The sequence below is a fragment of the Pseudomonas sp. MCal1 genome, from assembly GCF_026341415.1.
Lineage (GTDB): Bacteria > Pseudomonadota > Gammaproteobacteria > Pseudomonadales > Pseudomonadaceae > Aquipseudomonas.
Genome location: NZ_JAKUMP010000025.1, coordinates 1 through 43673 on the forward strand (window position 1 = coordinate 1; position 43673 = coordinate 43673).

41 protein-coding genes, 1 tRNA gene and 1 pseudogene are annotated in these 43673 nt (G+C 61.9%); 25 read left to right on the forward strand and 18 right to left on the reverse strand.

The window, feature by feature from the left end; translation table 11 throughout:
• The first annotated feature begins 188 nt into the window (after positions 1-188).
• On the forward strand, positions 189-863 hold the full coding sequence (locus tag MKZ87_RS28250) for a DNA-3-methyladenine glycosylase I (RefSeq protein ID WP_085704807.1): 675 nt from the start codon (positions 189-191) through the stop codon (positions 861-863).
• 129 nt (positions 864-992) lie between these two features.
• On the opposite strand, the gene MKZ87_RS28255 is transcribed toward MKZ87_RS28250, so the two are convergent.
• The 3 genes from MKZ87_RS28255 to arsC are packed head-to-tail and all read right to left on the reverse strand — an operon-like array spanning position 993 to position 2366.
• Positions 993-1418, reverse strand: a complete 426-nt coding sequence (locus tag MKZ87_RS28255; protein ID WP_085704805.1) for a DUF2069 domain-containing protein — start codon at positions 1416-1418, stop codon at positions 993-995.
• Between the two features lies 1 nt (position 1419).
• Positions 1420-2016 carry an NAD(P)H:quinone oxidoreductase gene (gene wrbA / locus MKZ87_RS28260; protein WP_085683574.1) on the reverse strand — a complete coding sequence of 199 codons (597 nt, stop codon included), beginning with the start codon at positions 2014-2016 and terminating at the stop codon, positions 1420-1422.
• Positions 2013-2366 carry an arsenate reductase (glutaredoxin) gene (gene arsC, locus MKZ87_RS28265; protein WP_085704803.1) on the reverse strand — a complete coding sequence of 118 codons (354 nt, stop codon included), beginning with the start codon at positions 2364-2366 and terminating at the stop codon, positions 2013-2015. Before arsC ends, wrbA begins: the two co-directional genes overlap by 4 nt.
• 114 nt (positions 2367-2480) lie before the next feature.
• On the opposite strand from arsC, the gene MKZ87_RS28270 reads away from it, so the two are divergent.
• Positions 2481-2948, forward strand: a complete 468-nt coding sequence (locus MKZ87_RS28270; protein ID WP_085704801.1) for a TlpA disulfide reductase family protein — start codon at positions 2481-2483, stop codon at positions 2946-2948.
• A gap of 156 nt (positions 2949-3104) precedes the next feature.
• On the opposite strand, the gene MKZ87_RS28275 is transcribed toward MKZ87_RS28270, so the two are convergent.
• Entirely contained in the window at positions 3105-3509 is a 405-nt protein-coding gene (locus MKZ87_RS28275; RefSeq protein ID WP_039772881.1) for an META domain-containing protein, read from the reverse strand.
• Positions 3509-3943 (reverse strand): hypothetical protein, encoded by a 435-nt coding sequence (locus tag MKZ87_RS28280; RefSeq protein WP_085704799.1) that lies wholly within the window; start codon positions 3941-3943, stop codon positions 3509-3511. Before MKZ87_RS28280 ends, MKZ87_RS28275 begins: the two co-directional genes overlap by 1 nt.
• 133 nt (positions 3944-4076) lie before the next feature.
• Between MKZ87_RS28280 and MKZ87_RS28285 the strand changes: the two genes are divergently transcribed.
• Positions 4077-4517 carry a hypothetical protein gene (locus MKZ87_RS28285; protein ID WP_085704797.1) on the forward strand — a complete coding sequence of 147 codons (441 nt, stop codon included), beginning with the start codon at positions 4077-4079 and terminating at the stop codon, positions 4515-4517.
• 10 nt (positions 4518-4527) lie between these two features.
• Here the strand turns inward: MKZ87_RS28285 and MKZ87_RS28290 are convergent, their stop codons facing one another.
• Entirely contained in the window at positions 4528-5517 is a 990-nt protein-coding gene (locus MKZ87_RS28290; protein ID WP_085704795.1) for a 2-hydroxyacid dehydrogenase, read from the reverse strand.
• A gap of 83 nt (positions 5518-5600) precedes the next feature.
• A complete protein-coding gene (locus tag MKZ87_RS28295) occupies positions 5601-8354 on the reverse strand; it encodes a response regulator (protein WP_085697232.1) in 2754 nt (917 codons plus the stop codon).
• A gap of 216 nt (positions 8355-8570) precedes the next feature.
• On the opposite strand from MKZ87_RS28295, the gene MKZ87_RS28300 reads away from it, so the two are divergent.
• The 7 genes from MKZ87_RS28300 (at position 8571) to MKZ87_RS28330 (ending at position 16873) form a co-directional block, all read left to right on the forward strand.
• Entirely contained in the window at positions 8571-9293 is a 723-nt protein-coding gene (locus tag MKZ87_RS28300; protein ID WP_085704793.1) for a response regulator transcription factor, read from the forward strand.
• Entirely contained in the window at positions 9280-10704 is a 1425-nt protein-coding gene (locus MKZ87_RS28305) for a sensor histidine kinase (RefSeq protein WP_085704791.1), read from the forward strand. Before MKZ87_RS28300 ends, MKZ87_RS28305 begins: the two co-directional genes overlap by 14 nt.
• Positions 10705-10845: 141 nt before the next feature.
• Positions 10846-11748, forward strand: a complete 903-nt coding sequence (gene cysM / locus MKZ87_RS28310) for a cysteine synthase CysM (RefSeq protein WP_085704789.1) — start codon at positions 10846-10848, stop codon at positions 11746-11748.
• Positions 11748-13133 carry a 23S rRNA (uracil(1939)-C(5))-methyltransferase RlmD gene (gene rlmD, locus MKZ87_RS28315; protein WP_085704787.1) on the forward strand — a complete coding sequence of 462 codons (1386 nt, stop codon included), beginning with the start codon at positions 11748-11750 and terminating at the stop codon, positions 13131-13133. The genes cysM and rlmD overlap by 1 nt, the downstream gene beginning before the upstream one ends.
• Positions 13134-13221: 88 nt before the next feature.
• Complete coding sequence (gene relA / locus MKZ87_RS28320; protein WP_085697041.1) at positions 13222-15465, forward strand: GTP diphosphokinase; 2244 nt, start codon at positions 13222-13224, stop codon at positions 15463-15465.
• A gap of 5 nt (positions 15466-15470) precedes the next feature.
• Positions 15471-16304, forward strand: coding sequence for a nucleoside triphosphate pyrophosphohydrolase (gene mazG / locus MKZ87_RS28325; RefSeq protein ID WP_085704815.1), 834 nt, complete (start codon positions 15471-15473; stop codon positions 16302-16304).
• 26 nt (positions 16305-16330) lie between these two features.
• Positions 16331-16873: a DUF2058 domain-containing protein gene (locus MKZ87_RS28330; protein WP_085704785.1), complete on the forward strand. Its 543-nt coding sequence runs from the start codon at positions 16331-16333 to the stop codon at positions 16871-16873.
• Positions 16874-16970: 97 nt separating this feature from the next.
• Here the strand turns inward: MKZ87_RS28330 and MKZ87_RS28335 are convergent, their stop codons facing one another.
• The 6 genes from MKZ87_RS28335 to MKZ87_RS28360 all read right to left on the reverse strand — a co-directional run bounded on the left by MKZ87_RS28335 (position 16971) and on the right by MKZ87_RS28360 (position 24385).
• Positions 16971-17159 (reverse strand): hypothetical protein, encoded by a 189-nt coding sequence (locus MKZ87_RS28335; RefSeq protein ID WP_007957795.1) that lies wholly within the window; start codon positions 17157-17159, stop codon positions 16971-16973.
• Between the two features lie 276 nt (positions 17160-17435).
• Positions 17436-18656, reverse strand: a complete 1221-nt coding sequence (gene fabB, locus MKZ87_RS28340; RefSeq protein ID WP_085697039.1) for a beta-ketoacyl-ACP synthase I — start codon at positions 18654-18656, stop codon at positions 17436-17438.
• An 11-nt stretch (positions 18657-18667) separates the two neighbouring features.
• Positions 18668-19183 (reverse strand): 3-hydroxyacyl-[acyl-carrier-protein] dehydratase FabA, encoded by a 516-nt coding sequence (gene fabA, locus MKZ87_RS28345; protein ID WP_085697038.1) that lies wholly within the window; start codon positions 19181-19183, stop codon positions 18668-18670.
• Between the two features lie 247 nt (positions 19184-19430).
• A complete protein-coding gene (locus tag MKZ87_RS28350; RefSeq protein WP_085697037.1) occupies positions 19431-21332 on the reverse strand; it encodes an ATP-binding protein in 1902 nt (633 codons plus the stop codon).
• Entirely contained in the window at positions 21329-22261 is a 933-nt protein-coding gene (locus tag MKZ87_RS28355; protein WP_266202208.1) for an ABC transporter substrate-binding protein, read from the reverse strand. The genes MKZ87_RS28350 and MKZ87_RS28355 overlap by 4 nt, the downstream gene beginning before the upstream one ends.
• Complete coding sequence (locus tag MKZ87_RS28360; RefSeq protein WP_085697035.1) at positions 22262-24385, reverse strand: TonB-dependent receptor plug domain-containing protein; 2124 nt, start codon at positions 24383-24385, stop codon at positions 22262-22264.
• 196 nt (positions 24386-24581) lie between these two features.
• On the opposite strand from MKZ87_RS28360, the gene MKZ87_RS28365 reads away from it, so the two are divergent.
• The 9 genes from MKZ87_RS28365 to MKZ87_RS28405 all read left to right on the forward strand — a co-directional run bounded on the left by MKZ87_RS28365 (position 24582) and on the right by MKZ87_RS28405 (position 32465).
• Entirely contained in the window at positions 24582-25607 is a 1026-nt protein-coding gene (locus MKZ87_RS28365) for an NAD(P)H-dependent glycerol-3-phosphate dehydrogenase (RefSeq protein ID WP_266202209.1), read from the forward strand.
• Between the two features lie 18 nt (positions 25608-25625).
• Positions 25626-25973, forward strand: coding sequence for a DUF4389 domain-containing protein (locus tag MKZ87_RS28370; protein WP_085697033.1), 348 nt, complete (start codon positions 25626-25628; stop codon positions 25971-25973).
• A complete protein-coding gene (sixA, locus tag MKZ87_RS28375; protein ID WP_085697032.1) occupies positions 25970-26422 on the forward strand; it encodes a phosphohistidine phosphatase SixA in 453 nt (150 codons plus the stop codon). The genes MKZ87_RS28370 and sixA overlap by 4 nt, the downstream gene beginning before the upstream one ends.
• An 81-nt stretch (positions 26423-26503) precedes the next feature.
• On the forward strand, positions 26504-28159 hold the full coding sequence (locus MKZ87_RS28380) for an AMP-binding protein (RefSeq protein WP_266202210.1): 1656 nt from the start codon (positions 26504-26506) through the stop codon (positions 28157-28159).
• 31 nt (positions 28160-28190) lie between these two features.
• Complete coding sequence (locus MKZ87_RS28385; RefSeq protein ID WP_025112971.1) at positions 28191-28634, forward strand: hotdog fold thioesterase; 444 nt, start codon at positions 28191-28193, stop codon at positions 28632-28634.
• 118 nt (positions 28635-28752) lie between these two features.
• On the forward strand, positions 28753-29559 hold the full coding sequence (locus tag MKZ87_RS28390) for an alpha/beta fold hydrolase (protein ID WP_085697030.1): 807 nt from the start codon (positions 28753-28755) through the stop codon (positions 29557-29559).
• Positions 29556-30410 carry an alpha/beta hydrolase gene (locus MKZ87_RS28395; RefSeq protein WP_085704777.1) on the forward strand — a complete coding sequence of 285 codons (855 nt, stop codon included), beginning with the start codon at positions 29556-29558 and terminating at the stop codon, positions 30408-30410. Before MKZ87_RS28390 ends, MKZ87_RS28395 begins: the two co-directional genes overlap by 4 nt.
• Positions 30411-30537: 127 nt before the next feature.
• Positions 30538-31344 carry a DUF4892 domain-containing protein gene (locus MKZ87_RS28400; RefSeq protein WP_085697028.1) on the forward strand — a complete coding sequence of 269 codons (807 nt, stop codon included), beginning with the start codon at positions 30538-30540 and terminating at the stop codon, positions 31342-31344.
• 68 nt (positions 31345-31412) lie between these two features.
• Positions 31413-32465, forward strand: a complete 1053-nt coding sequence (locus MKZ87_RS28405; RefSeq protein ID WP_085697027.1) for an AI-2E family transporter — start codon at positions 31413-31415, stop codon at positions 32463-32465.
• A 233-nt stretch (positions 32466-32698) separates the two neighbouring features.
• On the opposite strand, the gene xopAW is transcribed toward MKZ87_RS28405, so the two are convergent.
• From xopAW to MKZ87_RS28420, 3 genes are all read right to left on the reverse strand, one after another.
• Positions 32699-33334 carry a XopAW family type III secretion system calcium-binding effector gene (gene xopAW / locus MKZ87_RS28410; protein WP_266202211.1) on the reverse strand — a complete coding sequence of 212 codons (636 nt, stop codon included), beginning with the start codon at positions 33332-33334 and terminating at the stop codon, positions 32699-32701.
• Between the two features lie 104 nt (positions 33335-33438).
• Positions 33439-34494 carry a sensor histidine kinase gene (locus tag MKZ87_RS28415; protein ID WP_085697025.1) on the reverse strand — a complete coding sequence of 352 codons (1056 nt, stop codon included), beginning with the start codon at positions 34492-34494 and terminating at the stop codon, positions 33439-33441.
• A complete protein-coding gene (locus tag MKZ87_RS28420; RefSeq protein WP_371917913.1) occupies positions 34494-35255 on the reverse strand; it encodes a response regulator in 762 nt (253 codons plus the stop codon). Before MKZ87_RS28420 ends, MKZ87_RS28415 begins: the two co-directional genes overlap by 1 nt.
• A 283-nt stretch (positions 35256-35538) precedes the next feature.
• Here MKZ87_RS28420 and pyrF point away from each other — a divergent pair, with 283 nt between their 5' ends.
• Positions 35539-36237 (forward strand): orotidine-5'-phosphate decarboxylase, encoded by a 699-nt coding sequence (gene pyrF / locus MKZ87_RS28425; RefSeq protein WP_170929700.1) that lies wholly within the window; start codon positions 35539-35541, stop codon positions 36235-36237.
• A gap of 51 nt (positions 36238-36288) precedes the next feature.
• On the opposite strand, the gene MKZ87_RS28430 is transcribed toward pyrF, so the two are convergent.
• Positions 36289-37293, reverse strand: coding sequence for an NADP-dependent oxidoreductase (locus MKZ87_RS28430; RefSeq protein ID WP_085704775.1), 1005 nt, complete (start codon positions 37291-37293; stop codon positions 36289-36291).
• A gap of 227 nt (positions 37294-37520) precedes the next feature.
• Here MKZ87_RS28430 and MKZ87_RS28435 point away from each other — a divergent pair, with 227 nt between their 5' ends.
• From MKZ87_RS28435 to MKZ87_RS29190, 4 genes and pseudogenes are all read left to right on the forward strand, one after another.
• Positions 37521-38282 (forward strand): SDR family oxidoreductase, encoded by a 762-nt coding sequence (locus tag MKZ87_RS28435; RefSeq protein WP_007917441.1) that lies wholly within the window; start codon positions 37521-37523, stop codon positions 38280-38282.
• A 195-nt stretch (positions 38283-38477) separates the two neighbouring features.
• Positions 38478-39878: a PLP-dependent aminotransferase family protein gene (locus MKZ87_RS28440; protein WP_085704773.1), complete on the forward strand. Its 1401-nt coding sequence runs from the start codon at positions 38478-38480 to the stop codon at positions 39876-39878.
• Positions 39879-40865: 987 nt separating this feature from the next.
• Positions 40866-41090: pseudogene (locus MKZ87_RS29185) on the forward strand (HAMP domain-containing protein); the annotation flags it as partial.
• Positions 41088-41951, forward strand: coding sequence for a methyl-accepting chemotaxis protein (locus MKZ87_RS29190; protein WP_416383559.1), 864 nt, complete (start codon positions 41088-41090; stop codon positions 41949-41951). The pseudogene MKZ87_RS29185 and the gene MKZ87_RS29190, both read left to right, overlap by 3 nt.
• Before the next feature lie 500 nt (positions 41952-42451).
• Here the strand turns inward: MKZ87_RS29190 and MKZ87_RS28450 are convergent, their stop codons facing one another.
• The gene (locus MKZ87_RS28450; RefSeq protein ID WP_011335462.1) at positions 42452-43210 is read right to left on the reverse strand and encodes a hypothetical protein; all 759 of its coding nucleotides are present in this window, start codon (positions 43208-43210) and stop codon (positions 42452-42454) included.
• 389 nt (positions 43211-43599) lie between these two features.
• On the opposite strand from MKZ87_RS28450, the gene MKZ87_RS28455 reads away from it, so the two are divergent.
• A tRNA-Glu gene (locus tag MKZ87_RS28455) sits at positions 43600-43672 on the forward strand.
• The last annotated feature ends 1 nt before the right edge of the window (position 43673 follow it).

The window sequence follows — 43673 nt, forward strand, 5'->3', positions numbered from 1 at the left end:
TGCGCCAACAGTCAGAATCGAGCCTTGTCCCTCCTCCTCCCTTCAAGTACCAGCATACAAGCGAGCTTGCTCGCGAAAGCGTCGTGTCAGCCGGCATCAACACTGGATGACACACCGCAATCGTCGGATCGCCACCCGGAACAAGCTCGCTCCCACATTGGTTTTTCGTTTCATCAAAAGGAGAGGGCATGCGCGACTACAAGTGGCTGCACGAATACTGTCTGAACCGCTTCGGTTCGGCGGCTGAACTGGAAGCCCATCTGCCTGTTCCCAAGACCCCGGCGCAACTGCGCAAGATCAGCGACGACCGCTATCTCTCGACCATGGCCCTGCGGGTGTTCCGCGCCGGGCTCAAGCACAGCCTGGTGGACGCCAAATGGCCGGCCTTCGAAGAAGTGTTCTTCAAGTTCGACCCTGAAAAAGTCGTGCTGATGAGCGCCGAACACCTTGAGCGCTTGATGCAGGACGCGCGGATCATCCGCCACCTGGGCAAACTCAAAAGCGTGCCGCGCAATGCGCAGTTCATTCTGGACGTCGAGAAAGAGAAGGGCAGTTTCGGTGCGTTGCTCGCCGACTGGCCGGTGACCGACATCGTCGGTTTGTGGACGTACCTGAAAAAGCATGGCAGTCAATTGGGCGGCCTGTCGGCGCCACGCTTCTTGCGGATGGTCGGCAAGGATACCTTCGTGCCGAGCTACGACGTTGTGGCGGCGTTGAACGCACAGAAGATCGTCGACAAGGTGCCGAGCAGTCTGCGGGATCTGGCGACGGTGCAGAACGCATTCAACCAGTGGCATGAAGAGAGCGGTGGACGGCCGATGAGCCAGATTTCGATGATGCTGGCGTACACCGTCAATCATTGAGTTCAAAGCGATCGTTCCCACGCTCCGCGTGGGAATGCATAAAGAGACGCTCCGCGTCTCAGGGACGCAGAGCGTCCCGGGCGGCATTCCCACGCAGAGCGTGGGAACGATCTCGGAGATAGCGGTCTGTCAGGCGACGGAAACTTCGCCTTCGCCCGCCAGTTTGCGATTCAACTGATACCGCCACCGCACAAACAGCAACGCCGAGCAGAACACCGCCAGACTGGCGATCATCTCCAGCACGCCGAACAACTGCCGGCTCGGGTCATACGCCGCCAATGCGCCCTTGATGAAATACAGATTCACCACAAAGCACATCCACGAGTGCCCGCGTGCGCTGCCCATGATCATGCCCGGTGCAAGCACGATCCACGGGATCAGCTCGATCAGCAGAATCACCCACGGCCGCGCGCCGTGCAGGTCGGCGAACACCAGGTAATACGCGGCGAGCAGTCCGGCCAGGGCGAAAAAGCACAGCAGACTGATCACCCGCATTGCTCGCACCCGTGGCTCCAGCCACTCGACGGCCGGCAGGACTTTCGGCTTTCTGGCCATCTCAGTTCCCCAGTTTCTGGGCCGTTTTGGCCAGACGTGCACCGAGGGCGCGGCACAGCGCCACTTCGTGTTGATCGAGACCACTTTTGCCATCGGCCCCGGCGTGATGGCTGGCGCCGTAAGGCGTGCCGCCGCCCTGGGTTTCCAGCAGCGCCGATTCGCTGTAGGGCAGGCCGGTGATCAGCATGCCGTGGTGCAGCAGCGGCAGCATCATCGACAGCAGAGTGGTTTCCTGCCCGCCGTGCAGGCTGGCTGTGGACGTGAACACCCCGGCCGGTTTGCCGACCAGCGCGCCGGTCAGCCACAGGTTGCTGGTGCCATCGAGGAAATACTTGAGCGGCGCGGCCATGTTGCCGAAACGGGTCGGGCTGCCGAGGGCCAGGCCGGCACAGTTTTTCAGGTCATCCAGCGTGGCGTACAGCGCGCCTTCATCCGGAATGTCCGGCGACACCGCTTCGCACTCGGTGGAGATCGCCGGCACGGTGCGCAGGCGCGCTTCGAGGCCGGCCTGTTCGACGCCACGGGCGATTTGCCGGGCCATCTCGTTGGTCGAGCCGCTGCGGCTGTAATAGAGAACCAGAATGTACGGCGCACTCACGGCAGCAGCTCCAGGATCTGCTCCGGTGGACGGCCGATGACGGCTTTGTCGCCGGCTTCAAGAATCGGTCGCTCCATCAGCTTCGGATGTGCGGCGATCGCGTCGATCAATTGTTTCTCGGTGAGACTGGCATCGGCCAGGTTCAGGGTCTTGTATTCGTCTTCGCCGGTGCGCAGCAGTTGCCGTGCGCTGATTCCCAGCTTGCCGAGCAAGGTCTTGATCTGCGCGGCGTCGAGCGGCGTTTCGAGGTAGCGCACCACGTTCGGCGTCAGGCCACGGGCTTCGAGCAGTTCGAGCGCACCACGGGATTTCGAGCAGCGCGGGTTGTGATAAAGCGTCAGATCGGTCATGGGCGGGTCGCTTCTTGCGTAGAGTGGCGGCTATTCTAACTGTGCAGCGCGCAATCCAGAACCTTGAGAGGCGATGGGTCGCAGGCGCATTCAATTTTGCACAAGGAACACGACATGACACGGGCACTGGCAGCGGCATTGACGATCATCGGGGCGTTGATGCTCGGGGGCTGCGGTAACGACTACGGCATCGACCAGAACGGGCAGAAAGTGGCGTCCGAGCGCCTCGACAAACAATGGATCGTGCTCAACTACTGGGCCGAATGGTGCGGCCCGTGCCGCACGGAAATCCCGGAACTCAATCACCTGGCCGACGAACTCAAGGGCAAGAAGATCGGCGTGTTCGGGGTCAATTTCGACAACGTGCAGGGTGAAGAGCTGAAGAGTGCCAGCGAAAAACTGGGCATCAAGTTCACCGTACTGGCGCAGGATCCATCGGAACTGTTCGAACTGCCGCGCAGTGAAGCCTTGCCGGTGACTTACATCATCGACAACAAGGGCAAGGTGCGGGAGCAGTTGATGGGCGAGCAGACGGCGGCGGGAGTGATGGCGAAGCTTGAGGCGTTGCAGGCGACCAACTGATTCGCCTTGGCTGATCGTCGCTGATCGTTCCCGCGCTCCGCGGGGGAATGCATCCCGTGACGCTCTGCGTCACAGCGGACGCGGAGCGTCCTGGGCGGCGTTACCCACGCAGAGCGTGGGAACGATCAAATGCTGCGCGTGGGAATGGTCGAAGGATCAGCCTTCTTCCAGCCACCAGCGCAACGGCTTGCCTTCAGCCGGCCAGAAGCGCATCTGCTCGATCGGCGAAATGTCCCAGCGCTCCACGTGCTCCAGCGCCTGGAGGAAGCGCTGCTCCTGCTCCATCAGCGCCGGTGCGCAGAGTTTGCGGGTCTTGCCGATCTTGCCGAAGCTCAGCTTGTCGCCTTCCAGGGTGTACGGCGCGAACCAATGGTTGCAGCCGCCATTGCCATACGCCCGACCATCATCGCCGAGGGTCACGGTCAGGTGGCTGTAGTCCATCAGCGGACGCTCGCCGATCCATTCAAGAATGTAGCTGCGGTTCTGTTGCAGTTGCACAGGCTCCGCGGCGCAACCCATCAGGCCGGCGCCGACAACGGCGGTCAGGGCCAGGTGTTTCATCACGCCGGCTCCTGGCAGTTCGGGCACAGGTGCTTGTCGCCGACGGCTTTCCAGCCCAGTTCCGCGATGCGTGCGGTGGCGGCCGGTTTTTCCGCAGGCTTGCCCAACTTGGCGTCCACGGCGAATTCGAAGCTCAATTCCTTGGCGCAGCTGTCGCAGTTGACCTGCCAGGTGTGGATCGCCAGTTCACCGAACACCGGGCCGGTGGTCATGGCAGTCCATTGGCCTGGCGGATTGATCAGGTGGCGGACGGTGTCGACGGTCAGGCGCATGGACAAGTCCTTGCTGCCTTTGAGGGTCACGACCAGCACGTCGCCGATGCGAATCGAGCCACCGTTGCCGGTGACCTGATAACGGCCCGGAACCAGGGCGCGGCATTCGGTGAGGGTGTGTTGCGGGTTCATCAGGGTGTAGCGAAAATCGTGTTCGACCATGGGTCCTCCAAATATGCGCGACATGCTAGCACGGGCTTGATTGCAGAATGATGCGCGCGTGCGACCTTCGATCCGGTTCAAATCGACACCGCAGTCGTGGCAAACTGCCGCCTTCATTTTCAAGGAACGGAACATGGCGCTGATCGAATGTTATGAATGCAAGCGGAGCATCAGCTCCGAAGCCACGGCGTGCATTCATTGCGGGGCTCCGCAGGCAGAGGCGCAGGCTCCTCACGCCGAAAAGGGCAAGTCGACGATTTCCTTTGGCAGCCTGCCGCGCAACAAGGCGGTGCCCGAGGCCTACGTTCCGCCACCGGCCCCCGAGCGGCCGAAGATAATGCCGGCTGCTGCAGGCCGCCGCCGTCGTTCGCAGCCGGTCGAGGCGGGGCTGAACCCGGACGGTTCGCGCCCGGTGGAAGGCTGGTTGAAGATCATGGCGTTCCTGATGCCGCTGGTGTTTGTCTGGTTCCTGCTGCGCAGCGGGCACTCCCTCAAACAACGTTTACTGGGGTTCGGCTGGCTGGCGCTGTTGATCCTGTGCGTGGCGATTACCCCGACGCCGCCTCCGGTCTGAGTCCGATCGCTCAGCCTTCGACCTGGTTCAGCGGCGTACCCGCCGCCCAGGTCGCGATGTTGTGCAGAGTGGTCGCGGCAATCGCGCCCAGCGCCTCATGGGTCAAAAACGCCTGATGTGCGGTGACGATCACATTGGGGAACGTCAGTAGCCGCGCCAACACGTCGTCCTGTAGCGGCAGGTCGGAACGGTCCTCGAAAAACAGCTGCGCTTCCTCTTCGTACACATCCAGTCCCAGATAACCGAGCTGGCCGTCCTTCAAGGCGTCGATCAGCGCCGGCGTGTCCACCAGACCGCCGCGCCCGGTGTTGATCAACATCGCCCCCGGTTGCATGTGCGCCAGCGAATCGCGGTTGATCAGGTGTTTGCTCTGTTCGTTGAGCGGGCAGTGCAGGCTGATGATCCGCGACTGCGCCAGCAGGTCCGGCAGGCTCAGGTAACGGGCGCCCAACGCTTCGACGTCAGGGTTCGGATAAGGATCGTAGGCCAGCAATTCGCAGCCGAAGCCGTGCATGATCTTCGCGAAGGTCGCGCCGATCTGTCCGGTGCCGACGATGCCGACCGTTTTGCCCACCAGATCGAAACCGGTGAGCCCGTGCAGGCTGAAGTCACCTTCACGGGTGCGGTTGTAGGCGCGATGCAGGCGCCGGTTGAGGGCGAGGATCAATGCCACCGCATGCTCTGCCACCGCGTGGGGCGAGTAGGCCGGCACGCGCACGACGGCCAGCCCGAGGCGTTTGGCGACGGCCAGGTCCACATGGTTGTAGCCGGCCGAGCGCAAGGCGATCAGGCGTGTGCCGCCGGCAGCCAGGCGTTCCAGCACCGGCGCACTCAGGTCATCGTTGATGAACGCGCAGACCACCTCGTGATGTTCGGCCAGCGCCGCCGTGTCGACACTGAGCCGCGCCGGCTGAAAGTGCAGTTCGATACCGGCCGGACAGTCGGCGGCGAGGAAGCTGTCGCGGTCATAGGTCTGGCTGCTGAAAACGATCGTGCGCATGAAATCCTCCTGGAGCATCGACGCGGGCGCAAATCACCCGCGACAACTTTAGCCGCGTCGGCGTTGACCGGCATTGCCGTGGATCAGGCGCTGATCTTCGCCTGGGCCGCCAGACGATTGATCGCCCGTTCCAGCTCGTCCAGCGCGGTCGAGGCCTTGGGATCCTGCTGCTTGAGCAGGGTTTCGCTGCGTTGGCAGGCGGCGCGCAATTGCGGCACGCCGCAGTAACGGGTGGCGCCATGCAGGCGGTGTACCCGTTCAAGCAGGCCGTTCTGGTCCTGATTGTCGCGGGCGGTGCGGATGGCTTCGCGGTCGGCCTCGAGTGAGGCCAGCAGCATTGCCAGCATGTCCGCTGCCAGATCGGCCTTGCCGGCAGCCAGACGCAGGCCTTCTTCGTGATCGAGAATCGGCAGTTCCTGATTACCCAGCAGACTTTCGCCACCACGGTCCGGCGCCTGATTACGCAATGCCAGGCCGGTCCACTTCAGCACGACCTGCGCCAGTTGCCGCTCGCTGATCGGCTTGGTCAGGTAGTCGTCCATGCCGCTTTGCAGCAGCGCACGTTTTTCATTGGCCATGGCGTGGGCGGTGAGGGCAACGATCGGCAGCGGCGTGCAGTGCCGCTCGCTTTCCCACTGGCGAATCGTCTCGGTGCTCTGGCGTCCGTCCATGCCGGGCATCTGCACGTCCATCAGCACCAGATCGAAGGTTTCGTTCTGCACCGCCTTGACTGCGGCGTAACCGCTTTCCACGGCCAGCACCTTGGCACCCATGTCTTCGAGCAGTGTTTGCACCAGCAACAGGTTGGCCGGGTTGTCGTCGACGCACAGCACTTTCGGCGCACGGCTCGACAACGGTTCGCCCGGTTCGCTGCGCGGCTGGCGCGGGTTGACCATGTCCGACAACGCCCGGCGCAGTTTGCGGGTGCAGGCCGGTTTCGACTGCAGCTGGCTGTGAGGGTTGGGCACCGAAAGGTGATACAGCGTCAGTTCGGTGGTCGGGCACAACACCAGCACTCGACAACCGAGGTGTTCAAGGTCCCAGATGTGCTGGTTGAGGCGTTCCGGCGGCATGTCGTTGCTGGTGATGCCGAGCACTGCCAGATCGATGGACTGATCGGTCTGATGGGCACCGGTGACGCCATTGGTCAGGCTTTCCAGCGTATTGAATGGCGTGACGTCGAGGCCGCAATCCTCCAATTGATGCTGCAAGGCCTGACGCGCCAGTTCATGGTTTTCCAGTACCGCCACCCGACGCCCGAGCAATGGCGCGACGGGCAGGTCTTCGGCGTCGTCGCGGGTCTTGGGCAGGTTCAGGCTGATCCAGAACTCCGAGCCTTCGCCCGGCGTGCTGTCGACGCCGATTTCGCCGCCCATTTGCTCGATCAGGCGTTTGGAAATCACCAGCCCCAGACCGGTGCCGCCAGGTTGGCGCGACAGGGAGTTGTCGGCCTGGCTGAAGGCCTGAAACAGTGCGCGTACGTCCTGGCTCGACAGACCGATGCCGGTGTCCTGAATACTGATGCGCAGTTGCACGCTGTCGTCGTTTTCTTCTTCGAGCATGGCACGGGCGACGATGGTGCCTTCGCGGGTGAACTTGATCGCGTTGCTCACAAGGTTGGTCAGGATCTGCTTGAGGCGCAGCGGATCGCCGACCAGCGACAACGGCGTGTCGCGGTACACCAGACTCACCAGTTCCAGCTGCTTGGCGTGGGCCGCAGGGGCGAGGATGGTCAGGGTGTCCTGCAACAGGTCGCGCAGGTTGAACGGGATATGGTCGAGCACCAGTTTGCCGGCCTCGATCTTCGAGAAATCGAGGATCTCGTTGATGATCCCCAGCAGGCTGTCGGCGGACTTTTCGATGGTGCCCAGATAGTCGAGCTGGCGCGGGGTCAGCTCGCTTTTCTGCAACAGGTGGGTGAAACCGAGAATGCCGTTGAGCGGCGTGCGGATCTCGTGGCTCATGTTGGCGAGGAATTCGGATTTGATCCGGCTCGCTTCCAGTGCTTCCTTGCGGGCCAGGTCCAGCTCGATGTTCTGGATCTCGATGGTTTCCAGGTTCTGGCGTACGTCTTCGGTGGCCTGATCGACGCTGTGCTGCAATTCTTCGCGAGCGTTTTGCAAGGTGCCGGCCATGCGGTTGATGCCGGACGCCAGTTCATCCAGTTCCTGACTGCCCAGCGGCGGCAGGCGGGTTTCCAGGTGACCGTCCTTGAGCTGCGCGACGGCCTGTTTGATCTGGCTCAGCGGGCGGTTGATCGTGCGGCCCATGCGCAAAGCCAGTAACGCGGTGCCGGCCAGACCCGCGCCGATCAGCAGCAGGCTGGCGAACAGGCTTCGATAGCCGCGCAGTAACATGCCGTTGTGCGACAGCTCCAGTTCGACCCAGCCGAGCAGTCGGTCGGACTCTTCCGGGATCAGCTCGCCGGCGAGGTTGCGGTGTTTGCCGAAGACCGGCAGCAGATAGCGGGTGGCGTCGTTGCCGCTGCGTCGCAGCAAGTGCGCGCTGTCGCCGCTCGGCGCCTGGTTGAGCATGGTCGGGCCGGCGTGGGCGAGGGGAGAGCGGTCGGGCGCGAGGAAGGTCACGGCGCGCACGTCCGGTTGTTCGAGGGACTGGGTGGCGATGCGCTCGAGCAGTTCGGCATCGCCGTGGCCCATGGCCGGTGCGACCAGCGGCGCCAGTTGCTCGGCGATCATTTCGCCGCGCTGCATCAGTTGGGTCTGCAGGTCGGACTGCTGCGTCCAGGTGAAATACCCGCCCAGCACCAGTGCCATCAGGCTGGTCGGCAACAGGGTCAGCAACAATACGCGACCTTTGATTCCCAGTTTCTTGAGCACGCCTTTCTCCTGCATCCCGCTGATCGTTGACTCACACGTGCGTCCGGCACGCGGTATCGGCGCAGTGTAGCGATTTGCTTGCGGGCAATCTTGGGAAAAATGATGTCGCCGTCCTTCGCTCAAGCAGTGGTCATCTGTCCGACAGGTCAAGCTTGGGTTGCCGGGCGCCGGGCAATCTTGAATAATCGCCCAACTGAGAATTATTTGCAGATAGTCATGACTCCTGTCTCTATTGGCCAGCCCCGCATTCTTTCCATCGAAGACGATCCCGTTCTCGGTGCCTATGTCCATGAGCATCTGGGCCGCAGCGGCTTTCAGGTCACCTGGTGCCAGAACGGCAGCGAAGGCCTGAGCATCGCCCGGCGTCAGCCGTTCGATGTGGTGTTGATGGATATTCTGTTGCCGGGGCTCGACGGATTGAATGTCCTGACCCAGCTGCGCCAGAGCCATTCCACCCCGGTGCTGCTGATGTCAGCCCTCGGTGCCGAAGCCGACCGCATCAGCGGATTCCGCCTCGGTGCCGACGACTATCTGCCCAAACCCTTCAGCATGGCCGAGCTGCATGTGCGGATCGAAGCGATTCTGCGCCGGGTCGCCCTCGACCGTCGCCCGGCGGCCATGGCTCCGGTGGTGCCGGTCGGCGGGCTGCGTTTCGACGATGAACAGTGCGAGGTGTTCTATCTCGATCAGCCCGCCGGACTGACCCGCAGCGAATACCGCCTGCTGGAAACCCTCGACCGCAACGACGAGGAAGTGCTGAGCAAGGCCTTCCTTTACCAGCACGTTCTTCAGCGCGGTTACGCAGCCCACGACCGCAGCCTCGACATGCACATCAGCCAGATCCGCCGCAAACTCAAATCGGTCGGTTACACCGAGCGGGAAGTGCGCACGGTGTGGGGCAAGGGTTACGTCCTGAGTGCCGTCGATGAAAGTGTCTGACCTGCCGGGCCGGCACTCGCTGTTCTGGAAACTCGCCTGCCTGCTGGTGGCGTTCTGTCTGCTGATGATCTGGCTGAGCTGGTCCTGGGGCTGGTACATGGAGCAGCGCAATCAGTTCCTCTCCGACGACGCCCGTCGCACCCTGAGCGGTTATGCCGCCGAGGCCGAGCGCGCGTGGCAGCAGGGCGAGCGCGATGGCATCGATAGCTGGCTGCAAGGCATGCAGCTGCGCGAAGCCGGTTGGGTCGGCGTGATCGGCAGCAATCTGCAGTCGCTGGGCAGCCAGCCGTTGAGCGCTCAAGAACTTCAGCGCCTGACCTTCCTGCGAGGCCTTGACTGGCCGATTCATAAAAAGGGCCGACCGTGGCTGCGGGTTCCGTTCCCCATGGATCCGACTGCCGGCAGCCTGGTGATCGAGTTGCCCGAGCGATTCCTGCCGGGGAAATACCGGGTGTTCTGGCGGGTCATGACCAACGGTGTGATTCCCGGCCTGTTTACGCTGCTGCTGTGCGTCGGTCTGTATCGTCTGCTGGTGGTGCCGCTGAACAATCTGCGCGAGCAGGCCAAGGCGTGGCGCGCCGATCAACTGAATGTGCGGCTGTCGAGCGGTATCACCCAGCGCCCCGATGAACTCGGTGAACTGGCCCGCGCCTTCGACTCGATGTCCGAACGCCTGCAATCCACCGTGGCCCTGCAACAGCAACTGCTGCGCGACCTGTCCCACGAACTGCGTACCCCCCTGAGCCGGCTGCGCGTCGCCAGCGAAAGCGAGCAGCAGCTGCAACCGTTGCGCGAGCGCATCGGTCGCGAAGTCGACGTGATGCAGCGTCTGGTCGAGGACACCCTGCAATTGGCCTGGCTCGACACCGAGCGCGCGCCGCTGCCGGACGAAGCGATCCAGATTCAGGCGCTGTGGGAAATGCTCACGGAAAATGCCTGCTACGAAAGCTGCTGGCCAGTGGGGCAGTTGCAGTGCGGCGTTGACGCTTGCTGCTGGGTGCGCGGCAATCTCAACAGCCTGGCCCAGGCTCTTGAAAACATTCTGCGCAATGCGATTCGCCATTCGCCACCCGGCGGCATCGTGCGGCTCGACGGCCGGCGGGATGGCGATTACTGGCACCTGTGGCTGGAGGACGAGGGCGGCGGCGTGGCCGAAGCTGATCTTGAGCGAATCTTCTCGCCGTTCATCCGACTCGACGGCTCGCGGCCGGGGGACGACGGGTTTGGTCTGGGACTGAGCATCGCGAGGAACGCGGTGCAACGCCAGGGCGGAACCCTGTGGGCCGAGAACGGCCCATCGGGATTACGCTTGAATCTGCGGCTGATGGCGGATGACAGTGCTGTCAGTCCCGACATCGTTGCTGGCAAGCCAGCTCCCACCATGGACATGGCCCGCCCGCCGATTGTGTGAGCGGCACAGGAAAGTCTCACCACTGGCGAGACTTTTAATGCTTATTCCAAGAAACCATAAGCACCACACTTTGCGTGATATGGCACGCGCAGGTTTGCCGGTATGATAGGCGCCCCCGCTGTCCGGATTGCGAAAAACGCCATGACCTTGCAGTACCCAACCATCGCCGATTGCGTCGGCAACACGCCGCTGGTGCGTTTACAGCGCCTGCCCGGTGTCACCAGCAACACCCTTTTGCTCAAGCTCGAAGGGAACAACCCGGCGGGTTCGGTAAAGGATCGTCCGGCATTGTCGATGATCACCCGTGCCGAGTTGCGCGGGCAGATCCATGAAGGCGATACGCTGATCGAAGCGACCTCGGGCAACACCGGGATTGCCCTGGCGATGGCCGCTGCGATCAAGGGTTACAAGATGATCCTGATCATGCCGGACAACTCCAGCGCCGAGCGTAAAGCGGCGATGACCGCTTACGGCGCAGAGCTGATTCTGGTCAGTCAGGAAGAGGGCATGGAAGGCGCTCGCGATCTCGCCCAGCGGATGGAAGCCGAAGGCCGTGGCAAGGTGCTGGATCAGTTCGCCAACGGCGACAATCCTGAAGCGCACTACACCACCACCGGCCCGGAAATCTGGCGTCAGACCCAGGGCTCCATCACCCATTTCGTCAGCTCCATGGGCACCACCGGCACCATCATGGGCGTGTCGCGCTACCTCAAGGAGCAGAACGACAACGTACAGATCGTCGGCCTGCAACCAATGGAAGGCTCGGCCATTCCCGGCATCCGCCGCTGGCCGCAGGAATACCTGCCGAAGATCTATCAGGCCGAGCGCGTCGACCGTATCGTCGACATGGCGCAAAGCGAAGCCGAGGACGTCACCCGTCGTCTGGCCCGTGAAGAAGGCATTTTCTGTGGCGTGTCCTCGGGCGGTGCGGTAGCAGCGATGTTGCGCCTGTCCAGGGAAGTTGAAAACGCGGTGATCGTCGCGATCATCTGCGACCGTGGCGACCGTTACCTGTCGACCGGCATTTTCGACGCACCCAACTGATGGCCAGGCATGAGAGAGGCCTGCGCTTTCAGCCCACCGGCGGCAGCAAGGCCCCGCAAATCCCGACCGGCAAAAAGCAGCGCCTGAGCATCGAGCGCCTGGCCAATGACGGTCGCGGCATCGCGTTTTTCGAAGGCAAAACCTGGTTCGTCCTCGGCGCCCTCGCCGGTGAAGAGGTCGAAGCGCGGGTGCTCGGCGCCCACGGCAAAGTGGTCGAGGCGCGCACCGAACGCGTGTTCAGTGCCAGTGAATTGCGTCGTCCTGCACCTTGCCAGCACGCCGGACGCTGCGGCGGTTGCAGCGTCCAGCATCTGCCCCATAACGAACAGCTTGCCCTCAAACAGCGCATGCTCGCCGAGCAGTTGTCGCGAGTCGCCGGTGCCGAACCGGAGGAGTGGGCGGCGCCGTTGACCGGTCCCGAATTCGGCTACCGTCGCCGTGCCCGGATCGCCGTGCGCTGGGACAGCAAGGCCAAAAAGCTTGAAGTCGGTTTCCGTGCCGCCGGCAGCCAGGACATCGTCGCGATCAGCGAATGCCCGGTGCTGGTACAGCCCTTGCAGCCGATCATGACCCGCTTGCCGGAGATGCTTCGTCGCCTGAGCAAACCTCAGGCGCTGGGGCATGTCGAATTGTTCAGTGGCTCGTCACTGGCCGTTCTGCTGCGTCACATGGCGCCGCTGTCCGACGCCGACCTGACGATCCTCAAGGATTTCTGCGCATTCCACGAAGCGCAACTCTGGCTGCATGGCGAAGGCGAACCGCAGCCGGTGGATGAGGCACAGTCGCTCGGCTATCGCCTGGAGCAATGGGACCTGCAACTGACCTACCGGCCGGGGGATTTCATTCAGGTCAATGCCGGTGTCAACGAGAGCATGGTCGCCCAGGCGCTGGACTGGTTGAAACCGACAGGCGATGAACGCGTGCTCGATCTGTTTTGCGGTTTGGGCAATTTCGCTTTGCCGCTGGCGAAAGCCGCGTGTGAAGTGGTGGCGGTCGAAGGCGTGCAGACGATGGTCGATCGCGCGGCGGCAAATGCCGCTAGCAACAATTTGCATAACACAAAGTTTTTTCAGGCCGATTTATCCCAGCCTTTGACCGATGCTCAGTGGATCGGAAACGGCTTTTCTGCGGTACTCTTGGACCCACCGCGCGACGGTGCTTTCGAGGTGGTGCGCAAGCTGGCGACCCTGGGCGCCAAACGGCTGGTGTACGTGTCGTGCAACCCTGCAACTCTGGCGCGCGATACGATCGAATTGATCAAGCAGGGCTACCGGTTAAAACGTGCCGGGATTCTCGATATGTTTCCTCAGACGGCGCATGTCGAGGCCATGGCGTTATTTGAAGCGAGCCAGGATGGCTCGTCTGATCCGACTGGTCGTCCGTAGCGCTCGTATTGGCCCCGCGAGCGCGAACGGGCATTGAAGGTCAGTGATTTGACGCATTGAATCTGCGTCGTAGGGAAGGTAAAGCAAGATGGTACAGGTGAGAGCACACCAGCCGATCAACACTGACGGCAGTATCAATCTCGAGGCTTGGCTCGATCATGCGGTCAGTGTCGATCTGGCACTGGATCGCGAAGCCTTGAAAGAGGCCTGCGAGTACGCTCGCCAGGCCGAGCAACAGTCCAATGCGGCGAAGAATCTCTGGGCCGAAGGCAGCGGCAGTTTCAGCACGGGCCTTGAGATCGCGGAAATTCTCGCCGACCTCAAGCTTGATCAGGATTCGCTGGTCGCGGCGGTGCTTTACCGTGGCGTGCGCGAAGGCCAGATCGAGCTGTCGGCGGTCAGCCAGCGCTTCGGCCCGGTGGTCGCCAAGCTGATCGACGGCGTGCAGCGGATGGCCGCAATCAGCGCCAGTCTCAGCCCGCGCCAGTCGATGGTGATGGGCACCCAGGGTCAGGTGGAAAACCTGCGCAAGATGCTGGTGGCGATGGTCGACGACGTGCGCGTCGCGCTGATCAAGCTCGCCGAACGTACCTGCGCGATCCGCGCGGTGAAAACCGCCGACGACGAAAAACGTAACCGGGTCGCCCGGGAAGTGTTCGACATCTATGCGCCGCTCGCGCATCGACTCGGCATCGGTCATATCAAATGGGAACTGGAGGACTTGTCCTTCCGTTACCTGGAACCCGATCAATACAAACAGATCGCCAAGCTGCTGCACGAACGGCGGCTGGATCGTGAGCGTTTCATCTCTGACGTGATGACCCAGCTCAAGGACGAATTGCAGGCCACCGGCGTCGAAGCCGACATCAGCGGCCGGGCGAAACACATCTATTCGATCTGGCGCAAAATGCAGCGCAAGGGTCTGGAATTCAGCCAGATCTACGACGTGCGTGCGGTCCGCGTGCTGGTGCCGGAAATGCGCGACTGCTACACCGCGCTCGGCATCGTCCACACCCTGTGGCGGCACATCCCGAAAGAGTTCGACGACTACATCGCCAACCCGAAAGAAAACGGCTACCGCTCGCTGCACACGGCGGTGATCGGCCCGGAAGGCAAGGTGCTGGAAGTCCAGATCCGGACCCATTCGATGCACGAAGAGGCCGAACTCGGCGTCTGCGCGCACTGGCGCTACAAGGGCACCGACGTCAAGTCCGGCTCGAACCATTACGAAGAGAAAATCTCCTGGCTGCGTCAGGTCCTCGAGTGGCACGAAGAGCTGGGCGACATCGGTGGTCTGGCCGAACAGTTGCGGGTCGATATCGAGCCGGATCGGGTCTACATCTTCACCCCCGACGGTCACGCCATCGACCTGCCGAAAGGCGCGACGCCGCTGGACTTCGCCTACCGCGTGCACACCGAAATCGGTCACAACTGCCGTGGCGCGAAGATCAACGGGCGCATCGTGCCGCTCAACTACAGCCTGCAGACCGGCGAGCAGGTCGAGATCATCACCAGCAAGCACGGTACGCCGAGCCGCGACTGGCTGAACCCGAACCTCGGTTACGTCACCACGTCGCGGGCGCGGGCGAAGATCGTGCACTGGTTCAAGTTGCAGGCACGCGATCAGAACGTCGCGGCGGGCAAGACCCTGCTCGAGCGCGAGCTCAATCGTCTTGGCCTGCCGGCGGTGGATTTCGACAAGCTGGCCGACAAGGCCAACATGAAAACCGCCGAAGACATGTTCGCCGCCCTCGGGGCCGGCGACCTGCGTCTGGCGCAACTGGTCAATCTGGCACAGCAACTGGTCGAGCCGGAACGCGGCAACGAACAGCTGGAACTGATTCCACGCAAGGCCACCGGCTACAAACCGGGCAAGCGCGGCGACATTCAGATCCAGGGTGTCGGCAACCTGATGACCCAGATGGCCGGCTGCTGCCAGCCGTTGCCGGGCGATGCGATCGTCGGCTACATCACCCAGGGCCGTGGCGTGAGCATTCACCGTCAGGACTGCGCCTCGGTGCTGCAACTGGCCGGGCGCGAGCCGGAGCGGATCATCCAGGTCAGCTGGGGGCCGGTGCCGGTGCTCACCTATCCGGTGGACATCGTCATCCGCGCCTACGACCGTTCCGGTCTGCTGCGTGACGTTTCGCAGGTGCTGCTCAACGAGCGGATCAACGTGCTGGCGGTCAACACCCGCTCGAACAAGGAGGACAACACCGCGCTGATGTCCCTGACCATCGAGATTCCGGGGCTGGACGCGCTGGGACGGCTGCTGGGGCGGATTTCCCAGTTGCCGAACATCATCGAAACGCGGCGTAACCGGACTCCATGAAACCGATCTACAGCCTTGAAGACCTGTTGCACCTGATGAACCGGCTGCGGGATCCGCAGTACGGTTGCCCGTGGGACATCAAGCAGACTTACGCGACCATCGTCCCGCATACCCTTGAAGAGGCCTACGAAGTCGCTGACGCCATCGAGCGCGGCGACTTCGACCACTTGCAGGGCGAGTTGGGCGATCTGCTGTTTCAGGTGGTGTATTACAGCCAGCTGGCGCGGGAAGAGGGGCGGTTCGAATTCGCCGGCGTGGTTGACAGCATCACCCGCAAGTTGATTCGTCGTCACCCGCACGTATTCCCCACCGGTGACCTGTATGCGCCGCTGGATGTGCCACGTCTGAGCGAAGAGCAGGTCAAGCAGCGCTGGGAGGAGATCAAGGCCGAAGAGCGCGCCGAGAAATCCGCCGAGCCGCAGCAACTGTCACTGCTCGACGATGTGCCGGCCGCGTTGCCGGCGTTGTCCCGCTCGGCCAAGTTGCAGAAGCGCGCAGGGCAGGTCGGTTTCGACTGGCCGGATGCGTTGCCGGTGCTGGACAAGGTCCGTGAAGAGCTTGATGAAGTGCTCGAAGCCATGTCCGAGAATGACCCGCAAGCGGTGGCCGACGAGATCGGCGACCTGCTGTTTTCCGTGGTCAATCTGGCCCGGCATCTGAAGGTCGATCCGGAAACCGCATTGCGTGGCGCCAACGCCAAGTTCGAGCGACGTTTCCGTTTTATCGAACAGGCATTGCGCGACACCCACCGACCCATGGAAGATTGCACCCTCGAAGAGTTGGACGCCCTGTGGGGCGAAGCCAAACGTCAGGAAAAGAATTTGCCCAGCTGCGGCTGAGCCGTTGCCCAAGTGAGTAAGCATCAATGAGCCTTTCCCTTCGCGACCAGTTGCTCAAGGCAGGTCTGGTCAACCAAAAGCAGGCCAAGCAGGTCAGCAAGGAAAAACAGAAGCAACAGCGCCTGGCCCACAAAGGTCAGATCGAGCTGGACGATTCCCAGCAGCGCGCAGCCCAGGAAGCCATGGCCGAGAAGGTCAAGCGCGACCAGGAGCTGAACCGTCAGCAGCAGGAGAAGGCTGAAGCCAAGGCCCGTGCGGCGCAGGTCAAGCAGTTGATCGAAGTCTCACGTCTGCCGAAGCTGACCACCGAGGACTACTACAACTTCGTCGACGACAAGAAGGTCAAGCGCATCTCCGTCAACACGCTGATGCGCAACAAGCTCAGCAGCGGTTCGCTGGCGATCGTGCACCATGCCGGCGGCTACGAAGTGATTCCTCGTGAGGCGGCCCTGAAGATTCAGGAGCGCGATCCACAGCGCATCGTGCAGCTCAACGAGAAGGTCGAAGAGGTCAATGCCGAGGACGATCCGTACGCGGCCTATGTGATCCCGGATGATCTGATGTGGTAAGCGGGTTTCACCGGGCTGCGAAGCGCCCTTGAAGCACCCAGCAACGACAAACCCCGCTCATCGCGGGGTTTGTCGTTTTCAATGCTGTGGTTTTGATTCAGGCGGATTTCAGATCCCGCTGGCGTTCTTGCAGTTCCAGTTCGGCCTTGTAGTTGTGGGCGTCGATCTCGTTGTGGAACATGCCGACCAGCAAGTCTTGTTGGTGCACATCCCAGATCCGTACGCCGGCAGCTACGCCTTCATGGGACATGTGTGAATCGTCGCGTTCAGTTACTTTTACAGTCATCTGCTAGCTCCAATCTCTGTTATCTGCAACAAGGCGTGTGCAGGGCTCTTTTATAAAATTTGTTAGCCTGCTAAGTAAACGCCTGATTTGTGCAATCTATTTTTGCGAAATCTGCAACAGCGCTGGAGCCCGCATAAACCGCGACATTCAGTCGCAGGGCGGTAAGCTGCATGACAAACGTTTCATCTTGGCGCCGCTGAAAATGCCTTTCTCCAGGCGAAAAAAAACGCCCCGAACCAGTCGGGGCGTTTTCGTGTGCGGCTCAGCGAGAGGGAATTACTTGCCTTCCCAGCGCTTCAGCACGAGGGTGGCATTGGTGCCACCGAAGCCGAAGCTGTTGCTCATCACGGTGTTGATGGTGGCGTTCTCGCGGGTCTTGGTCAGCACCGGCAGATCGGCCACTTCAGGGTCCAGTTCGTCGATGTTGGCGGAACCGGCGATGAAGTTGCCTTCCATCATCAGCATGCAGTAGATCGCTTCGTGAACGCCGGCGGCGCCCAGGGAGTGACCCGACAGGCTCTTGGTGGAGCTGATGGCCGGGGCCTTGTCGCCGAACACTTCACGCACACCTTTCATTTCCGCGATGTCGCCGACCGGAGTCGAAGTACCGTGGGTGTTCAGGTAGTCGATCGGGGTGTCGACGGTGGACAACGCCTGCTGCATGCAGCGGATGGCGCCTTCGCCGCTCGGAGCCACCATGTCGTAGCCGTCGGACGTCGCGCCGTAGCCAACGATTTCCGCGTAGATCTTCGCGCCACGGGCCAGAGCGTGTTCCAGCTCTTCAACCACGACCATGCCGCCACCGCCGGCGATGACGAAACCGTCACGGTCGGCGTCGTAGGCGCGGGAGGCTTTTTCCGGAGTGTCGTTACGCTTGCTGGACAGGGCGCCCATTGCGTCGAACAGGAACGACTGGCTCCAGTGCTCTTCTTCACCGCCACCGGCGAACACGATGTCCTGCTTGCCCATCTGGATCTGTTCCATGGCGGTACCGATGCAGTGAGCACTGGTGGCGCAGGCAGAGGCGATGGAGTAGTTCAGGCCCTTGATCTTGAATGGCGTGGCCAGGCAAGCCGAAACGGTGCTGCTCATGGTCCGCGTTACACGGTATGGGCCGACGCGCTTGACGCCTTTCTCGCGCAGGATGTCCAGCGCTTCCATCTGGTTCAGGGTCGACGCGCCGCCGGAACCTGCGATCAGGCCGGTACGCGGGTTGGACACCTGCTCTTCGGTCAGACCGGAGTCAGCGATGGCGTCTTTCATGGCCAGATAGGCGTAAGCCGCTGCGTGGCCGACGAAGCGATAGATCTTGCGATCGATCAGCTCTTCAAGGTTGAGGTCGATGGAGCCGGAAACCTGGCTACGCAGACCCATTTCGGCGTATTCCGGGTTGAACCGGATGCCAGGGCGGCTTGCACGCAGGTTAGCGGAGACGGTCTCTTTGTCATTGCCCAGGCAAGAAACGATGCCCAGACCAGTGATAACGACGCGGCGCATGCGAATAACCCTTAGAAGTTGTCAGTGGAGGTGAATACGCCGACGCGAAGGCCTTCGGCGGTGTAGATTTCGCGACCGTCGACAGTCACCGAACCGTCGGCAATGGCCAGGTTCAGCTTGCCCTTGAGGACGCGCTTGATATGAATGTTGTAAGTAACTTTCTTGGCGGTCGGCAGGACCTGGCCGAAGAATTTCACTTCGCCCGAACCCAGCGCACGGCCACGGCCCGGCAGGCCTTGCCAGCCCAGGAAGAAACCGACCAGTTGCCACATGGCGTCCAGACCCAGGCAGCCCGGCATCACCGGATCGCCTTCGAAGTGGCACGCGAAGAACCACAGGTCAGGGTGGATATCCAGCTCGGCGACCAATTCACCTTTGCCGTACTTGCCGCCTTCTTCGCTGATCAGGGTGATGCGATCCACCATCAGCATGTTCGGGGCGGGCAGTTGCGCGTTACCTGGGCCGAACAGCTCACCGCGACTGCAGCGCAGCAGGTCTTCCCGAGTAAAGGCGTTTTGTTTGGTCATGCGAGCTCCTCAATAATCCCATGCGGCAGGTGGGGCAAATCTTCCCGGCCGATCGATGCGTTCATGCCTCGTACCGGCAGCCTACTCATAGACTATTGCGTTGTAGTGAAAGTCACAGCACCAAGGACATGAATGTACACTTGTGCACTGAAATTTTTATTCAAGCCCCTTTTGAGGCTCGTCAGGGTGCCTAAGACTGCCGCACTTTCGCTTTTCACGCCAGTCGCAGATGCTCGAAAGGGCCCAGTCACTGCACCCAGCGCTGCAGAATCTGCTGCAGATCATTGCGTTTGAATGGCTTGGCCAGGTAATCGTTCATGCCCGCCGACAGGCAGTTTTCCCGATCGCCCTGCAACGCATTGGCGGTGAGGGCGATGATGGGCACATGGCCGCAGCCGGGCAGGCGGCGGATCTGTCGGGTTGCCTCGTAACCGTCGATGAGCGGCAAGCGGCAATCCATCAGGATCGCCTCGAAACGGCTGTCGCCGGCACTGCGCACCGCCTGCACGCCGTCGGTGGCGACGCTGACGGTAAAGCCCAGGCTGCGCAACATCGCTTCGATCACCGTCTGGTTGACCGGGTTGTCCTCGACCAGCAGCACATTGCGCCCTTCGCCGTGACCGTCGCCGTTCAGCGTGCGCGGTGCCGCCAGCGCAGGGAGTGCCTGCTTATATAAAGCCAGAGGAATTTCCAGGGTGAATACCGATCCGCGACCTTCTTCACTCTGGGCGCGCAAGGTGCCGCCCATCCGCTCGGCGAGAGTGCGGGCAATCGGCAGGCCCAGGCCGGTGCCGCCATAACGACGGGAAATCGAACTGTCGGCCTGCTGGAACGCGTTGAACATCAGTTCCAGGCTCTGCGGCGAAATGCCGATGCCGCTGTCACGCACCGCGCAGGTGAACCACAGCAATTCGTGATCCAGCGACTGCCACTGCGCCTCGATGCTGACGCGCCCCTGTTCGGTGAACTTCAAGGCATTGCCGACCAGGTTGACCAGAATCTGCCGGATTCGTGTCGGATCGCCTTGTACCTGCAAGTCGCGCATGTCTTCGGGGATTCGCAGTTCCAGGGCCAGCCCGCGTTGTGCGGCGCTGTGCTGGAACGACTGGGCGCAGGCGCCGATCAGGTCGGCGAGGTTGAACGGAATGTGCTCCAGTTCCAGTTCCGAACGCTCGATGCGCGAGAAATCCAGAATGTCGTTGATCACCTTGAGCAAATGCTCGGTGGACTCGGAAGCCAGCGCCGCGTACTCGACCTGTTCCTCGGTCATTTCGGTGGTTTCGAGCAATTGCAGCATGCCCAGCACGCCGTTCATCGGGGTGCGCAGTTCATGGCTCATCATCGCCAGGAAATCCGATTTGGCGTTGTTGGCCTTTTCCGCCTCCTCGCGGGTCTGGATCAGTTGCGCCATCGCCTGATGCTGCTCGCGGCTGGCCTGTTCCAGCGCCTGGGCCAGATTGTTGATGTGTTGCGAAAGGGCGCCCAGCTCGGTGTCATCGACAATCGGCAGCGGGGTTTTGTAGTCGCCGTCCTGAATTGCCTTGACCGCATTGCCGATATCACGGATCGGCTGCGACAGGCTTCCGGCCAGTCGCCGCGCCAGAACAAACGTGAACAGCAGGGCGAACAACGCCAGAATTGCGGCCTTGAGCAAAATTTCCTGTTGGCGCTGACTGAAGGCGTCGTTGGACAGACCGACGATCACCCGGCCCAGATAATCCTCGCTGGCCACGCCGGGGCTGCTTTTGCCGTCCTGAAAGAAATCGTTGTGCAGGGCGATGCGTTGCAGCCGCACCGGCGCCTGGAACACTTCGACCTGATGCGGGCGGTTGTGCGCATCCGCCGGCTGTTCGACGTAGGCCAGAATCCGGTTGGCGCTGTCCTGCACTTCCAGAAATCGCACATTCGGCGTGGCCAGCGTGGCCTTGAGCAGGCTTTCCAGCACCTCGTTGTTGCCGGAAATCACCCCGTATTCGGTGGCGGGTGCGAGTTGGTTGGCGATCAGTTGGCCGGTGTGGTTCAGCTCCTGACGCAAATCCTGAATGCGCACGAAGGTGAAAAAGCTGATCAGCAGCAAGGTCAGCAACAGCGCAGGGCCCAGGCTGATCAACTGGGTGCGGGTGTTGATGTCCCAACGGCGGAAAATCATGGGCGGCGCTCTCCTTCGGCCAGCTCTGCGGCGACAGACGCTTCATTGATCGGTTCTATCCCTAGGGAACGAGCCACCTGCGCATTACTTGAGACTTTAAAACGCTCGGGGTAGAGCGTGCGCGGCCAGGTGGCCGGTGGCCGGTCCAGCAACTCGTCGAGGACTGCCAGCCAGTCGTTCTGATCGCTGTAGGTACTGGCCAGGCTGCCGGCACGGACGAAAGCGACATTCGGCCCGACCAGCGCCAGTTGCCGAGAGTAACTGCTGAGCAACAGGTTCTTCGCGGTTTTCGGGTTGTACAGGTCAGGGTCGTCAAGGCCCAGCAACACGTCGCTGTTTTTCAGCACAGTCTGCAAGGGGCGGCTGTCGTGGGTGTTGTCCCAGCGCTGCGGGACGATTTGCAGATTCAGCGGCTGGGCCGCCGATTGCAGCTCCTTGAGCAGGAACTCGCTGTGCTGATCGAACAGCACGCCGACGCGCCCGGCCTGGGGCAGAATCCGGCGGATCAGTTGCAACTGACGACTCAGCGGCGGATCGGCCCACAGCAGGCTCAAGTGGGGTGGCTGCATGTCGCCGAAGCGTTGCCGGGCCTGCAAGCGGCTGATGCGCAGGACCAGAGTCGCCGGGCCCTGGCTTTCCTGCATGCGCCAATCGAGGCTCGGCAAATCGAGCAGAATCAGGCGCAGACTCGACGGCAACTTGCCCGGCGCCGGCAGGCTCGCCAGTGGCTGGAAATGCACGCGGTCGGTGGGGCGCAGTTCGCTCAGGGCCTGGACGAACGATTGCACGCCGGGGCTTTCCTCGGCGCCGGTCAGCAGAATATCGGCCGCCTGCACCGCCACGCCATGCAGCCACGCTGTCAGGAACAGACAAAGCCCGGCCAGCCATTGGCCGAGCGTTGGCATCTTCCGTGACATGGCGTAACGCATCTAGAACTCCAGCTCGGCGCTGAAATACACCACCCGGCGTTCGTCGTAATTGTTATCGACGAAGGTGGTCGGCTCATGGTCCAGGCGTTGTTGCAGCACACCGGCCAGTTGCAGTTGGGCCTTGCCCAAGGCGATGCGTTTGGCGATGCGCGTGTCGACCCGCTCGAAACGGTAACCGTTGAGCGCGTTGTCAGCATAGTAGAAGAGGGCGCTGTTCCAGCCCTGGCCCCAATCGCGCAGCCAGCCCGCCGAGCCGCTGTTGCGCGCGGTGAATTGCTGATCCAGCGGATTGCTCGCCTCGGCGTCGACGAAGGCATACGTCAGGCGCAAGCGGTCGGCCGCACTCAGGCGCCAGTCCATTTGCGTTTCGGTGCCGCGAAAGCGCGAATCGTTGGCGTTGCTGGCGATGTACTGATTGTTGCGCAGCGGCTCGCTGATCATCCCGGTGATTTCGTCGTAGAACAGCTTCACGTCCAGCGCCAGCCCCCACTCCGGGAAATAGCCGTTGTAGCCCAGTTCCCGCGAGCGCATGTGTTCCTGGTCCAGATCACCGGGGCCCCGGGTCTTGACGAAGTAGCGGGCCGAAGACTGGCCATAGGCGGCGGGCCGCAGGTTGGTCACCTGATAACTCCAGTTGACGTTGTTCTCGAACATGTCCGGCGAGCGGATGGCTTCCGAATACACCGCGCGCAGGCTGTGTCGCGGGTTGAACAGGTAGTTGACCGCAAACCGGGGCGTCAGCGAACTGCCGATCAATTGCGTGTCTTCGAACATGGCGCCGCCCTGCAACAGCCAGTGTTCGCTGGCGCGCCATTCCAGTTGGCCGAAGGCGCGCCAAGTGGTGTCGTCGAGCGTGCCGTTGAAATAGGTCTCGGAATCGGCCCGGTCGTAACGATAGTTCAGGCCGCTGACCAGACGCAGGCTGTCGGACAGGCTGAGGGTGTCCTGCAATTCCAGGTCGTAACGCGATTCCCGGGCACTCTGGTCGATGTCGCCGCACAGGGTCTGGCGCGCGCCGTTGCGCCACTGGTCCAGCACCTGATTGGCCAGGGCCATTTCCTGCGGTGTGCCGGCGGGTGCGCCGGGGCCGGTGAACAGCGTCATGTTGCGCGCCAGGCGTTCGGTGTAGTTCGGGTTGAGTTGCCACAGCTCCGTCAATTGCGGGCTGAACGACACTTCGGCGTCACAGGCACGCCAGGTCTGCTGACGGTCCCAGTGTTGCGCAGAACCTTGCACGTAAAGGCTGTGATCGGGATTGAGGTCGAGATTCCAGCGCACCGAGCCGGCGTAGTCCTTGGCAACCACGTCGGAATTGTTCCCGGCAGCGGTAATCCCGGAGAACACCGGTCGGTAGGTATAAGGCCGCTGATTGGTCCCGTCCTTGGCGTTGACCTGCCAGTCCAGGCTCTGGTTGTCGCCCAGGGTCTGGCTGACCGCGAGGCTTAAGCGGTTCAAGCGGCGGTTGTCGCGGTAATCGGCGCCGGTGCGATCGCTGTCAAAACCGTCGTCTTCCAGACCGGACAGCGACAGACGCAGATCGCCGCCATTCCAGCCGGTGCTCTGGCTGGCATAGAAGTCGTTGATGCCGCGCTGGCCGCGTGTCAGCTTCAGCCGCGTGCCGTGGCTGTCCGCCGGGTTGCGGGTGATGATGTTGACCACCGCCATCAGCGCATTGGCGCCGTAGCTGACGGTGTTCGGGCCGCGAAAGACTTCGATCCGCTCGATGTCTTCCATGGCCACCGGGATGTCGCTCCAGTCCACGGTCGCGAGTCCGGCGCGATACACCGAGCGGCCGTCGATCAGCACCTGCATGCGGCGGGCTTCAGTGGCGTTGGTTCCGTGATAATTCACCACGGCCTGATTGCCGCTGATGCTGCCGACCATCATCCCCGGCACCAGGCGCAGCAGTTCGCTGATGTCCCGGGCGCCGCTGGCGCTGATCAGTTCGCTGTCGAGCACCGTCATGCTGCCCGGGACTTCCGCCGGCGACTGCTTCAGGCGGGTGGCGGTCAGGATCTGTGGCAAGGCCTCACTGTCGACAAACAGGTCATCCGCCAACAGCACCGGGCTGAACAGCAGCGCCAGCAGCAGGGACGAACGCGGTGAAGGGGGGCCAGAAAACACGACGCAGCCTTGATGGCAGAGAATTGGCGCGCATGTTAACCGAGGGCGACGACTTTTCCAGTCACGTTGCAGGCATTTTCCTCGGTTTTATTGGTCTTCTTCCTATAAGTGCGGGTAATTGACGCCGGGGCTGTCCGAGAGGGGGACGCTCCGTATAATGCCGGCATCGCCACTGGTATGGATTAACGGATTACATATGACTGAACAGCGCCCGATTGCGGTCCTGGGAGGCGGAAGTTTCGGTACCGCCGTGGCCAATCTGTTGGCCGAGAACGGCCATCAAGTCCGGCAGTGGATGCGTGACCCCGAGCAGGCCGAGGCCATCCGGGTCAAACGCGAGAACCCGCGTTACCTCAAAGGCATCAAGATTCTGCCCGGCGTGACCCCGGTCACCGACCTGCAGGAAACCCTCGACGCCTGCGATTTGTGTTTCGTGGCATTGCCGTCCAGCGCGCTGCGCACAGTGTTGGCGCCGCATGCCGAACGCCTGAGCGGCAAGATGCTGGTCAGCCTGACCAAAGGCATCGAAGCCCACACCTTCAAACTGATGAGCCAGATTCTCGAAGAGATCGCCCCGAAGGCGCGCATCGGCGTGCTGTCCGGGCCGAACCTGGCACGGGAAATCGCCGAGCACGCGCTGACCGCCACTGTGGTCGCCAGTGAAGACGAAGAACTGTGCAAAGCCGTGCAGGCCGCGTTGCATGGCCGTACTTTCCGCGTCTACGCCAGCGCCGACCGATTCGGCGTGGAACTGGGCGGGGCGCTGAAAAACGTCTACGCGATCATCGCCGGCATGGCGGTGGCGCTGCAGATGGGCGAGAACACCAAGAGCATGCTGATCACTCGCGCCCTGGCCGAGATGACCCGGTTTGCGGTGAATCAAGGCGCCAACCCGATGACCTTCCTCGGTCTGGCCGGGGTCGGCGATCTGATCGTCACTTGCTCGTCGCCGAAAAGCCGCAACTATCAGGTCGGTTTCGCTCTTGGTCAGGGCTTGAGCCTCGACGAAGCGGTGTCGCGTCTCGGTGAAGTGGCCGAAGGGGTCAACACCCTGAAAGTGCTCAAGGCCAAGGCCCAGGAGGTTGGCGTGTACATGCCGCTGGTCGCCGGACTGCATGCAATCCTGTTCGAAGGGCGCACGCTTGAGCAGGTGATCGGTCTTCTGATGCGAGGCGAGCCGAAAACCGACGTCGACTTTATTTCCACCAGTGGTTTCAACTGATTCAGCAGGGAGCAGGGCATGAACGATCCGAAAACCGAAGCCAAATATGAATCCATCCTCCTGCGGGCGTTGTGGATGATCATCTACGTGCTGGTCTGGCAGGTAGCGCAGTTCATCCTCGGCGCGGTGGTGCTGGTGCAGTTGATCTATCGTTTGATCTATGGCGCCCCGAGCGCCAGCCTGATGAATTTCGGCGACAGCCTGAGCCAGTTTCTGGCGCAGATCGGTCGTTTCGGCAGCTTCCACAGCGACCAGAAACCCTGGCCGTTCGCCGACTGGCCGGCGCCGCGTACTCCGGAAGGTGAGGCGCCACACGTTGTCGCGCCGGCACCGCATCCGGCCCGGGATGAGGAACCCAAGCTATGAAACTCTGGGTATTGCGTCACGGTGAGGCCGAGCCCTACGGCTCACGCCCCGACTCCGAGCGGGAACTGACCGCCCACGGTCGCAAGGAAGTGTTGAGCAGCGCAGCCCGCTTGATGGGCCAGCCGCTGACCGCCATCTATGCCAGCCCGTACCTGCGGGCACAGCAGACGGCGCAACTGGTGCGCGAAGCCCTGGGCTTTGAGCCGGAGATCCGCACCGTCGAGTGGTTGACCCCGGAAGTTGACCCGGACCGCGTGGCCGAGCAACTGGTTTCGGTGAGCAACGTTTTGTTGGTCAGCCACAATCCGCTGGTGGGAAATCTGCTCAGCTACCTGCAACACGGTGCCGGCTATCCGCCGGAAAAAGTCAGCACCGCCGGGCTGGCCGAGCTCGAACACAGCGAGTTGCTGATCGGTTCGATGAAGCTGAACAGTCTTAAACATCCCTGAAATTTTTTGTACGAAATAGTCAACCAAGCACTTGCTTGGTTGACTACGCTTGCTCCAGACCAAAAAACAGGAGCGAGTCGAATGTCTTCTGCCTTCCGTTTGCCGCTGGACGTGTTTTACGAACGCGAGGCCCGGCACCCGCGTCAGCGTTTTCTGGTGCAGCCGATCGGCGGCGGGCAGGTCGAAATCCTGACCTGGGCCGACGTTGGCTATCAGGCCCGCTGCGCCGCGCACTGGTTGCGATCCCGGGAGTTGCCGCCAGGCAGCCATATCGCCCTGATCTCGAAAAACTGCGCGCACTGGATCATCGCCGACCTGGCGATCTGGATGGCCGGGCATGTCTCGGTACCGCTCTATCCGAACCTCACCGCCGAATCCGTGAATCAGGTGCTCACCCACTCCGAAAGCGTGCTGGCGTTCATCGGCAAGCTTGATGACTGGCCGGGCATGTCAGCGGGTGTACCGGCCGGTCTGACAACAGTCAGCCTGCCGCTGCATCCGCCGGGCACGTTCGATTTCAACTGGGACGATGTGCAGCGCAGCTCGCCGATCCAGGACGATCCGCGTCCCGCCGCCGAGCAATTGGCGACGATCATTTACACCTCCGGCACCACCGGCCTGCCCAAGGGTGTGATGCACAGCTTTGCCAACCTCGGGTTCGCGACGACGCGCGGCACGCAGCTGTTCGGTCTCAATGAGAACGACCGGCTGCTGTCGTATCTGCCGCTGTGTCATGTTGCCGAGCGGATGTTCGTCGAACTGGCGTCGATCTATACCGGGCAGACGGTGTTTTTCGCCGAGAACCTCGATACCTTCCTCGCCGATCTCAAGCGGGCGCGGCCGACGGCGATGTTCGGTGTGCCGCGGATCTGGACCAAATTCCAGATGGGCGTCTACAGCAAGATCCCGGCGAAACGCCTGGATTTCCTGCTCGGTCTGCCCTTCATCGGCAAGCGGATAGGCCATAAGGTGTTGGCCGGGTTAGGGCTGGATGCCCTGCGCGTGGCGCTGTCCGGTGCGGCGCCGGTGCCGCTGACCTTGTTGCGCTGGTATCAGAAACTCGGGCTCGACGTGCTGGAGGTCTACGGCATGACCGAAAGCTGCGGTTATTCGCACATCTGCCTGCCGGGGCAATACAAGGAAGGCTGGATCGGTCGGCCGTGTCCTGACGTGGAAGTGCGTATCGATGAGTCCGGCGAAGTGCAGGTGCGCAGCCAGGCGAACATGCTCGGCTATTTCAGGGAGCCGCAGAAAACCGCCGAAACCCTCACCGAAGGCGGTTTCCTGCGCACCGGCGACAAAGGCGAACAGGACGCCGAAGGGCGTTTGCGCCTGACCGGGCGGCTCAAGGAAATCTTCAAGACCAGCAAGGGCAAATACGTCGCTCCGGCGCCGATCGAAAATCGGCTGGCGGTGCATTCGCGGATCGAACAGGTCTGCGTGGTCGGCGATGGCCTGAGTGCGCCGCTGGGGTTGTGCGTACTCTCGGCCGTGGGCCGGCAAGAGCCCCGCGCACCGCTGCATTCGAGCCTGGAAAAACTGCTGGAGGAAGTCAACGCCGTACTCGACAAGCACGAGCGCCTGCGCCGGCTGGTGGTGGTCAAGGACAGTTGGGCGGTGGAGAACGGCTTTCTCACGCCGACCCTGAAAATCAAACGCAACATCATCGAAGACACCTACGGAGCACGTTTCGAAGAATGGAGCGAGCGCAGTGAGACGGTGCTGTGGCAGGATTGAGCGTCGATCAAAACAACAAAGGAAGCCTGCGATGACCTTGTGGCGCACCACTCCGAACATCGAGCAGTTGAACGCAATCCAGAAAAACACCATCGGCGAAGTGCTGGACATTCGCTTCGAGTCCTTCGACGAGGAGTCGCTGACGGCCAGCATGGTCATCGACCATCGCACCCATCAGCCTTACGGCCTGCTGCACGGTGGCGCCTCGGTGGTGCTGGCCGAGACCGTCGGCTCGATGGCCAGCTACCTGTGCATCGATGCCAGCAAGTTCTATTGCGTGGGGCTGGAAATCAACGCCAACCACTTGCGTGGCCTGCGCAGCGGTCGGGTGACGGCGGTGGCCAGACCGATTCACATTGGCCGCACCACCCATGTCTGGGACATCCGCCTGACCAGCGATGAAGGCAAGGCCAGTTGTGTGTCGCGTCTGACCATGGCGGTGGTGCCGCTGGGAGAACAACCGCCGGCGCGTTGATGGCTCAAGCGTCATAGCCCTGACCGGACTGTCATCATTCCTGGCAGTTACGGTCATTGCTGTAGGACGTGGTCTTACGGACAATCAACGCCTGTTTTCCGCTCATGGATTTGCCGGTATGTCGCAACCGATCTTCTTCGCCCACGCCAACGGTTTCCCTTCGGGTACCTACGGCAAACTGTTCGCGGCGCTGGCGCCCGAGTACCGGGTCGCGCATCTGGAACAACACGCCCATGACCCGCGTTTCCCGGCGGGTGACAACTGGTACCACCTGGTCGACGAACTCATCCATCATCTTCAACAGCAAGATGAACCGGTGTGGGGCGTGGGCCATTCCTTCGGCGGCATGCTGCATTTGCACGCCGCACTGCGTTGCCCGGAACTGTATCGGGGTGTGGTGATGCTCGACTCGCCGGTGCTGACCCGCACCGATCAATGGGTGATCCGCGCCGCCAAACGCTTTGGTTTCATCGACAAACTGACCCCGGCCGGCCGCACGTTGGGGCGCCGCGAAGAGTTTGCCGATCTGGACAGCGCCCGTGGTTATTTCGCCGGCAAGACCTTGTTCCGCAGCTTTGATCCGGAATGCTTCGATGCTTATCTGCAGCACGGTCTGCACAAGGTCGGCGACAAGCTGCGCCTGCGCTTCGATCCTGCGACCGAGATCAGCATTTATCGCGGCGTGCCGCACACCAGTCCTGCTCATACCCGGCAATTGAAGGTGCCGCTGGCAGTGGTGCGTGGACACAAGAGCCGGGTGGTGATGAACCATCACACCCGGTTTGTCGGGCGTCTGCCTCAGGGCGAGGCGCTGACCGTGCCCGGTGGGCACATGTTTCCCCTTGAACGCCCGCAGGATACGGCGTTGCTGCTGAAAAGCCTGTTCACCCGATGGGAAGGTCGCCAGCAAAAGGATTGCGCATGAACCCCGCCGTCGAAGAAGTGCGCCTGAGCCTGCCGCATATCGAACTGGCGGCGCACCTGTTCGGCCCGGAAGACGGGTTGCCGGTGATCGCCCTGCACGGCTGGCTGGACAACGCCAACAGCTTCGCGCGCCTGGCGCCCAAGCTTAAAGGCCTGCGCATCGTGGCACTGGACATGGCCGGTCACGGGCACTCCGGGCATCGCCCGATTGGTGCCGGTTACGCACTTTGGGATTACGCCCATGACGTGCTGCAGGTGGCCGAGCAACTGGGCTGGAAACGTTTCGGCCTGCTCGGGCATTCCATGGGCGCGATCGTTTCGCTGGTGCTGGCCGGCTCGTTGCCCGAACGCATCACCCATCTGGCGCTGATCGACGGGGTGATTCCTCCTACCGACAAAGGCGAAAATGCCGCCGAGCGCATGGGCATGGCCTTACAGGCACAGCTCGATCTTCGGGAAAAGCGCAAACCGGTCTACAACACCCTCGACCGGGCCATCGAAGCACGGATGAAAGGGCTGGTGGCGGTCAGTCGCGAAGCCGCCGAACTGCTGGCGCAACGCGGCCTGATGCCGGTGCCCGGCGGTTACACCTGGCGCACCGACAACCGCCTGACCTTGCCGTCGCCGTTGCGTCTGACCCAGGAACAGGCGATGGCGTTCGTGCAGCGCATTGCCTGTCCCGCGCAATTGGTGGTCGCCGCCGACGGCATGCTGGCCCGACATCCGGAGCTGCTGGAGCGTCTACCCTTTGACCGGGAGCAGCTGCCGGGCGGGCATCACCTGCACCTGAACGATGAGGCCGGGGCCGAGCTTGTCGCAGACTGTTTCAATCGGTTCTTCGCCATTCCTTGACTTGCTCCCGGCAACTGTCGAGGCTGGGCGGGTTGAAATGGGAGACAACCAAGATGGATTTCTACACCGCTGCGACTTCGAACTGCCCTCAAGGCACCCAGGCCATGTCCCTGCGATGAGCCTGTCCATGCGATCTATCAGTCTGCTGGCGCTGTGCTGTTTCAGTCCCTTTCCATTCGCTGCCGACCTGCCGGGCAGTCAGGATCTGCCGATCGTGCCGCGTGTGGCCGATGCGCAGATCGTCGACTATCGCCCTGCCGCAGAGCTGGAGCGGATCTACCCGCTCGGCTCGATCCGCAAGATCAGCGGCCAGTTGCGTTTCGACGGTCAGGTCAGCGCCCGGGGGCAAACCACCTCGGTGACCTACGAGTTGCCGCCGGAACATTCCGCCACCGAAGCTTTCACTCTCGCTCGCGAAGCCCTGCAAAAGCAGGATGCCCAACTGTTGTTCTGGTGCCAGGCCCGGGATTGCGGCGAGAGCAGCCTGTGGGCCAACGAGGTGTTCGGCAACGCCAAACTGTACGGTGCCGACGAGCAGCAGGCCTATCTGCTGCTGAGGCTCGCGGCGCCGCGCGACAACACGCTGGTGGCGCTTTACAGCATCACTCGCGGCAATCGCAAAGCCTATCTGCACGTTGAACAGTTCCAGGCGCTGGCACCGCTCGGTGACCTGCTGCCGACCTCGGCCACGCTGCTGCGGGAGTTGAAAAGCACTGGCGAACTGGATTTTCCGAAGCTGGTTGGCGATCCGGATGATACCTGGCTGCGTTTGCTGTCCCGTGGTCTGAACCTCGACACCACCTTGCGGGTCACGGTGTCCGGGCCGAAAGCCGAGGCCTGGCGGCAGGCGTTGATCGGGCAGGGCGTGCGTGCCGCGCGAATGGAAACCGGCAGTGTCGATGGCGAAGGTCTGCGCATCGATCTGTTGCGGTAGGTGTATCGGGCGGGCACGCGCCGCGTGTTCGCCTACTCTTTGGATGAATGTTTTTTTCGAGACCTCGCATGCTCAATAACGATCGCCTGTTGGTGCAGATCCTGTTGCTGGTGCTGTTCGGCGCCAGCCTGTGGGTGATGGCGCCGTTCTGGTCGGCGCTGTTCTGGGGCGCGGTGCTGGCGTTTGCCAGTTGGCCGCTGATGCGTCTGCTGACCCGCTGGCTCAGTGGCCGGGAATCCCTCGCGGCCCTGTTGCTGACCATGGGCTGGATGTTGCTGGTGGCGGGGCCGCTGGTGTGGCTCGGCTTTAACCTGGCCGATCACGTGCGTGATGCCACGGCGTTCATCAAGGATGTGCAGGTCGATGGATTGCCCGAGGCACCGAGCTGGCTGGGCGGCGTGCCGCTGGTGGGTGAACGGCTGGTGGGAATCTGGAACAGCATCGATCAGCAGGGCGCGGCCCTGATGGTGACGGTCAAACCTTATCTGGGGCAGGTCGGCAACTGGTTGCTGGCGCGCAGTGCGCAGATCGGCAGCGGAATTCTCGAGCTGACCCTGAGCATTGTTTTCGTGTTCTTTTTCTACCGTGACGGACCGCGATTGGCGGCGTTCGTGCACAGTCTGCTGCAGCGCCTTATCGGTGATCGGGCCGGTTACTACATCGATCTGGTGGCCGGTACGGTGCAGCGGGTGGTCAACGGGGTGATCGGTACGGCGGCGGCACAAGCGATACTGGCGCTGATCGGGTTCCTGATTGCCGGGGTGCCGGGGGCGCTGGTGCTGGGGATCGTGACGTTCCTGCTCAGTCTGATTCCGATGGGGCCGCCGCTGGTATGGATTCCGGCCACGGCGTGGCTGGCCTGGAAGGGTGAGTACGGAATGGCGGTGTTTCTCGGGATCTGGGGGACGTTCGTCATCAGTGGCGTGGATAACGTGCTCAAACCGTATCTGATCAGCCGTGGCGGGAATCTGCCGTTGGTGATTGTGTTGCTTGGGGTGTTTGGCGGGTTGATTGCATTTGGCTTTATCGGCTTGTTTATCGGGCCTACGCTTTTGGCGGTCGCTTATAGTTTGTTGACGGATTGGAGCAAGAGTCAGGCTCGGGTCGACGATCGGCGTTGATGGTGAGCCTTGGCGGCCGTTCACTCGCCCCGGCGTTCGGCCCTCGCTGGCTCGGGTTCCTTCGCTCCGACGTCCCTCCGGGGGGCATCGACGTTGTCGATGAGTCCGGCTTCGCCAAACGGCACTGCGTGCCAATCCCCGGATGAACACCTCCACTCAGCCTTCCGAAGGGGCGGGCGGATCAAGATCAAGAGCGCTGTCGAGCTGACGCTCATCCTGTTTTTTGGATTACCTCACGTCGCCACATTCAAATACTTGCCCACCGATGCGGTGTTTTCGAGCGAGTACTGCTTGCTCAGGTTGGCGATCATGCGGTTCAGCGCTTCGGTAGTGGTTTGGTTACTGCTGGCGGTTTCTTCGTCGCTTGGGTGTTCGCGAGCTGCATGCAGTGCAGCTTTCAGTTCGTCGCTGCTGACGCCACCGCTGCTGTCGCTGTCCAGCACCTTGAGCAGGGCGGCAGCGGTGTCGGTGTTGTTCGAGGCGGTGCCGTCGCTGACCTGCAACGCGCTGTTCAGTTCGGTGGCGGTCACCGTGCCGTCGCCGTCAGCATCGAGTTGGCTGAACAGTTCGTCGCTGGAGGCTTGAGGGGGCGGTGGTGGCGGTGGGGCCATGGCGGTCATTTCTTCGGCGCTGAGGCTGCCGCTGGCGTCGCTGTCCAGATCGCCGAATTGTTGGTTCAGGCTGACCAGCAGGCCGTCGTTGGACTGTTGCGACAGGGCGCTGCCCAGTTCGTCCTGATCCACCGCGCCGTCGCCGTTGCTGTCGAGTTTGGCGAACAGTTCCTTTTGCAGTTGCTGGCTGCGGGCGTTTTGCGTGGAGGTGCTGCTGGTGCTGGTATAGCTCGTGTAGTTGCTGACGCTACCGATCATCGGGCTCACTCCTTGGACTGGAAAACCGGTGGGTGTACCGGCTTATGCAGCCTCCAGTCGCAACGTGTCGTGGGTATGTGAGGTTTGTACCGGTCGGTACACAGTCAGGCGCAGTGGCGAGGCAGTTGGATCACGGCGGTCAGGCCGCCGCCGGGTGTTTCTGCCAGGGTCAGTTGTCCGCCCTGGCGCTGCGCCGCTTCCCGGGCGATGGTCATGCCCAGGCCGACGCCGCCGGAGTTGCGGTTGCGTGAGCCTTCGAGGCGGAAGAACGGTTCGAATACGGCTTCACGCTTGTCCGCCGCGATGCCCGGGCCATGGTCGATGACGTGGATCAGCAATTGTTCGCGCTGGTCTTGCAGTTCGATGAGCGCGTGGCCGGCATAGCGCAGGGCGTTGTCCATCAGGTTGTTGATGCATGAGCGCAGTGCCATCGGCTGCACCTGCAAGGGTGCGCAATGGCCGCTGACCTGCACGTCCGCGCCTTGATCCTGGGCGTTTTCGCAGAGGGATTCGACCAGCGCCTGCACGTCCATCAGTTGCAAGGCTTCGCTGGTGCGCTGTTCGTGCAGGTAGGTGAGGGTGGCGTCGAGCATGCCGATCATGTCGTCCAGGTCCTGGCGCATCTGGCCTTGCAGTTTGTCGTCGTTGATGTTTTCCAGGCGCAGTTTCAGCCGCGACAGCGGGGTGCGCAGGTCGTGAGAGACGGCGCCGAGCATCCGCGCCCGCTGCTGCACCTGTTCGCGGATGCGCTGCTGCATCAAGTTGAACGTGTGCGCAGCCTGCCGTGCTTCCCGGGGGCCGGTTTCGTCCAGCGGCGGGCTGTCGAGGTCTTCACTCAGGCGTTCGGCTGCATCGCTCAGGCGCTGGATAGGCCGGGTCAGCAGTTTGGCGCCGTACCAGGCGGCGATGATCAGCGAGATGAACTGAAAAGTCAGCGGCACGATCGGCCCGCCGAACCAGGGGCGCGGCGGGCGGGGCGGGTAGCGCGGATCCTGTGGCGGCTGTTTGCTGTCGAGGCTTTCCGAGAACTCCGGCGGCGGTGGCGGTGGTGGCGGGCCGTAGAGGCGGAACCAGGCGAAGGCCAGCAAATGCGCCAGGACGATCGCCACCAACAGCACGCCGAACAGGCGGCCGAACAGCGTGTCGAAGCGCGCCCGCATCAGCCGATGTCTCGTGCGTCGAACAGGTAGCCTTCACCGCGTACGGTCTTGATCAGTTGCGGGGCTTTGGGGTCATCGCCGAGTTTTTGCCGCAGACGCGAGACCAGCAGGTCGATACTGCGGTCGAAGGCTTCGATCGAGCGACCTCGGGCAGCGTCCAGCAACTGTTCGCGGCTGAGGACCCGGCGCGGACGTTCGATGAACACCCAGAGCAGGCGGAATTCGGCGTTGGACAGCGGCACCACCAGACCATCGTCAGCGATGAGCTGGCGCAGGACGCTGTTCAGGCGCCAGTTGTCGAAGCGGATGTTCGCACGCTGTTCGGTGCGGTCGTCGCGTACCCGACGCAGAATCGTCTGGATCCGCGCCACCAGTTCCCGAGGTTCGAACGGCTTGGCCATGTAGTCATCGGCACCCAGTTCCAGGCCGATGATCCGGTCGGTGGGTTCGCAGCGGGCGGTGAGCATCAGGATCGGGATGTCCGACTCCGCGCGCAGCCAGCGGCACAGCGACAAACCGTCTTCGCCGGGCAGCATCAGGTCGAGCACCACCACGTCGAAGTGTTCGGCCTGCATCGCCTGGCGCATCGCCGCTCCGTCGGTGACGCCGCTGGCGTGAATGTTGAAGCGGGCCAGGTAGTCGATCATCAGTTCGCGGATCGGCACGTCATCGTCGACGATCAGGGCACGAATGTTCCAGCGCTTGTCGTCTTTCTGCTCGTCGTTAACGGAGACTTGGGAGTTGTGCATGAGGCTGTTCATCTGCCAGTAGGCCGCCAACCACAAAGATAGGCTGCGAGGTTGTGGTTTCAGCATAGGCGTCCGGCCGTGAGGCGGGAAGGGCTGCTGTAAGGACTTGTTGCGGCTGGCGAGGCTAGCGCGGGCGCATGTTGCCGGCGTGTCGGTTGTGTATCGGCTTCGACACAATATCCTGCAGGGCTATGCTGATCACGGTTGGCGCGACGATTTACCGATCATCGGGTGCCGCGCCGTCGCCGGTTCCGCTACAATGCGCGCCGATTTCGACTTGCCTGAGAGCCCACCCATGTCCGCCTGCCAGACTCCTATCATCGTCGCCCTGGATTTCCCCACCCGTGACGCCGCACTGAAGCTGGCCGACCAGTTGGACCCGAAGCTGTGCCGGGTCAAAGTGGGCAAGGAATTGTTCACCAGTTGCGCGGCGGAAATCGTCGGCACCCTGCGTGACAAGGGTTTTGAAGTATTCCTGGACCTGAAATTCCACGACATTCCCAACACCACGGCGATGGCGGTCAAGGCCGCTGCCGAGATGGGCGTGTGGATGGTCAACGTTCACTGCTCCGGTGGCCTGCGCATGATGGCGGCCTGCCGTGAAGAGCTGGACAAGCGCAGCGGCCCGCAGCCATTGCTGATCGGCGTGACCGTGCTGACCAGCATGGAACGTGAGGATCTGGCCGGTATCGGTCTGGACATCGAGCCGCAGGAGCAGGTGCTGCGTCTGGCGGCACTGGCCGAGAAGGCCGGGATGGACGGTCTGGTGTGCTCGGCGCTGGAAGCCACTGCGCTGAAAACCGCGCACCCGTCGCTGCAACTGGTGACCCCGGGGATTCGCCCGGCGGGCAGCGCCCAGGACGATCAGCGTCGCATCCTGACTCCACGTCAGGCCCTGGATGCGGGTTCCGACTATCTGGTTATCGGCCGTCCGATCAGCCAGGCGGCAGATCCGGCCAAGGCACTGGCCTCGGTGGTTGCGCAACTGGCCTGAGCGAACAGCTGAAGCATCAAGAAGGGAGCCCAATGGCTCCCTTCCTTGTTTTCAGACCTTCAACACCAGCTTGCCGAAGTTCTCACCGCTGAACAGTTTGCCCAGGGTTTCCGGGAAGGTTTCCAGGCCTTCGACAATGTCTTCCTTGCTCTTGAGCTGACCCTTGGCCATCCAGCCGGCCATCTCCTGGGCGGCGCTGGCGTATTGTGCGGCGTAGTCCATCACCACGAAGCCTTCCATCCGCGCGCGATTGACCAGCAGCGACAGGTAGTTGGCCGGGCCTTTGACCGCTTCCTTGTTGTTGTACTGGCTGATGGCGCCGCAGATCACCACGCGTGCTTTCAGGTTGATACGGCTGAGCACGGCGTCGAGGATGTCGCCGCCGACATTGTCGAAATACACGTCCACGCCTTTCGGGCATTCGCGTTTAAGGCCGGCCAACACGTCTTCGCTCTTGTAGTCGATGGCGCCGTCGAAGCCCAGTTCATCGACCAGAAACTTGCACTTGTCGGCGCCGCCGGCAATCCCGACCACCCGGCAACCCTTGATCTTGGCAATCTGCCCGGCAATGCTGCCGACCGCGCCCGCTGCGCCGGACAACACCACGGTGTCGCCGGCCTTCGGTGCGCCGACATCGAGCAGGGCGAAGTAGGCGGTCATGCCGGTCATGCCCAATGCGGACAGGTAAACCGGCAGCGGTGCCAGTTTCGGATCGACCTTGTAGAAACCTCTTGGCTCGCCGAGGAAATAATCCTGCACGCCAATGGCACCGTTGACGTAGTCGCCAACGGCAAACCCCGGATTGTTTGACGCGATGACTTTGCCTACGCCCAAGGCGCGCATGACTTCGCCCAGACCCACCGGCGGAATGTAGGACTTGCCTTCATTCATCCAGCCGCGCATGGCCGGGTCGAGGGACAGGTATTCGTTCTTGACCAGAATCTGCCCCGCCGCCGGTTCGCCGACCGGTACTTCCTGATAGGTGAAGGTCTCGCGGGTGGCGGCGCCCACCGGGCGTTTGGCGAGCAGGAACTGGCGATTGGTCTGGTTGGTCATGACAGGCACTCGAAATGAATGAAGCCTTGTTGATAGACCTTCATGCGCGATGTCGCAAGGTTGGCTCACGGGGCGAATGCAGGCCGATCCAGTACGGTGATAGTCCCCGGCGGGGTTTCATCACTGCGATTCATGCAAGCCTAACCGGCCTTTTGATAGTGCTGACGTCACTCAGGCCCCTGTGGCTATGCTGCCTTCATCAATCCCCCGCATTCGAGGACATAACAATGAGCATGACGTTTTCCGGTCAGGTAGCCGTGGTCACCGGCGCGGCCAACGGCATCGGCCGCGCGACGGCCCAGGCATTCGCCGCCGAAGGTCTGAAAGTGGTGGTGGCCGATCTGGATGCGGCCGGGGGCGAGGGCACCGTGGCGCTGATTCGTACAGCCGGCGGCGAAGCGACTTTCGTGCGCTGCAACGTGACCGTCGAAAGCGAAGTGAAAAATCTGATGGACGAGGTGATCAATACCTACGGCCGTCTCGACTATGCCTTCAACAACGCCGGGATCGAGATCGAGAAGGGCAAACTGGCCGAAGGCTCGATGGATGAGTTCGATGCGATCATGGGCGTCAACGTCAAGGGCGTCTGGCTGTGCATGAAGTATCAGCTGCCGTTGCTGCTGGCCCAGGGCGGCGGGGCGATCGTTAACACTGCGTCGGTGGCTGGGCTGGGCGCTGCGCCGAAGATGAGCATCTACGCGGCTTCCAAGCATGCGGTGATCGGCCTGACCAAGTCCGCCGCCATCGAGTACGCCAAGAAGAAAATCCGCGTCAACGCCGTTTGCCCGGCGGTGATCGATACCGACATGTTCCGCCGCGCCTATGAGGCAGATCCGAAGAAAGGCGAATTCGCCAACGCGATGCACCCGGTCGGGCGCATCGGCAAGGTCGAGGAAATTGCCAGCGCCGTGCTGTACCTGTGCAGCGATGGTGCGGCCTTTACCACCGGCCATTCGCTGGCCGTGGATGGCGGCGTGACCGCCTTCTAAGGCGACATTGACTGATGCTTGAAAGAATCCGCCCTTCGGCGGATTTTTTTTTACTTGGGGAGCGGTTCCGTGAATCCGCTAAACAATGTGTATCAAATGGTGAGAACGGAGGCTTTTGGCGGTTTTGTCGCACAGCCTGAAGGGCGCGGCTGTGATTAACTGCCGCCAGCAAAATGGACAGGAGTTTGCGTGCTCATGGAATTGAGAATTGACCGACTGGCAATGGTGCCGGTCGTACAGCAGATTGTTGACGGATTGATCGAGTGGATCATGCAGGGGCAGCTGCCGCCGATGACGCGTCTGCCCTCCGTGCGAGAGATCGCGCGGTGCAATCTGCTCAGCCAGTCCTGTGTCATGGAGGCTTGCGAGCGGCTGGTGGCGCAAGGGGTTCTGGCCTCGCGTCAGGGCTCGGGTTTCATGGTGGCGGCTTCGTTGCCCGGTTGCTGCAAGGCAATCGATGGCTCAGGGTGCGAGAGGGAGCGCAACGGGGGCGATCCGGCCTCCGGCTGGCGCAGCGGTTTGACGCTGGGAAGTGGCGTGCTGCCGGAGAGTTGGCGCGAGCCCGACGATCTCGGTTATGCGATCCGCGAGGTAACACGGGCCGACATGGCCAGCCTGTTCAACTACAGCACGCCACTGGGCCTGCCGGCGTTGCGCGAGCAGATCGTCAAGCGCCTGGGATTGCTGAGTATCGAGGCTGTCGAGGGGCAGGTGATGACCACCGCTGGCGCCAGCCACGGGCTGGATCTGATCGTGCGCACGTTGTTCAAGGCCGGCGATTGTGTCGTGGTCGAAACTCCCGGTTATGCGCCACTGTTCGATCTCCTGCGCTTGCATGGCGTGCGCATGCTGGAGGTTCGCCGCACGCCGGTCGGTCCGGATGTCGAGGCGCTCGAGGCGTTGCTGCGGCAGTTTCGGCCCACCGCGATGTTCATCAACAGTCATCACCACAATCCTACGGGCAGTTGCCTGTTGCCGGCGGTCGCTCGACGCATCCTCGAATTGAGCAGAATCCATGACCTGCGGCTGATAGAAGATGATGTCTACGCCGACCTGCACAATGGCAGTGGCACTCGCCTGGCTGCGCTGGATGACGAGGGGCGAGTGATTTACCTCGGCAGCTTTTCCAAGACCCTGAGCAGCTCGCTGCGAGTGGGTTTCGTGCTGGCCGATGGTGAGCTGATCGAGCGGATGGCGCGGGTCAAGATGATCAGTTGCATGGGCACCTCGAGGTTCTCTGAGGCGGTGCTGGCCGGGATGCTGGCCAGCGGCGCCTATCGCAAACTGGTGCAGCGCCAGCGTCAGCGCCTCAATACCGATCGTGTGGCGGCCTTGCAGGCCCTGGAAGATGCTGACTGGGAAGTGTTCGGCAAACCCTCGGGCGGGCTGTTCATCTGGGCGCGCGCGCCACGGGCTGGTGAGCAGCATTTGCGCAGGCAAGCGTCGCGCTGCGGGGTGCAGTTGTCTTGTGCAACCTCGTTCAGCCCCAGTGGCGAAGCCTGCGACTGGCAGCGCATCAATGTGGCTTACGCCTGTGATCCACGGGCGCGACAGTTTTTTCGAAGCACGACCGTGGATCGACCTCAAGCGTTCTGAAAACGACGCGTGCGTAGCTTTTTGCCATTATTCCGACGCCAGAGACTTGTGCTGCTTCAAGGCCGTTGCGAATCTTCGGTAACAGACTATGGCAGGGGACTACGCGCAATGATTTCGGCCGTGCAAGGACGTTTTGCCAACCTCGGTATGGCGAAAAAACTGGGTATCGGGTTTGTGCTGGTGTTGTTGCTGACTGCTCTGGTGGCGGCCATTGGCGTCTGGTCACTGCAAACCATCAGTCATCGCTTCGACGGGCTCAAGCAGATGTCATCGCTCAACAGTGGCCTGCTCAAGGTGCGGCTGCTGGAGCAGGATTACGCCTTGCACGGCAATCCGAAAACCGTCGATGCCTTGCACGAGGGTGTCGATGGCCTGATCGCCATGGCCGACCAACTCAAGATTTTGTCGCCGGGCAACGAGTCGGTCATGAGCGACGTTCAACAGTCATTGGGCGCATACCGCAAGGCGTTCGATGAATTCGTCTCGTTGTCCCAGGCCAAGGACCTGGCGCTGGAAATGGCCAGTTGGTCGGTGTCCAGCGTCGCCAACAATCTTGATGTGTTGCAGGCCGGTCTGGCCGACGACGGTGCGTACACGCTGAAAGACAGCGAGGGCAAGGACGGGGCGCAGTTCATCGAGCAGGCTGGGCAGGTCAGCCAGGTCTCACGCTTGATGTTGCAGGCGATGAACGAAGCGCGGGTACGCCTGGATCAAAGCCGCAAGGGTGATGACAGTGCCGGCCAGGGCAATATCGAACAGGCCGCGCAGGCTCAGGCCCAGGCTGAACAGCTCAAAACCACGGTCAAGGACGAAGGCTATCTGACGGTGCTCAATGAGGTCTCCGGACACATTGCCGGTTTCAGTGAAAAGCTTGCCGAGTACACCGGGTTGCTGGCCCAGGAAAAGACCGTCTATCAGCAGTTGCATCAGCGGGCCGACGAAGTCGTGGCGCGGGTCGATCAGGCGTATGTCGCGCAAGACAGCGCGATGCAGGGCGAACTGAAAAAGAATTCGGTGCTGATCATTGGCTCATCGGCGCTGGCGTTGCTGGTCGGGCTGATCGCGGCGTGGGTGATCACCCGCCTGATCGTGGCGCCGTTGCGCAGCGTGATTCACGTGGCGCAACAGATTGCTGCCGGTGATCTGAGTGCAACGATCGAGGTCTCCCGCCGCGACGAAATCGGCCAGTTGATGCTGGCCATGCAGCAGATGGGCGCGGGTTTGAGCACGATTGTCAGCGGATTGCAGGCGGGGATCGAGCAACTGGCCAGTTCGGCACAATCGCTGTCTGCGGTGACCGAACAGACCAACCTTGAGGTCAGCAGCCAGAAAGAGGAAACCGAACAGGTCGCCACGGCGATGAATCAGATGACCGCCACCGTACACGATGTGGCGCGCAATGCAGAAGAGGCGGCGCTTGCGGCGCAGACTGCTGACGGCAAGGTCGAAAGTGGCCAGCAGGTGGTGCGCCAGAGCATGGCGCGGATTGAGCAGTTGGCGGATTCGGCGACGTCGGCCAGTTCGAGCATCGAAAGCCTCAGTGCGGAAATCCAGAATATCGGCACGGTGCTTGAGGTGATCAAGAGTGTTGCCGAGCAGACTAACCTGCTGGCGCTCAACGCGGCGATCGAGGCAGCGCGGGCGGGTGAGCAGGGCAGGGGCTTTGCGGTGGTCGCCGATGAAGTGCGGGCGCTGGCTCGGCGCACTCAGCAGTCGACCGAGGAGATCGAGCGGCTGGTCAGTGCCTTGCGTTCGGCGGCGCATTCATCGGTGCAGCAGATTCAGAGCAGCGGCGAGCTGGTGAAGCTGGCGGTGAGTGATGCGTTGCAGACCGAGAGTGCGTTGGGGAGTATTGCGGCGGCGGTTTCGTTGATTCAGCAGATGAACCAGCAGATTGCGGCGGCGGCCGAGGAGCAGAGTTCGGTGGCGGAGGAGATCAATCGCAGTGTGACGAGTATTCGGGCGAGTGCGGATCAGTCTTCGATTGCCATGCGGGGGAATGCGGCTTCGAGTGTTGAGCTGGCGCAGTTGGGGAGTGAGCTCAAGGGGATGGTGGGGCATTTTCGGCTTTGACCTTGGCGGCCTTCGGGCCGACCAGGTTCCCGTTTTATTGCGTTTATATCCGTTTCTGCGGGTGCTGCTGCTGGCGGTTTCGCCCTTACGGCGAGTCACTTTTTTCAAACGCCAAAAAAGTAACCAAAAACGCTGGGCCCCGGCGTTCGGCACCTCGCTTTGGCTCGGTGTTCCTTCGTTACGGGATTCATCCGGGGGCATCGCCTACGGTTTGCTTCGCTGCACCTCCTCTCGATGCATGCGGCTTCGCCGCACGGTCGCTGCGCTCCCACCCCCGGATAAATCCCTCCACTCAGCCGGCCGATGGGGCCGGTACGTCAAAAGCCTTACTCGAGCTAACGCTCATCGTGGTGAGGAGTGGGTGCGGCTGCTTTTGCTTTCTGTGGGAATGAGCTTGCTCGCGAATGCTGTTTGCCAGTCGGCTGAGGGCTTTCTGGTTTACTCCTGAACTTAAGCCAACAAAAAAGCCACCTCTCGGTGGCTTCTCTCTTTGACTGGACTCAGTCGTAGATCACTTTCTTCTTCCAGTCCGCGTCAGCCTCGACATCTTTGAGGCCGGCGGTCAGTTGGTTTTCTTCGCCTTCGACCGGGGCGATTTTGTCCATGACCTGGGCGTTGGCGCGGGCCAGGAGTTTTTCCAGGTATTGGAGTTGTTCGGCGTAGATTTGCGGGTCCTGCTGTTTGCGCAGGTATTGCACGCCGCGTTCGAAGGCGAGGCGGGCCTGGCCTGGCTGGTTTTGCTGGAGGGCGTGCTGGCCGAGGTTGTTGAAGAACTCGATGTGCAGCAGGACGAGGATGTGGCGTACTTCGCGGATCCAGTGTTTGGCTTCGTTCGGTGGCAGGAAGCCGTCCTGGGCGGCGCGGGTGATCTGACCGTGGAGGGCTTCGAGGAGGAAGCGAACGTCTTTGGCCTTGGCTTCGGTCTGGATCGGGGCCGGCGGGTTGTTGACCGGGATCGATTCGCCCTGGGCGACGAGGGCGCTCAGTTCGGTGATGCGGGCCTTGGTGGTGGCGCTGGTTTTTTCCAGGTTCAGCAGGCGCTGGCAGACATTCAGCTCAAGGCGGGTCAGCAGCAGCTTGAGGGCCGGGGTCATGAACTGGCCGGGGAAGGTTTCGGTCAGTTCGCCGCAGCGGCGCAGGCGGTCGTTGAGTTCGACCTTGGTGCGGGCCTTCTCCAGTTTGGTGTTTTCCACCACATGGTTCATGTAGCCAATGGCGATCAAGATTGCGATCCCGGCTATGACTAGCAGGGTGATCATGAGTGGTGTCACCGGTAAGACCTCTTTATAGGGTTCGCGTGCGAGTGTAGTGGCTTGGCATGGAGGAGCCTAGCGCCGCTCGACGGGTTTGGATCGGCGAAGCTGTTATCTGTATCGGCCAGGGAGCCGCTTATATAAATGCTGGCCCTTGGGGTGCAGATTGCCATCACCTTTGCGGTGGACTATAACGCCTTGGCGAGTGTCGGAATATAGGCGTCAATCGTCGGGCGACGCAAAAGCCGGAAACGGCCGGTAAAGCAGGTCGAAGTCATTGATTTAAATAAATTTATATCTGGGGGTTGACGACCTTTCAATCCATCCATAGAATGCGCGCCACTTGCAGCGTAAAGCACACAGCGAAACGCAGCAGGGAGTGAATGTTGTAGTGTGTCCCCTTCGTCTAGTGGCCTAGGACACCGCCCTTTCACGGCGGTAACAGGGGTTCGAGTCCCCTAGGGGACGC

What these genes read in the sequence shown, in the direction of transcription:
- MKZ87_RS28250 (WP_085704807.1), top strand. Translation starts at nt 189, where the DNA reads ATGCGCGACTACAAGTGGCTGCACGAATACTGTCTGAACCGCTTCGGT.
- MKZ87_RS28255 (WP_085704805.1), bottom strand. Translation starts at nt 1,418, where the DNA reads ATGGCCAGAAAGCCGAAAGTCCTGCCGGCCGTCGAGTGGCTGGAGCCA.
- arsC (WP_085704803.1), bottom strand. Translation starts at nt 2,366, where the DNA reads ATGACCGATCTGACGCTTTATCACAACCCGCGCTGCTCGAAATCCCGT.
- MKZ87_RS28270 (WP_085704801.1), top strand. Translation starts at nt 2,481, where the DNA reads ATGACACGGGCACTGGCAGCGGCATTGACGATCATCGGGGCGTTGATG.
- MKZ87_RS28275 (WP_039772881.1), bottom strand. Translation starts at nt 3,509, where the DNA reads ATGAAACACCTGGCCCTGACCGCCGTTGTCGGCGCCGGCCTGATGGGT.
- MKZ87_RS28280 (WP_085704799.1), bottom strand. Translation starts at nt 3,943, where the DNA reads ATGGTCGAACACGATTTTCGCTACACCCTGATGAACCCGCAACACACC.
- MKZ87_RS28285 (WP_085704797.1), top strand. Translation starts at nt 4,077, where the DNA reads ATGGCGCTGATCGAATGTTATGAATGCAAGCGGAGCATCAGCTCCGAA.
- MKZ87_RS28290 (WP_085704795.1), bottom strand. Translation starts at nt 5,517, where the DNA reads ATGCGCACGATCGTTTTCAGCAGCCAGACCTATGACCGCGACAGCTTC.
- MKZ87_RS28300 (WP_085704793.1), top strand. Translation starts at nt 8,571, where the DNA reads ATGACTCCTGTCTCTATTGGCCAGCCCCGCATTCTTTCCATCGAAGAC.
- MKZ87_RS28305 (WP_085704791.1), top strand. Translation starts at nt 9,280, where the DNA reads ATGAAAGTGTCTGACCTGCCGGGCCGGCACTCGCTGTTCTGGAAACTC.
- cysM (WP_085704789.1), top strand. Translation starts at nt 10,846, where the DNA reads ATGACCTTGCAGTACCCAACCATCGCCGATTGCGTCGGCAACACGCCG.
- rlmD (WP_085704787.1), top strand. Translation starts at nt 11,748, where the DNA reads ATGGCCAGGCATGAGAGAGGCCTGCGCTTTCAGCCCACCGGCGGCAGC.
- relA (WP_085697041.1), top strand. Translation starts at nt 13,222, where the DNA reads ATGGTACAGGTGAGAGCACACCAGCCGATCAACACTGACGGCAGTATC.
- MKZ87_RS28330 (WP_085704785.1), top strand. Translation starts at nt 16,331, where the DNA reads ATGAGCCTTTCCCTTCGCGACCAGTTGCTCAAGGCAGGTCTGGTCAAC.
- MKZ87_RS28335 (WP_007957795.1), bottom strand. Translation starts at nt 17,159, where the DNA reads ATGACTGTAAAAGTAACTGAACGCGACGATTCACACATGTCCCATGAA.
- fabB (WP_085697039.1), bottom strand. Translation starts at nt 18,656, where the DNA reads ATGCGCCGCGTCGTTATCACTGGTCTGGGCATCGTTTCTTGCCTGGGC.
- fabA (WP_085697038.1), bottom strand. Translation starts at nt 19,183, where the DNA reads ATGACCAAACAAAACGCCTTTACTCGGGAAGACCTGCTGCGCTGCAGT.
- MKZ87_RS28350 (WP_085697037.1), bottom strand. Translation starts at nt 21,332, where the DNA reads ATGATTTTCCGCCGTTGGGACATCAACACCCGCACCCAGTTGATCAGC.
- MKZ87_RS28355 (WP_266202208.1), bottom strand. Translation starts at nt 22,261, where the DNA reads ATGCGTTACGCCATGTCACGGAAGATGCCAACGCTCGGCCAATGGCTG.
- MKZ87_RS28365 (WP_266202209.1), top strand. Translation starts at nt 24,582, where the DNA reads ATGACTGAACAGCGCCCGATTGCGGTCCTGGGAGGCGGAAGTTTCGGT.
- MKZ87_RS28370 (WP_085697033.1), top strand. Translation starts at nt 25,626, where the DNA reads ATGAACGATCCGAAAACCGAAGCCAAATATGAATCCATCCTCCTGCGG.
- sixA (WP_085697032.1), top strand. Translation starts at nt 25,970, where the DNA reads ATGAAACTCTGGGTATTGCGTCACGGTGAGGCCGAGCCCTACGGCTCA.
- MKZ87_RS28380 (WP_266202210.1), top strand. Translation starts at nt 26,504, where the DNA reads ATGTCTTCTGCCTTCCGTTTGCCGCTGGACGTGTTTTACGAACGCGAG.
- MKZ87_RS28385 (WP_025112971.1), top strand. Translation starts at nt 28,191, where the DNA reads ATGACCTTGTGGCGCACCACTCCGAACATCGAGCAGTTGAACGCAATC.
- MKZ87_RS28390 (WP_085697030.1), top strand. Translation starts at nt 28,753, where the DNA reads ATGTCGCAACCGATCTTCTTCGCCCACGCCAACGGTTTCCCTTCGGGT.
- MKZ87_RS28395 (WP_085704777.1), top strand. Translation starts at nt 29,556, where the DNA reads ATGAACCCCGCCGTCGAAGAAGTGCGCCTGAGCCTGCCGCATATCGAA.
- MKZ87_RS28400 (WP_085697028.1), top strand. Translation starts at nt 30,538, where the DNA reads ATGCGATCTATCAGTCTGCTGGCGCTGTGCTGTTTCAGTCCCTTTCCA.
- MKZ87_RS28405 (WP_085697027.1), top strand. Translation starts at nt 31,413, where the DNA reads ATGCTCAATAACGATCGCCTGTTGGTGCAGATCCTGTTGCTGGTGCTG.
- xopAW (WP_266202211.1), bottom strand. Translation starts at nt 33,334, where the DNA reads ATGATCGGTAGCGTCAGCAACTACACGAGCTATACCAGCACCAGCAGC.
- MKZ87_RS28415 (WP_085697025.1), bottom strand. Translation starts at nt 34,494, where the DNA reads ATGCGGGCGCGCTTCGACACGCTGTTCGGCCGCCTGTTCGGCGTGCTG.
- MKZ87_RS28420 (WP_371917913.1), bottom strand. Translation starts at nt 35,255, where the DNA reads ATGAACAGCCTCATGCACAACTCCCAAGTCTCCGTTAACGACGAGCAG.
- pyrF (WP_170929700.1), top strand. Translation starts at nt 35,539, where the DNA reads ATGTCCGCCTGCCAGACTCCTATCATCGTCGCCCTGGATTTCCCCACC.
- MKZ87_RS28430 (WP_085704775.1), bottom strand. Translation starts at nt 37,293, where the DNA reads ATGACCAACCAGACCAATCGCCAGTTCCTGCTCGCCAAACGCCCGGTG.
- MKZ87_RS28435 (WP_007917441.1), top strand. Translation starts at nt 37,521, where the DNA reads ATGAGCATGACGTTTTCCGGTCAGGTAGCCGTGGTCACCGGCGCGGCC.
- MKZ87_RS28440 (WP_085704773.1), top strand. Translation starts at nt 38,478, where the DNA reads ATGGAATTGAGAATTGACCGACTGGCAATGGTGCCGGTCGTACAGCAG.
- MKZ87_RS29190 (WP_416383559.1), top strand. Translation starts at nt 41,088, where the DNA reads ATGGGCGCGGGTTTGAGCACGATTGTCAGCGGATTGCAGGCGGGGATC.
- MKZ87_RS28450 (WP_011335462.1), bottom strand. Translation starts at nt 43,210, where the DNA reads ATGATCACCCTGCTAGTCATAGCCGGGATCGCAATCTTGATCGCCATT.